At 63.9% G+C, this 57,671-nt stretch carries 43 protein-coding genes (1 of these 43 only partly in view); 15 read left to right on the top strand and 28 right to left on the bottom strand.

The window, feature by feature from the left end; genetic code table 11:
• Positions 1-93 precede the first annotated feature (93 nt).
• Positions 94-2,127, bottom strand: coding sequence for a ParB/RepB/Spo0J family partition protein (locus CSC67_RS09110; RefSeq protein ID WP_118994199.1), 2,034 nt, complete (start codon positions 2,125-2,127; stop codon positions 94-96).
• Positions 2,128-2,208: 81 nt separating this feature from the next.
• Complete coding sequence (locus CSC67_RS09105) at positions 2,209-3,033, bottom strand: DUF932 domain-containing protein (protein ID WP_118994198.1); 825 nt, start codon at positions 3,031-3,033, stop codon at positions 2,209-2,211.
• A 707-nt stretch (positions 3,034-3,740) separates the two neighbouring features.
• Between CSC67_RS09105 and gapS6a the strand changes: the two genes are divergently transcribed.
• The 11 genes from gapS6a to CSC67_RS09050 all read left to right on the top strand — a co-directional run bounded on the left by gapS6a (position 3,741) and on the right by CSC67_RS09050 (position 18,934).
• Positions 3,741-4,082, top strand: coding sequence for a GapS6a family protein (gene gapS6a, locus CSC67_RS09100; RefSeq protein ID WP_118994197.1), 342 nt, complete (start codon positions 3,741-3,743; stop codon positions 4,080-4,082).
• Between the two features lie 22 nt (positions 4,083-4,104).
• Positions 4,105-7,419 (top strand): GapS6b family protein, encoded by a 3,315-nt coding sequence (gene gapS6b, locus CSC67_RS09095; protein WP_118994196.1) that lies wholly within the window; start codon positions 4,105-4,107, stop codon positions 7,417-7,419.
• 298 nt (positions 7,420-7,717) lie between these two features.
• Positions 7,718-7,921: an excisionase gene (locus CSC67_RS09090; protein ID WP_118994195.1), complete on the top strand. Its 204-nt coding sequence runs from the start codon at positions 7,718-7,720 to the stop codon at positions 7,919-7,921.
• 123 nt (positions 7,922-8,044) lie between these two features.
• On the top strand, positions 8,045-8,269 hold the full coding sequence (locus CSC67_RS09085) for a helix-turn-helix domain-containing protein (RefSeq protein WP_118994194.1): 225 nt from the start codon (positions 8,045-8,047) through the stop codon (positions 8,267-8,269).
• 23 nt (positions 8,270-8,292) lie between these two features.
• Positions 8,293-9,558 (top strand): tyrosine-type recombinase/integrase, encoded by a 1,266-nt coding sequence (locus CSC67_RS09080; RefSeq protein WP_118994193.1) that lies wholly within the window; start codon positions 8,293-8,295, stop codon positions 9,556-9,558.
• Positions 9,559-9,563: 5 nt separating this feature from the next.
• A complete protein-coding gene (gene mutS / locus CSC67_RS09075; RefSeq protein WP_167752823.1) occupies positions 9,564-12,209 on the top strand; it encodes a DNA mismatch repair protein MutS in 2,646 nt (881 codons plus the stop codon).
• Positions 12,206-13,396, top strand: a complete 1,191-nt coding sequence (locus CSC67_RS09070; protein WP_118994191.1) for a JmjC domain-containing protein — start codon at positions 12,206-12,208, stop codon at positions 13,394-13,396. Before mutS ends, CSC67_RS09070 begins: the two co-directional genes overlap by 4 nt.
• Positions 13,397-13,560: 164 nt before the next feature.
• Positions 13,561-15,360, top strand: coding sequence for an assimilatory sulfite reductase (NADPH) flavoprotein subunit (locus CSC67_RS09065; RefSeq protein WP_118994190.1), 1,800 nt, complete (start codon positions 13,561-13,563; stop codon positions 15,358-15,360).
• 15 nt (positions 15,361-15,375) lie between these two features.
• A complete protein-coding gene (gene cysI / locus CSC67_RS09060) occupies positions 15,376-17,073 on the top strand; it encodes an assimilatory sulfite reductase (NADPH) hemoprotein subunit (protein ID WP_118994189.1) in 1,698 nt (565 codons plus the stop codon).
• Positions 17,074-17,094: 21 nt separating this feature from the next.
• Complete coding sequence (gene cysG, locus CSC67_RS09055) at positions 17,095-18,558, top strand: siroheme synthase CysG (protein WP_118994188.1); 1,464 nt, start codon at positions 17,095-17,097, stop codon at positions 18,556-18,558.
• Entirely contained in the window at positions 18,503-18,934 is a 432-nt protein-coding gene (locus CSC67_RS09050) for a YybH family protein (RefSeq protein WP_167752821.1), read from the top strand. The genes cysG and CSC67_RS09050 overlap by 56 nt, the downstream gene beginning before the upstream one ends.
• Before the next feature lie 21 nt (positions 18,935-18,955).
• Here the strand turns inward: CSC67_RS09050 and CSC67_RS09045 are convergent, their stop codons facing one another.
• Positions 18,956-19,357, bottom strand: coding sequence for a DUF5368 family protein (locus CSC67_RS09045; RefSeq protein ID WP_118994186.1), 402 nt, complete (start codon positions 19,355-19,357; stop codon positions 18,956-18,958).
• A 12-nt stretch (positions 19,358-19,369) separates the two neighbouring features.
• Entirely contained in the window at positions 19,370-20,725 is a 1,356-nt protein-coding gene (locus CSC67_RS09040) for an NAD(P)/FAD-dependent oxidoreductase (RefSeq protein ID WP_118994355.1), read from the bottom strand.
• Between the two features lie 258 nt (positions 20,726-20,983).
• On the opposite strand from CSC67_RS09040, the gene CSC67_RS09035 reads away from it, so the two are divergent.
• Positions 20,984-21,301: an ArsR/SmtB family transcription factor gene (locus tag CSC67_RS09035; protein WP_118994185.1), complete on the top strand. Its 318-nt coding sequence runs from the start codon at positions 20,984-20,986 to the stop codon at positions 21,299-21,301.
• Between the two features lie 12 nt (positions 21,302-21,313).
• Positions 21,314-21,835 carry a rhodanese family protein gene (locus tag CSC67_RS09030; protein WP_118994184.1) on the top strand — a complete coding sequence of 174 codons (522 nt, stop codon included), beginning with the start codon at positions 21,314-21,316 and terminating at the stop codon, positions 21,833-21,835.
• A 46-nt stretch (positions 21,836-21,881) separates the two neighbouring features.
• Here CSC67_RS09030 and bamC read toward each other — a convergent pair whose 3' ends face one another.
• The 13 genes from bamC to CSC67_RS08965 all read right to left on the bottom strand — a co-directional run bounded on the left by bamC (position 21,882) and on the right by CSC67_RS08965 (position 44,643).
• Positions 21,882-23,003, bottom strand: coding sequence for an outer membrane protein assembly factor BamC (bamC, locus tag CSC67_RS09025; protein WP_167752820.1), 1,122 nt, complete (start codon positions 23,001-23,003; stop codon positions 21,882-21,884).
• 11 nt (positions 23,004-23,014) lie between these two features.
• A complete protein-coding gene (dapA, locus tag CSC67_RS09020) occupies positions 23,015-23,917 on the bottom strand; it encodes a 4-hydroxy-tetrahydrodipicolinate synthase (RefSeq protein ID WP_167752819.1) in 903 nt (300 codons plus the stop codon).
• A gap of 111 nt (positions 23,918-24,028) precedes the next feature.
• Positions 24,029-24,679: a site-2 protease family protein gene (locus CSC67_RS09015; protein ID WP_118994182.1), complete on the bottom strand. Its 651-nt coding sequence runs from the start codon at positions 24,677-24,679 to the stop codon at positions 24,029-24,031.
• A gap of 87 nt (positions 24,680-24,766) precedes the next feature.
• Positions 24,767-25,393 carry an L-threonylcarbamoyladenylate synthase gene (locus CSC67_RS09010; protein ID WP_118994181.1) on the bottom strand — a complete coding sequence of 209 codons (627 nt, stop codon included), beginning with the start codon at positions 25,391-25,393 and terminating at the stop codon, positions 24,767-24,769.
• 38 nt (positions 25,394-25,431) lie between these two features.
• On the bottom strand, positions 25,432-28,176 hold the full coding sequence (gene treY, locus CSC67_RS09005) for a malto-oligosyltrehalose synthase (protein ID WP_167752818.1): 2,745 nt from the start codon (positions 28,174-28,176) through the stop codon (positions 25,432-25,434).
• The gene (gene malQ, locus CSC67_RS09000) at positions 28,173-30,299 is read right to left on the bottom strand and encodes a 4-alpha-glucanotransferase (protein WP_118994179.1); all 2,127 of its coding nucleotides are present in this window, start codon (positions 30,297-30,299) and stop codon (positions 28,173-28,175) included. The genes treY and malQ overlap by 4 nt, the downstream gene beginning before the upstream one ends.
• Complete coding sequence (gene treZ, locus CSC67_RS08995) at positions 30,292-32,139, bottom strand: malto-oligosyltrehalose trehalohydrolase (RefSeq protein ID WP_118994178.1); 1,848 nt, start codon at positions 32,137-32,139, stop codon at positions 30,292-30,294. Before treZ ends, malQ begins: the two co-directional genes overlap by 8 nt.
• Positions 32,136-34,238, bottom strand: coding sequence for a glycogen debranching protein GlgX (gene glgX / locus CSC67_RS08990; protein WP_118994177.1), 2,103 nt, complete (start codon positions 34,236-34,238; stop codon positions 32,136-32,138). The genes treZ and glgX overlap by 4 nt, the downstream gene beginning before the upstream one ends.
• A gap of 4 nt (positions 34,239-34,242) precedes the next feature.
• Complete coding sequence (gene glgB / locus CSC67_RS08985) at positions 34,243-36,246, bottom strand: 1,4-alpha-glucan branching protein GlgB (RefSeq protein WP_425337640.1); 2,004 nt, start codon at positions 36,244-36,246, stop codon at positions 34,243-34,245.
• Positions 36,146-39,568, bottom strand: a complete 3,423-nt coding sequence (gene treS / locus CSC67_RS08980) for a maltose alpha-D-glucosyltransferase (protein ID WP_118994175.1) — start codon at positions 39,566-39,568, stop codon at positions 36,146-36,148. The genes glgB and treS overlap by 101 nt, the downstream gene beginning before the upstream one ends.
• Positions 39,565-42,594: an alpha-1,4-glucan--maltose-1-phosphate maltosyltransferase gene (locus CSC67_RS08975; RefSeq protein ID WP_245220182.1), complete on the bottom strand. Its 3,030-nt coding sequence runs from the start codon at positions 42,592-42,594 to the stop codon at positions 39,565-39,567. Before CSC67_RS08975 ends, treS begins: the two co-directional genes overlap by 4 nt.
• A 50-nt stretch (positions 42,595-42,644) precedes the next feature.
• On the bottom strand, positions 42,645-44,285 hold the full coding sequence (gene glgA, locus CSC67_RS08970; RefSeq protein WP_118994174.1) for a glycogen synthase GlgA: 1,641 nt from the start codon (positions 44,283-44,285) through the stop codon (positions 42,645-42,647).
• Between the two features lie 73 nt (positions 44,286-44,358).
• Positions 44,359-44,643 carry a MatE family transporter gene (locus tag CSC67_RS08965; RefSeq protein WP_118994173.1) on the bottom strand — a complete coding sequence of 95 codons (285 nt, stop codon included), beginning with the start codon at positions 44,641-44,643 and terminating at the stop codon, positions 44,359-44,361.
• 171 nt (positions 44,644-44,814) lie between these two features.
• Between CSC67_RS08965 and CSC67_RS08960 the strand changes: the two genes are divergently transcribed.
• Complete coding sequence (locus CSC67_RS08960; RefSeq protein WP_209304299.1) at positions 44,815-45,075, top strand: DUF378 domain-containing protein; 261 nt, start codon at positions 44,815-44,817, stop codon at positions 45,073-45,075.
• Positions 45,076-45,096: 21 nt separating this feature from the next.
• On the opposite strand, the gene CSC67_RS08955 is transcribed toward CSC67_RS08960, so the two are convergent.
• The 11 genes from CSC67_RS08955 to CSC67_RS08905 all read right to left on the bottom strand — a co-directional run bounded on the left by CSC67_RS08955 (position 45,097) and on the right by CSC67_RS08905 (position 56,558).
• Positions 45,097-46,431: a sigma-54-dependent transcriptional regulator gene (locus CSC67_RS08955; protein ID WP_118994172.1), complete on the bottom strand. Its 1,335-nt coding sequence runs from the start codon at positions 46,429-46,431 to the stop codon at positions 45,097-45,099.
• A 328-nt stretch (positions 46,432-46,759) separates the two neighbouring features.
• Positions 46,760-47,770, bottom strand: coding sequence for a UDP-glucuronic acid decarboxylase family protein (locus tag CSC67_RS08950; RefSeq protein ID WP_118994171.1), 1,011 nt, complete (start codon positions 47,768-47,770; stop codon positions 46,760-46,762).
• A 61-nt stretch (positions 47,771-47,831) separates the two neighbouring features.
• Complete coding sequence (locus CSC67_RS08945; protein WP_118994170.1) at positions 47,832-48,905, bottom strand: glycosyltransferase family 9 protein; 1,074 nt, start codon at positions 48,903-48,905, stop codon at positions 47,832-47,834.
• 25 nt (positions 48,906-48,930) lie between these two features.
• On the bottom strand, positions 48,931-49,917 hold the full coding sequence (locus CSC67_RS08940) for a glycosyltransferase family 2 protein (RefSeq protein ID WP_118994169.1): 987 nt from the start codon (positions 49,915-49,917) through the stop codon (positions 48,931-48,933).
• Complete coding sequence (locus CSC67_RS08935) at positions 49,914-51,647, bottom strand: carbamoyltransferase family protein (protein ID WP_118994168.1); 1,734 nt, start codon at positions 51,645-51,647, stop codon at positions 49,914-49,916. Before CSC67_RS08935 ends, CSC67_RS08940 begins: the two co-directional genes overlap by 4 nt.
• Positions 51,648-51,672: 25 nt before the next feature.
• On the bottom strand, positions 51,673-52,770 hold the full coding sequence (locus tag CSC67_RS08930) for a glycosyltransferase family 9 protein (RefSeq protein ID WP_118994167.1): 1,098 nt from the start codon (positions 52,768-52,770) through the stop codon (positions 51,673-51,675).
• A complete protein-coding gene (locus CSC67_RS08925) occupies positions 52,767-53,369 on the bottom strand; it encodes a D-glycero-alpha-D-manno-heptose-1,7-bisphosphate 7-phosphatase (protein ID WP_118994166.1) in 603 nt (200 codons plus the stop codon). The genes CSC67_RS08930 and CSC67_RS08925 overlap by 4 nt, the downstream gene beginning before the upstream one ends.
• Entirely contained in the window at positions 53,360-54,094 is a 735-nt protein-coding gene (locus CSC67_RS08920; RefSeq protein WP_118994165.1) for an SDR family oxidoreductase, read from the bottom strand. Before CSC67_RS08920 ends, CSC67_RS08925 begins: the two co-directional genes overlap by 10 nt.
• A gap of 48 nt (positions 54,095-54,142) precedes the next feature.
• Positions 54,143-55,426 (bottom strand): glycosyltransferase family 4 protein, encoded by a 1,284-nt coding sequence (locus tag CSC67_RS08915; RefSeq protein ID WP_118994164.1) that lies wholly within the window; start codon positions 55,424-55,426, stop codon positions 54,143-54,145.
• Positions 55,427-55,542: 116 nt separating this feature from the next.
• Complete coding sequence (locus CSC67_RS08910) at positions 55,543-55,941, bottom strand: PRC-barrel domain-containing protein (RefSeq protein WP_167752817.1); 399 nt, start codon at positions 55,939-55,941, stop codon at positions 55,543-55,545.
• 26 nt (positions 55,942-55,967) lie between these two features.
• Positions 55,968-56,558 carry a BON domain-containing protein gene (locus CSC67_RS08905; RefSeq protein ID WP_118994163.1) on the bottom strand — a complete coding sequence of 197 codons (591 nt, stop codon included), beginning with the start codon at positions 56,556-56,558 and terminating at the stop codon, positions 55,968-55,970.
• 344 nt (positions 56,559-56,902) lie between these two features.
• Here CSC67_RS08905 and CSC67_RS08900 point away from each other — a divergent pair, with 344 nt between their 5' ends.
• A protein-coding gene (locus tag CSC67_RS08900; protein ID WP_118994162.1) for an RNA polymerase factor sigma-54 crosses the window boundary here: on the top strand, positions 56,903-57,671 show its 5' portion. Its footprint extends 731 nt past the window's final position; 769 of the gene's 1,500 nt are visible here — the first part of the coding sequence; it begins with the start codon at positions 56,903-56,905; its stop codon lies off the right edge, out of view.

The raw sequence follows: 57,671 nt of genomic DNA, 5'->3' as shown, positions 1-57,671 counted from the left end.
CACAATGACGGGGAGACATTGTGGACGGTGCGAAATAAACCCATGAACCGCCAGCGCCCCGGCTGAAACCGGGGCGCTGGTTGCTCGTCAGGGTTATGCGGCGACGGCATTCACCGCATCATTCAGCGTATCGGCATCCTCGACGGTTTCACCATCTTCGTCTGCCGCCATGTCCTGCGAGGCTGCCACCCGGAAGATGGCGGGCATCCATCCCATACCGGCCACCAGCCGTTCGGCTTCGCTGGCAATATCGGCCTTTTTCAGCTTCGCCAGCCGCGACACCTGATCAGGCGCGAACTCGCCCACGGCATCCAGAATCACGGCCTTGGAAATGTGCTTGAAGTAGCCTTCGGCGGTCGGCTGCCACCATGCCGCCATGTCCAGCCCCACGGCCTGCGCGAGCTCCGCACCCGGTTGCTGTGCGGTAGCGCGGGGGGTGATGATGTCCACCGTTGCCGCCGCGCATACTGCCAGCAGCCGCACCAGTGCATCTTGCGGCGTTGCCAGCAAGACGGTGAACAGGTCGGCGCTGTCCTGCGGCAAGCCTTCGCTCAAGACCTTTTGCAATTCTGCCAGCGCCACGGCGGCGGGAGATTCCGGCCAGTCCGGGGCCATGCTTTCCAGCCGGTCTTGCACGGTCAAGCGTATTTCCAGTGGCAAGCCGTCGCGATGATAGCGATCACGCTGCAAAACCGTCTGCACCATGCCATGCACCACAGCGGCCAGGGCAGCTTGTGGATTCCGGGCCAGTTCGATTTGCAGCGCAGCGGTGCGGTGGGCGCTCAAGCGCTGCGCCAGCCGGTCGGTCATGGAAGCGGCCTTGGGCTGTTCGTCATCCTCGCCTTCGCCGTTAACGTCATCCTCACCGCCGAAGCCTTGGCGCAGCCGCTCCAAAGTGCGCAGCGCCTTCGCTTCGGCTTCACGCATCAGACCGCGATACACCACAATTTCCCCTTGCCGATCAAGGGTAACAATGGCCCCTGCGGCGGCTTTCACGTTCGGGGCGTAATCCAGCAAGCGATCTTCCAGCGCCTGCAATTGTTCGCCCAAGCTGTCGCCCTGCTCCTGCAAGGCATCGGCTTTTTCCTCGTCATCATCGCTCAATGCCGCATCAATCGCTGCACCAGTGGCCTGCATCTTGGTTTCCAACCGCTCCATGCGCTCGGCCTCCCGCTTGGTGGGATTGCGCCGCTCACGTGGGGCTCGCTGGAAGGCTTGCAGGTCGGCATAGGTGGCAAAGGGCGTGGCATCCACCCAAGCCCACCCCTCCGCCTTCACTGTGGCCGCGTGGTCGTCCAGCTTTTGGCGCACCAGCGTTTCCAACAGTGCCGCGTCGGTGACATACACGCCACTATCGTCCTGCGCGAACAAATCACGACGAATGCCGCCGCCTGCGGCTTCGTAGGCGTCCAGTCCGACGAAGCGCACCAGCGCATGGCCTGCGTCAATTTCTCGCTCGGTCAACCGATCACGCAAGGCATGGGGGCTGCGCTGCCATTCGGGCGCGTCATAAAACGCGGCGTCTTGTGCCGCATGATCGTCTGTGATGGCAAGGGCCATCAACTGATCAAGGTTCACGGCATCGGCGCGGTAATCGGCCAGCAGGCGCGGCGAGACGTTCGCCAGTTTCAAGCGGCGCTGCACCACCAGCGGGGTGACGCTGAAATCCGCCGCAATGTCTTCAATGGGTCGGCCTTCCTTGACCAGTGCCGCAAACGCTTCAAACTGGTCTGCCGGGTGCATGGCCTCACGCTGCACGTTTTCGGTCAGGCTCACGGTGCGGGCGCTGGCGTCCGGCACCAGCAGGCATGGAACCTCCCAATCCTTGGCGATGCGGCGCTTTTTCGCCAGCAGCTTGAGCGCCGCCAGCCTGCGGCCACCGGCCACGACCTCGTAATGCTCGCCATTGACGGCGGCGATGACGGTGAGGTTTTGCAGCAGCCCCACGCGGGCGATGCTTTCCGCCAGCGCATCAATCGACTGGCCTGCGGTCTTGGACTTGCGCACGTTGCGCTTTGAAACGCGAAGCTGCGACAGCGGTACGAGAATCAGGTTTTGCGCCGGGGCGGCGGCTTCGGGCGTAGCGGTGTCGATAGCTTGGGCTTCGGTGTGGTTGATCGCGTTCATGGTGAACACTCCTTGAGGTTTTGCATTGCAGCCATGAAAAGCGCGGCAAGGGTGGCTGCCTGCCCCTGCCGCGTAGGGGAATCAGGCTTTCAACTGGCGCATACCCTCGGCCAACAGCCACAGGGAACGGTTCAGGCGAATGTCGGAATCAATGCCCTGCACCGCTCGGGTGCTTTGGCGGCGACCGTTGGCGCTGCGGCCACGCAAACCGCCTTTGGTGAGGTTTTCTTGCAGGCGGTTGAAGGTCATCCACAGATCGGGGCGGCGGTCGTCATACCGGCGCGGCATCAGAATCTGGCTTTCGGTGATAGGTGCAGGTTTGTCGGGGTCGTCGTACTTCAGGGCCAGTGCTGCGCGTGCGAGAACCTCGGCTTCTCCCGCGTCCAGCGTGATCGCCTGCATGGCTTCGCGGGATTCCTGTACCCGCTCGAAACCGTCTAGCACTTCATAAGCACCTTCGATGACCTGCCCGGTAATGTCGCCTTTATGCGGGATGCGAACATCGGCGACGGTGTCGCCGCACACCAGCCCATTGGCGCAAACAAATCTGAACGCGCCCGCCAGCATCTGATAGCTGCTCGTGCCATCGTGCGAGTTCAAAAGAATGATTTCATTGGCAATGCTGTCATTCACCTGATTGGCATGGCGCAGGCGAATCATGTGTTTGGTGTGTTCGCGCCGGTCTTCGTTACGTACCCGGGTCTGCGTCACCATGAAGGGTTCAAAACCTTCTTTCCGTAGCTCCGTCAGCACTGCCGCCGTGGGGATGTAGCTGTAGCGTTCTGAACGGCTTTCGTGTGGAGCATCGGCATAGATGGACGGCACCACCGCCCTGATCTGATCGTCCGATAGTGGGCGGTCGCTGCGAAGCACGGGGGAATGGGGAGCGAAGCGGGATGCAAGCATGGGATTTCTCCTGACAAAGAAAGGGTTTGCTGTTCACCGCACACCGGATTCCAAGATTCGGAAGCCCAACGCTTTTGAGCTGTTGTTGTGCGGTCGGCACGAAGAACCCGGTTGGCCTCGTTGCCACCGTCTTTCCTGAGTTCGTCGCCCGCGACGGTCAGGAGCCCACGAACGGGGGCCGTCAAGGAAAGAAGCGTCAGGAGGGTGCGGCCCGCAGGCGCAGCCGAGGACACGGCCTGGCGCGCCTTGACGGCACGCGGCCACGGGCTACAGTCGCGGACAAGGTGATGAAGTCAGGAAAGATGGTTGAGCAGGCAACGGCCAGGTCTTTGGTGTCGCCCGCAGGCAAGCGAAGCGCGCAGGCCCGAAGCGGGGAAGCCGGGCCGTAGGCGTCAGGGATGTGGAAGGCTGGCGATAGGCAGTCCCGTCAGGGATGAGCGGGAGCGAACCTGGAGCAGCGTGGTGCGCGAAGCGCAGACGCTATGGTTTGATTAGGTGATGAACTTCAACAGCGACAACACCGCCCTGTTCATTTTTGATACATTCTTGAGGGGCGCCACTGCCTTTCGTGGCAAGAGACGACAAGAAGTGGCAATGCTGGTCGGGCACATATTGCCATCCAGTCATTCGTTCGGCTGTAGCCTACACCATGTTCCCCAGATAGCTGCCGTAAAAACCACCTTTCTCACACCAAAGGAATATCTAGAATGGATTTCATTACTACCGGAGTCATCGCAAGCACGATTTACGACGTATTGAAACGCGGCGCTCAATTAAGCGGCGATATTCTAAAGAGTCGTTTAGGTAGCTGGATTAAAGACGAGGTGGTTGCTGATGCTTTGGCCACCGAACTTGCGAAACTCAATATCAACGACGAGTTAAGTGAGCTAGCCATTAATCGCCGCCTAGAAAATTCCTCGCAATTACTCACCCTACTTCAAGAAATCAACGCAAAGGCTGCCATAGCTACGCCATCCACAATCAATACCGTCACTCAAACTCACAACGGCAGTGGCGACAATGTAGCAGGCAACAAAATCACCCAGTGATCAATAATCAGGAACCGCATACGTGAGCACAATTGAGCAGAGCCACACCGGTGTTGGTGATAACGTGGCTGGCGATAAGATCATGGTCCAGATCAAATCGCTGGCTCCGGCTGATCTGATTCCTCCAATGGATTTGGTGCTCGAAAGCCTTCGAAAAAAGGATAATGCTACGGCCAAAACCCAGATGGTCATGCTCAAAGCCATGGCCCAGCGAGACCCTGAAGCTGCCGCCTTGGTAGAGGTCATTTCAATCTATAGCGGACTGGTTGAAGCTCAAGATCACGATGACGCCTGGAAAACCGTTGCGAAGATCATCTCGACCGCAAGCAATCATGTGGTTAAGGACATGTGCTTAGCGGCGCTCCTGAAGTTGTCAAGTGGTACTGATCGCGAACAGGCGGCGAGAGACCTTTTTGAAGGAAAATCGCCTCCCGGACCGTACTCCCAAGAGACGTATCTACGTTTGTACGCAGACAAGGAGTACCTGGAGGCAGCGGGAAAAGGAAACCCCACAGAGGCAGAACTGACTGGGATCGTTGAGGGTGCCGCCCGACTGCAACTAACAGATCTGATGCTGCGAATGGCCAAGCACTTGGATACGTGGTTTCCCTCCTACAACTCCAAGGTGCTTCTTACCATCGCAACAGGCATGAAGTTCAACCCTGATCTTGCTAAATGTCACTTTTGGTTGAACCGGCCCGCAGTGAAGGAAGGGCTGGACGATCTGGCTGACCACACTGCTCAGCTATTCGAGCAATCGGAAGGCACCGATATACGCGTCCAGGAACTGGCCTGCTCCATTTTCAACGCTTATCAGGGCTACGCACCACTCAGCTTATTCAAAACGCTGAAAAAGCACCTTCCGAATCTTGATCCCACTCGATCTGCTTCTATTGCGATGTGCAAGGCTGCTTTAGGTGACGAGACCGCGCTGAACGAATCACAGAGGGAGCTGAAAGCGGCAACTGAAAATCCTCAAAAGCGCACTGCCTGGTGCAACCAGTTCCTTGCAGCGAATAGTCACCCAATCAGCGACATAATGCCCTTCCTTCGACTGGCAACACCACCCGAGCTCGAAGAATGGGTGGGTCGTGAGCATATACTAAATGACGCCTCTGAAATGGAGGAAGCTTACGTTCGACTGTTAGTCCACGCCCTTAAGCACGATGAAGATAACCATAGTGCACGGCAGAGACAGGAATTGGCCCAGCACGCGGATCGTTTCATTTCGCGATGGGGGAACGACATAACGACCTTGATGCCGGAAGTGGTATTTGAATTGGCAGAAAAGCTATCCGCCAGCAAACTACCTAATAAGGCAATCGAGTTCACCTCCCGTCTCATACCCGATGACACGTTATGGCCGTCTCAGTTCGTCGTAGCCTATCTGAGATGCTTACTTGAAGCGGAGCAGTACGAAACATTCGAGAAGGTGATCGACAAAATCAAAGATGCAGAAAAGTCTGTAATGATCTTAAACCTCAGTGCGATGAAAGCCGAGCGAATGGGGGATATCACATCTGCACTGAAATTTAGTGATCTCATGGTCGAGTATGCACCTGATATGGCATATGCATGGTATCAGGGCTGCCACCTTCGAGCGCGCCATCAGAGTTTAGCCGAGCAACAGCTTTTTCATCAGAGGATACCTGATGCTGTGCTGCAATCTCCGATTCCCGAGGTCATGGCCATTCTTGGGTTTCTTACCCGAGCCGGGAACTTCAAACGCGTAGAGCCGCTGTGGGTGGATTGGTTCATCCAATCCCCCAGAGACCGAGCCGTCGACTTGGTAAATTTCCACTTTGGCACAGGCCTCATGACCGACTTAGACTTAGATGTCTCGGCTACATTAGAGCAGTGCGCAGTTGCCATTGAGTATGAGCAGGAAGGAAATATTCAGACTCGGCTGATCGTTGAGGACGACCAAAACTCCGGTGAATACACATTGAGGTCCTCCAGCCACTTGGGGAGGCTGCTGCAAGATCTGCCGAAAGGCGAAAGCGCCAATTTGGGAATGGCTACTTACAGGGTGATAGACCGCCTGCCCCCTTACGTGGGGTGTTTACGTCTTGCATTAAGACTGCGACATATCCACAACGATGGCAGCGATTGCTTCGTCATGATGCAGATGCCATCTGACCCTGCTGAGTTAGTACCCTATTTAGAGAAAAAACTCGGCCAAAATTCAGATGCTGAGCGTCGCAAGCAACTGGAAGAGGTTGATGCCTTACCGTTATATATTCGTGGTCATGCGCTCTATCCAAACGATGCTTTTAAAAGCGCTTTGAATTGCTGGCCTGACGTCCGGATTCCCAAATCACCCCTATGGAATCAAGGTGAGGCTAGCCCTAATGCCATTGTGCTTGACGCTTACGGCATTGGCTACTTAGCAACTACAAACCTAGTCCGCGCAGTACTAGATGCTGGCATTTCATTTATTTTACCCGCAGCCACCAAAGAGAAGCTGACACAGTTCATCAATGAGATCTCCGATGAAAAGTTCATGCTCTTAGGTGTGACGGATAGTGGAAGACTTGTTCGAACCACGGCATCGGATATTCGCGAAAATAGCGCACACATAGTAGAGACGCTGCAATTAGTGCTGGACAATTCATCTGTAGCCTATCCGATGGCTCATGATGCAAATCTTGAGGTTTTTTCAATCAAGGAAGGGATAGACGCTACCGTCTACGATGCCATTCAGCTTTCCATGGCCAATAACATTCCTTGGTTTTGTATGGATGGGGCTTTTTCTGCTTTACACCACGCCAACAAGAGTCCTACGGCAAATGTAGCCGCTATAGTTCTTCGGGCTGTGTCAAAAGAAGAGTTCGACTTTGAGAGTCTGCGACACGGCTTTTTACTTTACTCTGTTGGCGCCCTTCCACTGGCATTCACTGCCCAAAATCTCCATTCGCTAGCACAAACACCAAATCCGTTGGCTAGTTTCATTCTGTTCCAACTGATAAAAAATCACGGTCGCCAAATTTTTTCAGATGAAGGGGAATCCGAGCTGTTGCTCCATTTGATTTTTGTTCATCTGTCCAGTCGCTATACCTTTGGCGGAGATCTCAGAACTCTATGGCCACGCTACACACCTTGGCAGATTTTCACCGATCATGTATTTAATCACGGACTCAGCCTATATCTCTCATTTGGCAAGGGCTACACGGAACTTCGACTAGCAAAGGTTATGAAGTACATGCTCTTCAGAACAGGGACGCACCACGCCCTTTGGGAGCATATTTGTCGAAAATTTTTAAGCTTTGCTGAAGGGCATTTCATGTCTTTAAAAATTATCGCTGAATATTTTCAATCATTTGAATCCGAACCATGAAAAAATCTGCACACACTGTTTGTTTTTAGCAAACGTAACGCGCAGACCCGACTCAACCAGACGGACCGAAGGTGTCATGCCGGATAACCATGACTTGAAGCACGGGCGGGCGCATCCCCGCGAACGCGACTGCTCCTGGCTCCAGGCCTATCGGTGAGACGACATACCCCGAGGCCACCCCACACACCCGCCTACGCTCAACTACGCCCACACAAGTTTCCCCAATAACAAACCCCGGCAACAATTTCCCCATGCTGGTTCGGTTGCATTGTGGCACCGACAACACAGGGAGAACGCCGTGAGCAATCCAAGCCGATGGGTACTCGTCAAGCGGTTTGCCGAAGTCACTGGCTACAGCGAGAACGCGGTGCGCCACAAGGTTAAAGGCGGAATTTGGCTGGAAGGTCGCATCTGGCGCAAAGCGCCGGATGGCCGTATCTTTTTGAACCTTGCAGAGTTCGAACGATGGGTGGAAAGCACAGCGCACGCCAGATCCTTCTGAGTGACGTTTAGAAGGCATAAGCATCCGTCACCTGTTGGGAATGGCAATTCTTGCAATACGACCAATGGTCGTATATAATTCGGGGATTAGCTGCAAACGCGCAGGTTTCCACCATTCTTGTCTATGTCTGAATCGACGAAGCAGCAAAGCCCGCCGGTCGCCACCATTCGTGATGCCCGCATCGTAGCTGGCCTTACTCAAACGGAAGCCGCGCAAATTGTGCGGGTATCGCTGCGCGCATGGCAGCGTTGGGAGGCGGGCGACCGTTCCATGCCTCCCGGTCTTTTCGAGCTTTTCATGCTCAAGACCGGCCAATGGCCCTTGAACGAGCAAACGAAGGCGGAGTAAGCATAAGCAGCAGGAGCATCGTGATGGCAGTCGAAGCAGTAGCGAAGACCGGCTTCCCCGGCATCTGGATACACGGCAAATCGATCCGCGTGGACTTCATGCACCAGGGCGTGCGCCATCGGCATACGCTTGGACTTGACCCCACCAAAGCAAACCTCAAGCACGCCGCGCGTCTGCGCAGTGCGGCTCTGTATGCGTTGCGCACCGGCACCTACAACGAAGCAGAAATGTTTCCGCACACGCGCCCAGCGGAAAGCACTGCCCAAACCAGCAAGCGCCTGGTCGACCTGTGCGACCGCTACAAGCCGCTCAAGGCGGTCGACATCACACCGGAAACACAGTCACGCTACGAGAACGCGCTAAACGTCTGCCTGGAGACGATCGGCCGCGACCGCCAAGTCGACGCGCTCAAGCCCGCCGACATCCAGCAGTTGCGAGTCGATCTGATCGCCACCCGCGCGGTCTCTACCGTCAACCACTACCTCGCAACCTTCTCCGGCTTCCTGTACTGGTGCGAAGACAACGGATACTGCAAGGATCTGGCCAAGCATTGCACCCGCTTCACCAAAAGCCACAAAGACCCCGACCCGTTGAGCTTCGAGGAGTATCAGTTGCTCATTGATAAAGGCTGCATACACCCGATTGACCGGGCGGCAGTCACGTTGGCGGTCTATACCGGACTACGCCCCGGCGAACTGCTGGCATTGGCTTTGGAGGACGTGGCCACCGACCTGAGCAAGATTACGGTACGCCGGTCAGTGACCCAATCCATGACGTTCAAGGTTCCCAAGACAAACAAGGAACGCACCGTCTTGCTGTTCCCGCCCGCCCGTGAGGCACTGCGGGTGCTTATCGAGGACGCCAAACATCGCAAGCCCGCTGATCTGCAAGTCTGGCTAAACCGCCATGAATCGCGTACCGACCGCGTGCGCGTTCTCCTGTCGCCCAAAACTCAAGCACGCAGGAAGGAAGTCAACGAATTCTTTGTGCCCAGCGCCTGGAATACCAAATGGAGCAACCTGGTCCGACGGGCGGAGATTCGCCCACGCCCACCCTATCAGACGCGGCACACCTACGCATGCTGGAATCTGACGGCTCGCGGAAACTTGGCCTTTATCGCCAATCAGATGGGCCACAATGATTACTCCATGCTCGTGCAAGTGTACGCGCGCTGGATAGATTCAGAGTCTCCCAGCGAGCTGGAACGTATCTGGGAGAGCATGCAAAACATGCGTCAAATTGTCCCAAATTTGTCCCAAGAAAACCGCGAAGAAACAGTAACTATTTGATTTGTATGAATAAAACCGAGCCATCTTCGCACACTCCAATGATGCGCCAGTATCTCGCGCTGAAGGCCGAGGCCGGCGCGCATCTGCTGTTCTACCGCATGGGCGACTTCTACGAGATGTTCTACGAAGACGCCGAGCGGGCGGCGCGCCTGCTCAATCTCACGCTGACCAAGCGGGGCGTGTCCAACGGGGCGCCCATTCCCATGGCCGGCGTGCCCTTCCATGCCATGGAAGGGTATCTGGCGCGGCTGGTGGCGCTGGGGGAGTCGGTCGCGATCTGCGAGCAGATCGGCGATCCGGCCGCAAGCAAGGGGCCGGTCGAGCGCAAGATCGTGCGCATCGTCACGCCCGGCACGCTCACCGACGACGCGCTGCTTCCGGCCAAGGCCGACAGGCAGATCGCCGCGCTCTGGACGGCCCGCATCAATCGCGCCGAGCGCAGCGGCATCGCATGGATGAACCTGGCCAATGGCGATTTCTGCGTCACGGAATGCTCGCCGGAAATGCTCGATTCCGAGCTTCACCGGATCTCACCGGCAGAGCTGCTGTGCGCCGAAAGCAAGCGCATGCGCCTGGACGGTCCGGTGGCGGTCAGCACGATGCCCGACTGGCACTTCGAGGCGGACAATGCCCGGCGGGTGCTGCAGGCTCATTTCGCGGTCGACTCGCTATCCAGCTTCGATCTGGACGATGCGCCGGCCGCCGTATGCGCGGCCGGCGCCCTGCTGCACTATGTCAACCAGACACAGGCGCAGACGCTGAGTCACATCCAATCCATTCGCGTCGAGCGGCCGGGCGCCTACGTGGTGCTGGACCCTGTGACGCGCAGAAACCTGGAACTGAGCCAGCCGCTGGGCAGCGACGACGGCCCGTCGCTGTTCTCGACCCTGGACCACTGCCGCACGCCCATGGGCAGCCGGTTGCTGCGCCGGTGGCTGCACCACCCCTTGCGCGACAATCGACCGGCCCAGGCGCGCCTGAACGTGATCAAGGCCTTTCTGGCCGGGCCGGGCGACGACGGACTGGATGCGACGGCCGGCCTGGATACGCTGCGCGACACGCTGGACCGCTACCCCGACATCGAGCGCATCGCCACACGCATCGCCTTGCGATCGGTACGGCCGCGCGAACTGGCCAGCTTGCGCGACGCCCTGGCGCTGCTGCCTTCCGTGCGCGAGCACATCGGCAGCGCCTTCGAAGCCACGCCCGAACTGGACGAATTGCTGCGGCGCCTGAACCTGCCGGGCGAACTGGCCAGGCTGCTGCAGGACGCCATCGACGCCGAGCCGGCGCTGATGGTACGGGACGGCGGCGTCATCGCCCCGGGATATGACGCCGAACTGGACGAATTGCGGCGCCTGGCCAGCGACAGCGGCGAATTTCTCGTCGAGCTCGAGGCGCGTGAACGGGAACGCACCGGCATCGCCAATCTGCGCGTGGAATACAACCGCGTGCATGGCTTCTTCATCGAGGTCACGCGGGGCCAGGCGGACAAGGTGCCGGCCGACTACCGGCGCCGACAGACCCTGAAGAACGCCGAGCGCTACATCACGCCCGAACTCAAGACCTGGGAAGACAAAGTCCTGTCGGCCAAAGATCGCAGCCTGTCACGCGAAAAATGGCTGTTCGAACAGGTGCTGGACAGCTTGGCGCCGTATGCGGCCCAGTTGTCTTCCTGCGCCTCGGCCCTGGCCGAGATCGATGTGCTGGCCGCGCTGGCCGATCACGCCCGCGCGAACGACTGGGTGGCGCCGCAGCTCACGGACGTCCCCGAGGTGGTCATCGAGGCGGGCCGCCATCCGGTGGTCGAGCGCAGCATCGAACGCTTTACGCCCAACGATTGCGAATTGGACGCCGCGCGGCGCATGCTGCTCATTACCGGCCCGAACATGGGGGGCAAGTCCACCTACATGCGCCAGATCGCGCTGATTGCGCTGCTGGCGCGCGTGGGCAGCTTCGTTCCCGCGCACAGCGCCCGCGTGGGGCAGATCGACCGCATCTTCACCCGCATCGGCGCGGCCGACGACCTGGCGGGCGGGCGCTCCACTTTCATGATGGAGATGACCGAGGCAGCCGCCATCCTCGCCGCCAGCACGACGCACAGCCTGGTGCTGATGGACGAAATAGGCCGCGGCACCTCGACCTACGACGGCTTGGCCCTGGCCTGGTCCATCGCCCATCGGCTGCTGACCCACAATCAGGCGCTGACGCTGTTCGCCACGCATTATTTCGAAATGACGCGCCTGCCCGCCGAGGCCCCCGGCGCCGCCAACGTGCACCTGGCGGCGGCGGATTCAGCCTCGGGCATCGTCTTTCTGCACGAGGTCCGGCCCGGACCGGCCAGCCGCAGCTACGGCATACAGGTGGCGCAGCGAGCGGGCATTCCGCCGCCCGTCATCCGCCACGCAAGCCGCGAGCTCTCCCGTCTGGAGGCGCTGGGCGCGCCCACGCCGCAACTCGATCTCTTCGCCGAAGCCGCGGCGGGCGCCTCGCCCTCGGCCGAGGCTGGGGACGACATGACCGCCGGCGAGACAGTCCACAGCGAGCGCTTCGAAGCGCTGATCAACGCATTGACCGAACTCGATCCCGACCACATGAGCCCGCGCGAAGCACTCGATGCGCTGTACCAGCTGCGCACCCAACACTTATGAAGCCCGAGACCCCGCTCGAGCTGCTTGGCGGCCTCAGCCCCGCGGCTTTCATGAAGAAACACTGGCAGCGCAAACCCCTGCTGGTGCGCCAGGCCGTTCCGGGTTTTCGGCCTCCCCTTTCGATTGCCGATGTCCGCGAGCTGGTGCGCCGCGATGAAGTGGAGTCGCGCCTGATCTGGCAGGACGGCGGCGAGTGGAAGATGAAGCCGGGACCCTTTGCGCGCCTGCCCGCCATGCGCCGCGGCGGCTGGACGGTGCTCGCCCAGAATACCGATGCGCACGACGACGGCATGGCCGAGCTGCTGCACCGCTTTCGCTTCATTCCCGATGCGCGCCTGGACGACGCCATGGTCAGCGTCGCGTCGGACGGCGGCGGAGTGGGACCTCATTTCGACAGCTACGATGTCTTTTTGCTGCAGGCGCACGGCCGAAGGCGCTGGCGCATCAGCGCGCAGCGCGACCTCGCCCTGGAAGAAGGCCTGCCGCTCAAGATACTCAAGCATTTCCGGCCCGAACAAGAGTATGTACTCGAACCGGGCGACATGCTGTATCTGCCGCCCCACGTCGCCCACGACGGCATTGCCGAAGGCGAGTGCATGACCGTCTCCATCGGCTTCCGGGCCCCGACTCTTGCCACGCTGGCGCGAGGCGTGCTCGAGACGGCGGGCGACCAGCTGATGGCCCGCATCGGCGAAGATGCCGGTCTTTACGGCGACCGGCCGGCTCCGGGGCCGAAGCTGGACAAGCGCTATGGCGACCGCGGGCTGAAGGCTGCTTCCCATCCCGCCCGCCTGCCCGACGAACTCGTGCGAGCCGCGCTCGAAGCAGCGCAACAAGTAAGGTTCGACGAGGCGCTGGCCTCCCGCTTTCTGGGCCAATGGCTGACGGAGCCTTCGCCCGCCGCCTGGTTCGAACCCGCTTCCGGGGAGTTGGACCTGGTCCAGGATTGGCCGCTCGAGGGAGCGCTCGTGCCGGATCGGTGCACGCGCCTGATGTATCGGGGCAGCGATCTTTACATCAACGGAGAACTGGCCGAACTGCCTGCCGGCCCCGCCTTGCGTGCGCTGGCCGATGACAGGCGGCTGGATTGCCGGGGCCGTCACGGCCGGCGGCTCAAGCCCGACGAACTGGATATGCTGGGCGACTGGCTGGCCCAGGGATGGCTGCACTTTCTGCCCGGCGCCTGATCAGCCCTGTTGGCACTAAAGGGCAGCCGCTGCCCCGCTTCGTCCAAATCACCGGGCCTCGCGGCAGATATCGACTAAAAGCGCATAAAGTAATAAGAATGTTGTCGTTCGCATGACGGGCGGGGCTTCATAGAATGAATGCTTATTCGTTCATGAAGCTTGCTATGTTGGCCCTGTCACACCTACCCGAATCCAAGCACGTGCTGCTCAGGCAGCTTGCCGAAGACCTGGACACGCAATCCTTGAGCTGGCTGTCCGGGTATTTTGCGGGGCTTGCCAGCCACGGCCCCGCCGCCGCGCCCGCCCAGAAGCTCGCGGCGCTGGCGGCCACGCCGGCCGCCGCGCCCCGGCCCTTGACCATTCTCTACGGCAGCCAGACCGGCAACGCCAAGCGCGTCGCCGAGGCGCTCTTCGAGCAGGTCCGCGCGACGGGGCTGAACGCGAGGCTCTTGCGCGCCGACCGCTATACGACCCGCGAACTGAAGGACGAACAGCTGCTGTACATCGTCATCAGCACCCAGGGCGACGGCGAACCGCCCGACGACGCCATCGGCTTCGTCGAGTTCCTGGGCAGCCGGCGGGCGCCCAAGCTGCCTTCGCTCAGCTATGCTGTCCTGGGGCTGGGCGATTCCAGTTATCCCTCCTTCTGCGGCATCGCCCGCCAGCTGGACGAGCGGCTTTCCGAACTGGGCGCGACACGCGTACACGAGACCGGCCTGGCCGACCTGGACATCGACACCATCGCCAGGCCCTGGACCCAAAAAGCACTGGCGCAGGCGCAGGCGGTCCTCAAGCAGGCCGATACGCCGCCCAGCGCCAGCATCACGCCGCTGCATCCCAAGGCCGGCCGCTACTCGCGAGAAGCGCCCTTCGCGGCCGAGCTGCTGCTGAACCAGCCCATCACCGCGCCGGAAAGCGACAAGGACGTACGCCACCTCGAGCTTTCGCTCGAGGGCAGCCAACTGACTTATCAGCCCGGCGACGCGCTGGGCGTCTGGCCGGTGCAGTCCGAATCCCTGGTGACCGAAGTGCTGCAGACGCTCGGACTCGACGGCGAAGCGCATGTGTTGCTGGCCGACGTGGAGCGGCCCCTGAAGGAATGGCTGGGCGAACACCGCGAGCTCACGCAACTGACACGGCCCTTCCTGCAGGCCCACGCCGAACTGTCGCAAAGCGAAGAACTGGCCGCCCTGCTACAGCCGGATCGATCCGACGCCTTCCGCGACCTGGTTTCCACCCATCAATTGATCGACGTGCTGCGCAAGCACCCGGCCGCCTGGACAGCGGAAGCATTGGTGAAGGCGCTGCGGCCCCTTGCTCCTCGACTCTACTCCATCGCCTCCAGCCAAAGCTGTGTCGATGAAGAAGTGCATCTCACCGTCGCCAACGTCGGCTACGAGTTCGAAGGCAATGCGCGCAGCGGCGCGGCCTCGGGCTACCTCAGCCGGCTGGCCGAGGGAGAGCGGCTGCGCATCTTCATCGAAGAGAACTCGCGCTTCCGCCTGCCGGTCGACCCATCGCGCGACGTGATCATGATCGGCCCCGGCACAGGCGTGGCGCCCTTCCGCGCCTTTGTCCAGGAACGTGCCGCCCAAGGCGCCAACGGCCGCAACTGGCTGTTCTTCGGCAACCCCCGCTTCGATTCGGACTTCCTCTACCAGACCGAATGGCAGGCGGCACTGCGCGACGGCCAGCTGCACCGCCTGGACCTCGCCTTCTCGCGCGACCAGGAGCAGAAGATCTACGTGCAGGACCGTTTGCTCGGGCACGCGGCCGACGTGTACGCATGGATACAGGGCGGCGCCCATGTCTATGTCTGCGGCGATGCCAACCGCATGGCCAAGGACGTGCACCGGACGCTGCAGCAGATTGCACGCCAGGAAGGCGGGCTCGACCCCGCCCAGGCCAGGCACTGGCTCGACGAACTGGCCGCCCAGGGCCGCTACGCCCGCGACGTGTATTGAGAGAACAGGACCAGCATGACCTCGCCGATTTCCCATCTGGAACAGATCAAGATAGACAGCCGCTACCTGCGCGGCACGATAGAAGAAGGCCTGAACGACCCCGTCACGGGCGCCATCAGCGACGACGACAACAAGCTGCTGAAGTTTCACGGCAGCTACCAGCAGGACGACCGCGACGTGCGCGACGAAAGGCGCAAGCGCAAGCTGGAACCGGCCCATTCGTTCATGATACGGGCGCGGCTGCCCGGCGGCGTGGTGACGCCGCAGCAATGGTTGGCGCTGGACCGCATCGCCACCACCTGGGCGACGCGCGGCCTGCGCATCACCACGCGCCAGACTTTTCAGTGGCATGGCGTCGTCAAGCGCAACCTGAAGGCCACCATGCGGGCGATTCACGACGCGATGGCGACGACGCTGGCTGCCTGCGGCGACGTGAACCGGCAGGTGGTCGGCGCCGTAAACCCCAATCTGTCCAGCCGGCACCGCCTGGTTCACGAATGGGCCCAGAAGCTGTCCGACCATTTCCTGCCCCGCACCGGCGCCTATCACGAAATCTGGCTCGATGGCGAGAAGATCACCGGCGACGTCGAGCAAGAACCGATCTACGGCCCCACCTATCTGCCGCGCAAGTTCAAGATGGGCGTCACCATTCCGCCCTTGAACGACATCGACGTCTTCGCCCAGGACCTGGGCCTGATCGCCGTCATCGAGAGCGGTGAACTGCAGGGCTTCAACGTGGCGATCGGCGGCGGCATGGGAGCAACCCACGGCGACCCGACCACCTACCCGAGATTGGGCAGTGTCATCGGCTTCGTCACGCCCGAGCAACTGATTCCCGCCGCCGAGGGCATCGTCACCATGCAGCGCGACCACGGCAATCGCTCCGAACGCCAGCATGCCCGCCTGAAGTACACCCTCGACCACCTGGGCCTGGAGTGGTTCAAGGCCGAACTCGAGAAGCGCATCGGCTTCGAGCTCGGGCCGGTGCGCGACTATCATTTCGACAACAACGGCGACCACTACGGCTGGCTGCAGGGCGACGACGGCAAATGGCATCTGGGCCTGTATATCGAGGCGGGCCGTCTGTGGGACGAGAACGGCCTGAGCCTGCTGACGGGCATGCGTGAAATCGCCCGCGTCCACACCGGCGAATTCCACCTGACCTGCAATCAGAACCTGGTCATCGCCAATGTCGACAAGAAAGACAAGGCTCGCATCGACAAACTCGTGCGCCGGTACGGCCTGGACGGCTATGCCAGCCAAAGCGGCATCCGCCGCCACAGCATCGCCTGCGTGGCCCTGCCCACCTGTGGCCTGGCCATGGCCGAGAGCGAACGCTATGCGCCCATTCTGCTGCCCAAGCTCGAAGCGCTGCTGGCGCGCCACGGCCTGACGGACGCCCCCATCCTGCTGCGCCTATCGGGCTGCCCCAACGGCTGTTCGCGCCCCTATCTGGGCGAGATCGCGCTGGTGGGCCGCGCCCCGGGACGCTACGACCTGCGCCTGGCGGCCGACTTCACCGGCCAGCGGATCAACACCCTGCATCGCGAGAACATCACCGAACCCGAGATCCTGGCGGTGCTCGACGAGCTGTTTGCGGCCTATGCGGGCAGCGGCCTGGACGGCGAGCATTTCGGCGACTTTCTGGTGCGCACGGGCGTGATGCCCGCGCCCGAACAGCGCCTGATTCCCATCGTGCTCGAGACCGCCTGAAGACCAGGCCCTGGATTCATCATGAAGCTGTTTCCGATCTTCACCGACCTGAAAGGCCGCCGCGTGCTGGTGGTGGGCGGCGGCGCGGTCGCCGAGCGCAAAGTCCGCAGCCTGCTGGCCGCGGGCGCCGATGTCGTGGCGGGCGCGCCGGCGTTCACGCCCGCTTTGCTGGAACTGGCGCGCGAGGCGCCCATCACCCTGCTGCAAGAGGCCTTCCGGCCCGAATGGCTGGAAGGCGTCTGGCTTGCGGTCGCTGCGACCGACGACCGCGACCTGAATGGCCGCATCGCGCAGCTGGCGGAACAAAAGCGCCTATTCATCAACGTCGTGGACGATCCCGAACTGTCGTCCTTTCAGGTTCCGTCCATCGTCGACCGCTCGCCGCTGACGATCGCCATCTCGTCGTCGGGCGCTGCGCCCGTGCTGGCGCGGCGGCTGCGTGAACGCATCGAAGCCATGTTCGACCATTCTCTGGGCGCGCTGGCCGCCCTGGCGGCCCTGCATCGCGGCGCCATACGCCGGCTGCGGCCCGGCCTGCAGCGCCGCCGGGAGTTCTATGATTGGCTGCTGGACGGTCCGGTGTCCTCCGCGCTCGGCGCCCAGCGCTTCGATGACGCCGAGCGGGCCTTGCTCGACGAGCTGTCGAAACCCGAAAAAACCGCCGCGGGTGAAGTCCTGCTGGTCGGCGCCGGCCCGGGCGACCCCGGACTGCTGACGCTGAAAGCCCTGCGCGCGCTCAACGAGGCCGACGTCATCCTGTATGACCGGCTCGTCAGCGACGAAGTGCTGGACCTGGCGCGGCGCGACGCCGAGCGCGTCTTCGTGGGCAAGACGCCGGGCGAAGACCATCACGCCACGCAGACGCGCATCCATGAGCTGATGCGCGAGCATGCCTTGGCCGGCAGGCGCGTCCTGCGGCTCAAGGGAGGCGACGCCTTCGTCTTCGGCCGCGGCGGCGAAGAGCTCGAATATCTCGCCGCTCACGGCATTCCCTATCGGGTGGTCCCCGGCCTGACGGCGGGGCTGGCCTGCACCGCCTATGCGGGCATACCGTTGACGCATCGGACTCATGCCCAATCGGTGCGCTTCCTCACCGCCCACAGCAGCAAGCAGGACGACGCCCTGGACTGGCCCTCGCTGGCGCGCGAAAAACAGACCCTGGTCTTCTATATGGGCGTCAGTCAGATAAAATGGCTTGAACGGCAGTTGTTGACGCACGGACGCTCCGGCGACACGCCATTCTCCCTGATAGAGAACGGCACCCGGGCCGGCCAGCGAACCCTCACGGGACGCTTGTCGGAACTTGCCGCCCTGGCGACCTACCACGGCTTCCAGGCGCCCTCTTTGCTGGTTGTAGGAGAAGTCGCGGCGCTTGGTCCCCGCCTGAGCTGGTATGGTACGCATATCGACCATCTCGAGGCCACTCAGCATGAACAGCGACAACGGCCACCACGCCAAGAAACCCGAGCATTCCTCCACGCCTGACCAGGGCAGCGACACGTTGCATGCCTTGCTGGGATTATGGCAAGCCGCCTTCGACAATCACGACGCCGATGCCTTGGCGGGCCTGTTCGCCACCGACGTCCTGTTCCAGGGGCTGGCACCCACGCTGCTGTCGGGGCGCGAAGCCGTACGGGACTACTACCGGCGCGTACCCGAAGGTACCAGCGCGCTCATCGAAGACATCGAAGCCGTCTCATTGACTCCCGACATCATCTCGGGCCACGCCAAGGTGACCTTCGTGGAAGCCGACCGGCGGCTGCGCCCCGCTTGCCTGTCGATTACGGCTCAGAAGCTGACGGGACAGTGGCTGATCCAGAGCTATCACGCCTCGGCGCTGCCGGGCTCCTGCGGGGCCTGACGTCGCGCCACGCCTGCCGGCCTATCGAACGCCGGGCCGTCTGCGGCGCTTGACGATCGACCACCATCCGCCAAGGGTGTAGAACGCGGCGGCACCGCCGAGCACCCCAAGGACAAAGACCAGACCGAGCAAAAGCCAGTCGACCGGTCCACCAACGGCCACGAAGCCGGCGGCCGAAACCCGCATCAACACGAGCGCGCCCAGCCCGCCCAGCAGCCCGAGCACATGCGAACGCCCCAGCCTGCGCAGCAGCCCGAGCACATGCGAACGCCCCAGCCTGCGCAGCAAGATGCGTCGCTCTCGCAGCAGCAACGCCGCCAGGGCCAGCGCTCCGAGCACCAGCACGGCGGACAGCGGCCAGAACAACGGCCCCAGCATTTCCCTCAGCACCGCCAGCAGAACGGTCGGATCCAGCTCTTTCATGGTTTCGGCTCCTCAGGCGCGGCCGCGCAACATGCTGAGATAAGTGGGCTTCAGCGCGGCCGTCTTCATGACCCAGCTGATCCATAGCTCTTCCAGGGGGGCGATGACGCCCGGGAAGGACGGCACGAGATTGTTCTGGTAATCGAACTCGACCAGCATGGCCCGGCCCAGCCTCGTGATCAAGGGACACGATGTGTAGCCGGTGTAGAGCGCCTGGGACGTCGCGCCGCGTATCTCGGCCACGATATGGTCCACCGCCACGGGCGCCTGCCATTTCACGCTGGCGGCCGTCTTGCCCTTGGGTACGCCCGCCACGTCGCCCACGCCGAACACGTTCGGATAGCGCATATGGCGCAGCGTGCCCCTGTCGACCTCCAGCCACCCTTCGGCGGCCCATTGCCCGCTGCGCCACGGCAAGGGGCTGTTGCGCACGGCTTCGGGCGCGCGCATGGGGGGAATCACATGAATGAAGTCGTATCGTTGTTCCTCGGTGCCGTCGGGCGTGCTGAACGTGGCAGTACGCCGGCCCGGATCGATGGCCTTCAACACCCGCTGGTAATTGACCTGGACATCCCGCTGCTGGAACAGCATCCGCACTTTCTCGGAAACGATGGGCACACTGAACAGCTCTTTGTTGTGTGCGTTGTAGACGATGCGCGCCTGGCCCCGGCGGCCCCGTCGCGTCAGGTAGTCCTCGGTGATGAAGGCGTATTTCAGCGGCGCGCCCGCGCACTTCATCTCGGTGGCGGGACGCAGGAATATTCCCGTGCCGCCGCGGTCGGCAAACGCAGACATGGCTTCCCAGGTGGCCAAGGCCGCATCCGGGCCGTTGTACAGGCTGCCTATGCCGTGCTTGCCTATCAGCCCCACGTCCATGCCTTCGATCAGGCCATATTCGAGCTGCAATCCCGTGGCAACGATCAGGAAGTCGTAGCCGTACGATGCGCCGCTTTCGGTCACGACCTTGTTTCCGTCCGGATCGAATTCGGCGACGCGTTCCGCGACCAGCTGCACGCCCGGGGGAAGATAGTCGGCCGTGCGGCTCACCACGTACTCCCTGGGCTTTATTCCAGCCCCCACCAATGTGAAGCCCGGCTGATAAAGATGCGCTTTGCGCGCATCGATCAGGGTGATGCGAGCGCCCTCGAGGCCCGCCGCCAGCCTGGACGCGACGGAAAGCCCGGCCGCACCGGCGCCGGCGATGACGATGCGCGCGTTCGTCTCGACCCTGGCCGCGCTCCGCGCCGGACGCGGCATTGCGGCAGCCATCGCCCCGGCCACGCCCGCCGACATCAGCAGGCGGCGTTGCTTCATCCATGGTGTCAAGGCCTCTTCCTTCGGCTGCATGCCGTTCGTTCGGCTTGTCATGTCGCGGCCCCTTGTGTCGTTGATCGCCCACGAACAAGGCATCGTCCATGCGGTAGGATACGCAGGCCGCACCGGTCTCTTGCTTGATGCAGGGTGGCCGGATCGCCGACGAGGTAGGACACGGTGTTGGCCGGTTCGTCGAAAAACGCCTGGACCTGTACAGTTGCTTGCATGGGCGGGATCCTCCAGTGAATGCTCCAGCAGCCTATTTTTTAATTAGTATATTCTAATTTAGCAAAAACTGATATAAAATCCGTTATGGCCATGAACGCTCAAGATCGCCTGTTTTTCGAAGAAGGGTCGGCCAAGGCCGCCGCCATGCTGCGGGCCATCGGCAACCCTCATCGCCTGCTGATCCTGTGTCTGCTGATCGAATATGGGGAGATGCCCGTCGGCAGCCTGCACGAGTACATCGACCTGAGCCAGTCGGCGCTGTCCCAGCACCTGGCGAGAATGCGCGAAGAAGGCCTGGTGACCTACAGGCGCGAAGCGCAGACCCTGTATTACCGGATCGAAAACGCCGATGTCGCCAAGCTGATCGCCACACTCAAGGAAATCTACTGTCCCTCTCGTTAGCTGGAAGCCCCTATGTCACTGAAGCCCCTCTCGCCTCAAGCCGCCCGCCAACAACTGGACCGGGGAGCCGTGCTCGTGGATATCCGTTCGGAGGACGAGCATGCGCGCGAACACATAGCGCAAGCCCTGCACGTGCCCGCCGAACGCCTCCACGACGGAAGCGCTGCCTTCCAGGATGCCAAGCGCGTCATTTTCTACTGCCGGTCGGGAGCGCGCACGCGAGCGCAGGCACAGGCGCTGAGCGCCTGCCGGAACGGCGATGCATATATGCTGGAAGGCGGGCTGGACGCCTGGAAGAAAGCCGGTCTGCCTGTCGTTATCGACGCTTCTCGCCCCATCGAGCTTCAGCGGCAGGTGCAGATCGTTGCGGGCTCATTGGTCGTGCTGGGCACCGTCCTGGGAGCAACGGCGTCCGCATGGTTTCTGGCGCTTTCGGGTTTCGTCGGCGCTGGGCTGGTATTTGCCGGGGTGTCGGGCTTTTGCGGCCTGGCCCGCGTGCTGATGGCCATGCCGTGGAACCGGCGGACCTTATGAGGAAGGCAGCGCCGCCGAAGCGGCCGGCGGCGCTGCGATAGAGACACTACATATTGTTGCCCAGCACGCTGATGATGCGCTTGGCGGTATCGGACTGATCGACCTGGCCGGCCTGGTCGAGCACGCTGACCACCGAGGCTCCGCCCTGCTCGGCCACATGGATGCGATAGACTTCGGCCTCGGACGTGCCCTTGCTGCCGAACAGGCGGCCGAAGAAGTTGGGCTGCTCGATCTTGCGCCCCGTGTCGGTGTCGAGATAGCGCACGAAGTAATCGCCGCTGGAGCGGTCGCGGTCGTCGACCGAGAAGCCGGCGCTGTCGATCGCCACGCCCACCCGGCGCCATGCGCGATCGAAGGACTCGTTCAGGCGCAGCGAGGCCTGGTCTTCGGCGGGACGCTCGACCTGGGGCCGGTTGGCATCGTTTTCGGCCTGGGTGACCAGGGTCTGGGCGCGATCGATGTCGGTGCCCAGGAAAACCATGAGCCGCGCCAGCATGGCGGCGTTCAAGCCCGGGTCTTCCTTGCCTTCGACCCACTTGAAGCCGGTATTGTCCGAGGTGCCGGTTTCGACCATCTGATCGTGGCTGATGTAGATTTCGGTACGGCCGTCGATGCGCTCGAGACGCGTGCGGAAGCGCTCGCGCTCGCCGCTGTCGAAGACCGAATCGATGATGCTGCCCAGGGCGCTCTTGATCCACCCTTCGGGCACCTTGGCGCGGTTCTCGGCCCAGTCGGTTTCGATCAGGCCGGCGCGGGGATTCTGCGTATGAATGGTGAAGCCCTGTTCGCCCCAGAAGTCGACGACCTTGGGATAGACGTCTTCGGCCGCCTGGTCGACCACCAGCCAGCGTATGTTGCCGTCGCGCATGACGCGGACGTGGTCGCTGGTGGGCAGCACATTGCTGGACGCGCCCGCCGCCTGTTGCTGCTGCGTGTTCTGGGCATACTGGCTGAACGTGGTCGTGCCCTCGGGCGCGCGGTAGTGCGCGTCGCTTCCGGCCTGCGTGAGGTCGGGAGGAATGCTGAGCGGGTTTCCGGCGCTGGGCACCGTACTGCGGTAATCGACGGACTCTTCGCGACCCGTCAGTTGGTTCCATGTCGAGCAGCCGGATAGCACCGCAAGGCCCAGGCCGGCGGCCAGGGCGGCATAGCGTTTGTTTCTACGCATATTCGTCATTTTCAAATCAAGCCCACGTCTTTCAGGGTGCCGCGCACGGCATCGTGATAGCGTTCGTCCAGGGGGGTTAAGGGTAAACGATAGCCCAAGGCAGACAGCCCCATCTCGGCGACGGCCCACTTGACGGGAATCGGGTTGGCTTCAATAAACAGTACTTTGTTCAGACCCGCGAGGCGGCCGTTGAGTTCGCGCACGCGCGGGACGTCGGCCGCCAGCGCCGCCATGCACAGTTCGTGCATGAGCCGGGGCGCGACGTTGGCCGTGACGGAGATGTTGCCCTTGCCGCCCAGCAGGATGAGCGCCGCCGCGGTGGGGTCGTCGCCGCTGAAGACCTGGAAGGCTTCGGGCTTGTGGTGCAGCAGCCACCCTGCCCGCCCGATGTCGCCGGTGGCGTCCTTGATGCCGATGATGCCCGGCACCTGCGCAAGGCGCAGCACGGTCTCGTTGGACAGGTCGGCCACGGTGCGGCCCGGTACGTTATAGAGGACGACCGGCAGGTCGACCGCTTCGGCGCAGGCCTTGAAGTGCCGGTACATGCCTTCCTGGGTGGGCCTGTTGTAATACGGCACGACCGAGAGCCCGGCTTGTGCGCCCACGTTCTTGGCGTACTGGGAAAGCTCGATGGCCTCGTCGGTGGAGTTGCCGCCGACGCCCGCGATGACCGGCACCCGCCCGGCGGCATGCTCGACCGCCACCTTGATGAGTTCGGCATGCTCTTCCATGCTGACCGTGGGGGACTCGCCCGAGGTGCCGACCACCACCAGCCCGTCCGTTCCCTCTTTGACGTGCCAATCGATGAGTTTTCGATACGCGTCGAAGTCCAGACTGCCGTCCGGATGCATGGGAGTGACCAGGGCAACCAGGCTGCCCTGAAAAGTGGGTGTCGCGCTTTCTGTACTAGCCATGATGAAAAAAGCTCCGTCTGGAGGCGTGCAGGCGCAAGGCGCCTGTATCAACTATAACGTGCAAGTTTACCGGATAAACCGCCCGGGCATATTGCGCACGCGGCAAGTTTTCTACAAGAACCACGTGATGATGGCCTGGCCGAACGCCAGCAGCGGCCGCAACAGCATCCACAGCACCCCCGTCAGCATGAGCACGATGAGGATCAGCAGGCCGTAGGGCTCGAGCTTGCCGTACTTCCAGGCCAAACGCGAAGGCAACAGGCTGAATACGATCCGGCCGCCGTCCAGCGGCGGCAGGGGAAACAGATTCAGCGCCATCAGCACCAGGTTGATCTGTATGCCGGCAAAGGCCATCAGCACCCAGAAATCGTCGGGCGAAGCGCCGTTGAGGATCAGCAGGCGCAGGGATATTGCCCAGATCACGCCCATGACGAGGTTGGACGCGGGCCCCGCCAGGGCCACCCAGAGCATGTCCCGCTTGGGATTGCGCAGCCGCCCCCAGTCGACGGGAACGGGCTTGGCCCATCCGAACAATATGCCCGCCCCGCCGAGCAGCTTGGTGCTGAACAGCAGGAACAAGGGTACGGCTATCGTCCCGATGGGATCGACATGCCTGATCGGATTCAAGCTGATGCGCCCCGCCTCGTAGGCGGTGGGGTCGCCGAACATGCGGGCGACGTAGCCGTGGGCCGCCTCGTGCAGTGTGATGCCGAACAGCACGGGCAGGGCATACACCGCAATGGTTTGAATCAGTGAATCCATAGATGCAGAAGGGAAATCGCCGGACAGAAAGGCCCGGCGAGAAAGAGGAAGGGACAGGACATTGGATCGCGCGGCGGAGTGAAAGTTTCAGTCCAGCCCCAGAGCAGCCGGGTCTCCGCCCCCGCGGCGCACGACGACGGGCTCGGCGCCGCTGAGGTCGATCACGGTGGTGGGCATGAGCGGGCTGGCGCCGCCGTCGATGACGGCGGCAAGCTGATGCCCGTAGCGCTCGAGTATCTGCTCGGCATCGTTGAGCGGCTCGTCCTCGCCTTCGGGGATGAGGGTGGTGGATATCAACGGAGAGCCGGCCGCATCGAGCAGATCGAGCGTGACCTTGTGGTCGGGCACCCGTATGCCGATGGTCTTGCGCGACGGATGGGACACGCGGCGCGGCACTTCGCGCGTGGCTTCGAGAATGAAGGTCCAGGGACCCGGCGTGGCCAGTTTGAGGAAGCGGTACTGCCTGTTGTCGACACGGGCGAAATGGCCGATTTCGGCCAGATCGCGGCACAGCAGAGTGAGATGATGCCGTTCGTCCAGCCCGCGCAGGCGGCGCAGCGCATCGGCCGCGCTCTTGTCGTCGAGGCGGGCCACGACCGCGTAGCTGGAATCGGTGGGCACGGCGACGAGTCCGCCGTCGGCCAGAAACTGGCCGGCCTGCTTCAAAAGGCGTGCTTGGGGATTTTGCGGATGTACGACGAAATATTGAGCCATGAAACGTATCCTAACATTCTGGGTGATTGTAGACGGGCTCAGGTCGTCACCAGCACGGCGCAGGGCAGTTCGGCGAAAAGCCGCTGAGCCGGCAGCTCTGCATTTGCCGAGGGGCGATGAGTCTTGCCCGTAAAGATGTCCTTCATGTCACGGCCGCCAAGGGCAGATACCATGATACCGGTGTCATCCCAGTAAGTCATATCGATGCGCGGGCCGCCGTCCCCTTCCTGCTCTGCCAGGGCCTGTGCGCACAGGCGCGGAACGGCCACGATCACGTCCTGTCCGCCCAGGCGCCGCGCGTAGGCGATCACATGCTCGCGGCGCCTTCCCGCCGTCTCCAGGGGCAGGCAGGCGCCCCGTGCGAAAACCGCTTCGGCCTGGGCGCGCAGCGCCAGCACCGCGCGGATGACGGCCTGCTTGATGCGGCCGTCACGCCAGTGGGCGAGCAGCGCGGCCATGTCGGCATTCGCCGCCGCGGCATCCAATGCCCGGCGGCGCCCCGGGTAGTCGACCGCGCGCCGGTTGTCGGGATCGACCAGGCTGAAGTCCCACCACTCCGTTCCCTGGTAAAGATCGGGCACGCCCGGAGACGTCAGGCGCAACACGGTCTGCGCCAGGCTGTTGACGGCCCCGGCCGGCGCAATGTCCTGGACGAAATCGTGGAACGAACACAGCAGGCCGGCCTCTGGAGCGTGCCCGTCCGATGCGTCCGGCCTCTCGTCGGCGTCCACGGCTTCGGCAAGACGCCGCGCCTGAGCCGGAGCCCAGCCCAGCAATTCGTGGACATACTGCGCGCAACGCAGCTCGTAGTCCAGATCGGGATCGAACCAGCTCGAGTTCTGCTTGGCTTCACGCAGGGCCTTGCGCTGCCATTGCACGATGCGGCGGCCGAAGGCGGCAAGCGCCTCCGGATCGCGCGGATGCAGATCCAGCGGCCAGGCGCCCACCATGGCCTGCCACAGCATGTAGCGCTCGGCGCTTTGCGAGGGCGTCTCGCATTCCTGCGTCTTCCATGCCGCCCACTCCCTGCAGGCGCGCTCCCACTCTTCCACCCTTTCACTCAGTACGGCCAGCCTGGCGCGCGCATCCTCCCCGCGCTTGTGGTCGTGGCTGGCCGTGGCCAGCAGCGAAGCCGGATAGTGTTCGGCCCGCCATGCATTGCGCGCATGGAACGCCTCGACGCTTTCGGCCAGGACCGAAGGATCGGACCCCACTTCGTTGCGCGACAACAGCGGCCCATAACGATAGAACACGGTGTCTTCCAGCGACTTGGCCGCCAGGGGCGGGGTCAGCTGCTCGAAGCGCCGCACGGCCTCTTGCCGGCAAGCCGCTTCGTCGCACAGGGGCGCGCCCGGCCTTCGCGCCGGCTGTGTGCCGGGCGGAATGGCGATCAGCCAGGCCGTGACGAGATCGAGCAGGCGGTGTTCGCCGGAGTCCGGATCGAGGCGCGCACGGGCCTGGGCCGCCGCCCTGTCGATGACGGCCCGGTCCTGGTCGGCGGCCTCCGCGCCCTCCACATAGCTGCGATAAACGGGAAAGCAGGCCAGAAAGACCTCCAGCACCCGATCGACCGCTTCCTGCGACCATTCTCCCGGCCGCGCCCGCATATGAATCAATTCGTGCACACGGCGGACCAGCGCGTTGCGCTCGGCGAAGAAATGGCGGCGCAACATCGTGGTTCGCGCCTCGCGCAGGAAATCGGCCGCCGTGTCGGAGCGGCCGCATACCTGCTGCCAAAGGCCGATCAAGCGCGCCCCGCCGTGCGCATCGTGCAACACCGCCGCCGCCTGGTCCATGAAGTCGTATCCGGTCGTGCCGTCGACCTGCCAGCGCTCATCCAGCACTTCGCCGCCGGCCAGGATCTTCTCCACCACCACCCAAGGCTCCGCCCCGGCTCCCGCGCCGCCGGGCCGCCTTGCCCGCATCGCCTCGCGCAGGCGCCGGCAATACGCCAGGGGCCGCGCCAGCCCGTCGACGTGGTCGATGCGCAAGCCGTCGATCAGTCCCTGTTCGTACAGTTTCAGGGGCAGCTCGTGCACCGCGTCGAACACCTCGGGCTCTTCGATACGCAGCCCCGCCAGTCCGCTGATTTCGAAGAAGCGGCGCCAGTTGATGCTGTCCGCGGCGCAGCGCCAGCCGCAGAGCCGATAATGCTGCCGCTTGAGCAGCTCGTGCAGCCGCCATCGCCCCCGGTGCTCGGCCGGATCGTGTTCCGCCAGAATCTCGGTGCAGTCGCGCCCGCGGCAGGCGAGCGTACCGTCGGCCACAGGAAACCGCCCTCCGCTCGCCTCGATCAGGTAGCGGTCCCGCTCGCCGTCATGAACCAACCTCAGTTCTCCCCCCGCAAGGCTGCCGGCATAGTCCTGCGCCAGGAAAGGCGCGAGCACCTTGCCGTACAGCGTTTTATCGGCCGGGCGCCAGTCGATGTCGAACCAGTGCGCATAGCGGCTTTGCCTGCCCCGCGCCAGCACGTCCCACCACCATGCGTTGCCGGGATGGGTAGCCATGTGATTGGGCACGATGTCCAGCAGGATGCCCATGCCGCGCGCGCGCAGTGCTTCCGACAGCGCACGCAGCGCCGGCTCTCCGCCCAGCTCGGGGTTGACGCGCGTGGGGTCGATGACGTCGTAGCCGTGAAGCGAGCCCGGCACGGCGCAGGATATGGGAGATAGATAAAGGTGGCTCACGCCCAGCGAGGCGTAGTAGGGTATTTGCTCACGCGCATGATCCAGCGTGAACCCGGCATGCAATTGCAACCGGACCGTTGCTCGGGGAACGCTCACGACCGACTCCTTCCGTGGCGCACGGCATGGATTGCCTTCGCGGCGGCCCGGCTCGAGAACAGATTGCCGACCTCCAGGGGCAGGCGTCGCAGCCAATTGGGATGAGACCCCGCCTGCGTGCCCGACGAGCCGGGCATATTGGGCTGCTCGGGCAAGGCCAGTATGTCTTCCAGGGGAAAGACGCACAAGGGCGACGGGCTGGCCGCCACCCACTCGAGCACTTCGGCCACCGGCGCCTCGCCCGCCGCGTCGGGTCGGGAAGGCAGGGCCTGGGCCAATAAAAGTTTGTCCTGTTCTCGCTGGCTGCGGGCCGCCTCCAGCGCCTCGGGTTCAAGATAGCCCAAGCGATGCTGCCAATCAAGATCCCTGCCCTGCCACCATCCGGCGACCGTGGGCAGGTCGTGGGTCGTGGTGGTGGCCATGGAGTCGGGCGGCCAGTGCTCCACCGGCACGAAAGCCTGCGTCGGCTCCTCCTCGCGTTCGAACCACAGAACGCGGGTGCCGAGCAGGCCGTGGCCGCTCAATAGATCGTTGAAGCCGGCTGGCACCGTGCCCAGATTCTCGCCCACCACGATAGCCTGATGGCGATGGGATTCCAGCGCCACCAGGCGCAGCAAGTCATGCAGCGGATAGCGAAGAAAAGCACCGTCGGCGGCGCTTTCGCCTTGCGGCACCAGCCACATTCTGGCCAGGCCCAGCACGTGGTCGATGCGCACTCCGCCCGCATGGGACAGGGCGTGGCGCAATATGGAAAGGAAAGGCCGATAGCCCTTTTCGCGCAGGGCGCGCGGAGAGAAGGCGGTCAGGCCCCAGTCCTGCCCTCTTGCATGATACAGATCGGGCGCGGCGCCCACTGTGGCGCCCTGCAGGATGTCCTGCGGCGCGGCCCAGGCCTGGCTGCCCCGCGCGTCGGTCCCTATGGCCAGGTCGGCGATCAATCCTATGGACATGCCCGCCTCGCGCGCCGCTTCCTGTGCGCGGCACAGGCCTTCATGCGCAAGCCATTGCAGGAAGGCGTGAAAACGCAGCTCGGACGCAGATTGGCGGGCAAAGGCCTGGACGGCGGCGCCGTTCGGATCATGCATCGGGGCGGGCCAATCCTGCCAGCCGCTGGCCGCGCCGAGCGTCTGCGCATAATGAGCATGCAGGGTCTCATAGAGACAATGGCTTTGCAGCGCCTCGCCGCCCGCGCGCCAGAACGCCTCGAAAGCTTTTCTGGACTCCGGCGGCCCTTGCGCTTCGAAACGCTGGAACAGCTGTCTTGCAAGCGCCAGGCGCGCGGTCTGCACCACGGGCCAATCGATCAGATCCCCGGCGCCCGCCGTTCGCGCTGTGTCCGGCGCAATGGGGCGCGAGGCATCGGGAAGCGAAGCAAGCGCCGCGCGCAAGGCCTCTTCGCCCAGCGCCCGCACATCGATATAGGCAGTGTTGAGGAACAGGCGGCTCGACGGCGCATAAGGGCTGTAGCGCGAGGGATCGGCGCTGAACAGCGCGTGGACGGGGCTGATGGCCAGCGCGCTCGCGCCGAGCCGGCCGGCCTGATGCGCCAGTTCGGCCAGGGCGCCGTAGCCGCCCGCCCCATCAGCCGCTGCCATCGCCGGGCCGCCATACGCCGCGGCATCGCGACGCAGGCTGTAGACTTGCGCCGCGACGCCCCATGGCCGCCCCGCCGCGCCGCCTTCCGGCGGGCCGACGCAGCGGCGCGGGGCGACAGCCAGAAGCAGCCTGTTCCTGCCGATCTGCAGAGGGTGATAGCCGGGAATGTCCACGGGCGCCAGCCGCACGCTGCCGTCCTTCTGAAGTTCGGCCTCGCCTTCGCGCCCTCCCTCGCCCGACTCGTACTCCAGCCGATAATGCATCGGCCCGCCGTGGCGCAGCACGACGGGCTCTCCCGCCTCGACCACCACCATCCGTCCATCGAGACGGGACTCTTCCTCGCGCAGACGCCTCAGACTGCACTCGAGCCTGGCTCCATTGCCGCATTCCAGTCCCATTGCGTCCAGCAAGGCCTCCAGGGTCTCGTCCGGCACCGTGCGCGTGCGCTCATGCACGTCCTGCCAGGTCCGGGCCAGGCCGACGGCATCAGCCAGGACATGCAGAGGGGCGTCTCCCGCTTCAGCCATCGCCCCTCTCCGGCCCGGCCTCCAGCGCGGCAATCGTGCAGCGAGCCGGCAGCTGCCCGTAGCGCTGCTCGGCCCGCGCCTCGAAGTCCTCGTCCCCCGGCCCTCGGAAGAACACGCTGTCCGGCGGCAAGTCGGACAGCTCCGGACACTCGACGGGCTGCTCTCCGAGGTTGCTGAATATCGTCAGGCGCGCCCCGTCGCCCATCTCCCAGGCGGCGTGCACCGCTTCCGCGCCCACCGCCCGCGCGCCCAGGCTGCGTGCGCCCCGCAGGCGCGGCGCGACATGCTCCCGGCGCAGGGCAAGCAGCTGCTCGTACCAGCGCCGCCATTCTTCCGTCTCGGCATCGTCGGGGGCCAGGCTCGAGCGCGCCCAGGTCTCCGGATCGTTGGGGTCGGGTATGGTCTGTAGCGCATCGGCGTCCGCAAAGGCCGGAAAGCCGGCGAACTCTTTGCGCCGCCCGACGCGCACCGCCCGCGCCAGCTCCGGTTGGACATGGCTCGTGAAATACAGGAACGGTGTCTCGGCGCCCTGCTCTTCGCCCATGAACAGCAGCGGAATCTGCGGCGTCAGCAGTTGCAGGGCGACCGCCGCCTGCAAGGCATCCCGCTTCACGCCCAGGCGGGTCAGGCGTTCGCCCAGGGCGCGATTCCCGATCTGGTCGTGATTCTGCAGGAAAAAAACGAAATGCTCGGGCGACAAGCCCGCGCTCGGCTCCCCGCGCCGCCGCCCGTTCCTGTGAGGATCGGGCTGTCCCTGAAAGATAAAGCCCTCCGCCAGCGCGCGCGCCAGCATGCCGCCCGGCTCATCCGCATAGGAGGCGTAGTAGCCCGAGCGCTCGCCGGTCAGGATATGGTGCACCACGTGGTGCGCATCGTCGTTCCATTGGGCGTCGAAGCCCTGTTCTAGCAGGCCGGCCGCGTTGTCGTCGTTCTCGAGAACCAGATGCACCCGCCGCCGGGGATCGAGCGCGCCGCGCACAAAAGAGGCCATCTCGGGCAGCCAGTCTTTGTCGCTGATGGCGTGCACCGCGTCGAAGCGCAATCCGTCGAAATGGTATTCGCGCAGCCAGTACAGGGCGTTCTCGGCAAAGAAGCGCCGCACCTGCTCGCGCCGGAAGTCGATCGCCGGGCCCCAGGGGGTGTCGAGATCGTCGCGGAAGAATTCCGGCGCATACCGGGGCAGGTAATTGCCGTCGGGGCCGAAATGGTTGTACACGACATCAAGGAAAACCATCATGTTCAGGCCGTGCGCCGCGTCGATCAGCCCGCGCAAATCGTCCGGCTCTCCATAGGCGCGATCGGGCGCATAAGGCAGCACGCCATCGTAGCCCCAGTTGCGCGGCCCGGGAAAATCAGCCACGGGCATGAGCTCGACCGCGGTGACGCCCAGCCGCGCCAGCTCGGGTAGGCGGGCGCGCACGCCGTCGAAGCCCCCCACCAAGCCGCAATGAATTTCATAGAGAACCGTTTCGGTCCACGGACGGCCCAGCCATTGAGGAAACTGCCAGGCATAGCGGGCGGGGTCGCACACTATGCTGGCATCGTGCACGTCCCCATCCTGCATGCGCGAAGCCGGATCGGGAACGCTGGAGCCGTCGGGCAAGCCATAGCGGTAACGTGTTCCGGCCGGAGCGCGGCATGTCAGCTCGTGAAAGCCGCCATGCGTCCTGGCCATGGGTTTCGGCGCCTGGCCTTCGATCTGCAGCGCGACGGTCTCGACGCCCGGCGCCCACAGGCGGAAACGTGTGTCGCCGTTCTCCAGAGGCAGCGCGCCAAATCCGTAGTCCCCTGCGCGCGGCCCCTCCCGCTCCGGCGCCGAACCGGACGTGCCCGCCCTCATGGCCGGCCGCCCTCGTTATTGGCCAGCAGGACCAGGCCGTGCGCGCAGACCGGAATCTCGTCGGCGCGAATCTCGTTGCCGCCCTGGCCTTCCCGGCCCGTGTCGAGCCGGCGAAACCATCTGCAAGGCAGCGCGGGCAGGACGAAGACGACCTCTTCGCTGCCGCCGTTCACCAGCAGCAGGCTCACATCGACTTCTCCATCCGGACGCAGGGCCGCGCGCTGAAAGCCCAGCACGCGCCCTTCGGCATAGGCCCAGGCCTCTTCGCTCATTTCGCAGCCGTCCATGTCGTACCACGCGGCGCGCTTGATGCCCGGCGCAAGCTCTGCCCCATCGTCCCCGAAGCGTCCGCGGCGCAAGGAGGGATGGGTGCGGCGCAAGGCCCGCGCCCGCGACACCAGGTCCATCAGGGCGCGCCCCTGTTGGGTGTCCGCCTGGCTCCAGTCCAGCCAGGACAAGTCGTTGTCCTGGCAGTAGGCGTTGTTGTTGCCCTGCTGGCTGTTGCCGAACTCGTCTCCCGCAAGAAGCATGGGTGTGCCGTCCGACATGAGCAGGCTGGCGAGCATGGATTTCAGCACCCTGCTTCTGATCTGCATCACGCTTTCATCGGTTGACGGCCCTTCGACGCCCCAATTGAAGCTGTAGTTCTCTCCGTGCCCGTCGCCGTTTTCGTCGCCATTAGCTTCGTTGTGCTTCTCGCAATAGCTGACGACGTCGGCCGCGGTGAAGCCGTCGTGCGATGCCAGGAAATTGACCGAAGCCCAGGGCCGGCGATGGCGGCGGTCGAACAGGGCCGGGGTGGCGCTTAACGATGCGGCCAGTTCGCCGCGCTGCTCGGCATCGCCGCGCCAGAAGCGCCGCAGCGTGTCGCGGTAGCGGTCGTTCCATTCGGCGAAGCCGGGCGGATGGTTGCCCAGCTGGTAGCCGTCCGGGCCGGTGTCCCAGGGTTCGGATATCAGCTTCAGCCGCGACAGGACGGGGTCCTGCAGAATGGCGTCGAAGAATCCCGACCCGGGATCGAAGCCCGTGCCTTCGCGGCCCAGCGTAACGCCCAGGTCGAAGCGAAAGCCGTCCACCCGATAGCTCTCGGCCCAGTGGCGCAAAGAGTCCATCACCATTTGCAGCACGCGCGGATGCGACAGGTTGACCGTGTTGCCGCAGCCCGTGTCGTTGATGTAGTAGCGTTCTTCGCCCGGGATCAGCCGATAGTAGCTGGCGTTGTCCAGGCCGCGCCACGACAGGGTCGGCCCCAGCTCGTTGCCTTCGGCCGTGTGGTTGTAGACCACGTCCAGTATCACTTCGATGCCAGCCGAATGCAGCCGCCTGATCGCCATGCGCAGCGAGTTCGTTCCCGCGGGGCCAAGGTAGCGGGGGTCGGGCGCAAAGTAGGCAAGCGTGTTGTAGCCCCAGTAATTGCGCAAGCCCCGCTCTACCAGGAAATGATCGTCCAGCGCCGCGTGCACGGGCAGCAGTTCCAGCGTCGTGACGCCCAGCTTGTGCAGATGCTCGATGAAGGCGGGATGCGCCAAGGCTTCGGCCGTGCCCCGCCAGCCGCCCCGGACGTCGCCGCGCTTCATCGAAACGCCTTTCATGTGCGCTTCGTAGATGAAGGTGTCGTCCCACGGCACCGAAGGCGACTCTCCGCCGCCCCAGTTGAAGCCGTCGTCGGACACGACGGCTTTGGGTACCCATGCCGCGCTGTCGCGCCGGTCCATGCTCAGATCCATGCGGGGATGCTGGACGCGATAGCCGAACAAGGCATCCGACCAGCGCAGGGCGCCGGTCAGTTGCCTGGCATAAGGATCGAGCAGCAGCTTTTGCGGATTGAACCTGTGGCCGTGGGCGGGATCGTACGGCCCATGGGCGCGATAGCCGTAGACCAGCCCGGGCTGGGCGTCGGGCAGATAGCCATGCCAGATTTCATCGGTGCATTCCGGCAGGGGCAGCCGCCTCAGTTCCTTGCGGCCCCGCGCATCGAACAGGCATAGGTCGATCCTCGTGGCGTTGGCCGAAAAGACGGCGAAGTTCACGCCCAGGCCGTCGCTGGTGGCGCCCAAGGGATAGGGCCGGCCGGGAAGCAGTTTGTCGGCGTCGCTCATGGCCTCATTCCTCCGGAACGAGAATCAGGGCCGCCAGGGGCGGCAGCACCAGGGTCAAGGACTGCGGCTGCCCATGAGCTGGATCGGGCAGCGTGCGGACTTCGCCCGCATTGCCCATATCGCTGCCTCCATAGGCGGCGGCATCCGAATTCAGCACCTCGCGCCAGCGCCCGGCGCGCGAAGCGCCGATGCGATAGCCCCGCCTGGGCACGGGCGTCATATTGCATACCACCAGCACGACCTGGCCGCTGCAACGCCGCTCGAATGCAAACACGCTGTTGTCGCGATCGTCGCCTATCACCCAGCCGAAGCCCTCGGGGTCGCCGTCGGACTCATGCAGCGCCGGCAGCCGGCCGTACAGCGCGTTCAGGTCCTTCACCAGCAACTGGACTCCGGCATGCAAGGGATCTGCGGCGGCGCCCCAATCCAGGAAGGCGTCATGGTTCCACTCGGTCTCCTGACCCAGCTCGCCGCCCATGAACAAGAGCTTGCGCCCGGGATGTGTCCACATGAAGGCAAAGTAGGCGCGCAGATTGGCGAAACGCTGCCATCGATCGCCGGGCATCTTGCCCAGCAGCGATGCCTTGCCGTGCACCACCTCGTCGTGCGAAAGAGGAAGAATGAAATGTTCCGTCCAGGCATACACCGTTCCGAACGTCATGTCGTCGTGATGGTATTTGCGATGGACGGACTCGTGGCTCATGTAGCGCAGGCTGTCGTGCATCCATCCCATATTCCATTTGTAGTCGAAGCCCAGGCCTCCGTCTCGCGTCGCGGCGGTCACGCCCGGCCACGCCGTGGATTCCTCGGCCACCATGATGGCGCCGGGACACAGGCGTCTGACGGTGTCGTTCAGCTCGCGCAGAAAGTCCACCGCCTCCAGGTTCTCGCGCCCGCCATGGCGATTGGGCGTCCACTGTCCCGGCTCGCGGCTGTAGTCGAGATACAGCATGGATGCCACGGCATCGACGCGCAGGCCGTCGACATGATAGCGGCGCACCCATTCGAGCGCGCTGGCGACCAGGAAATTGCGCACCTCAGTGCGGCCGAAGTTGTAGATCAGCGTGTCCCAGTCGGGATGGCGGCCTTGCCGCGGATCGGCGTGTTCGTACAGGGCGGTCCCATCGAACCATGCCAGCCCGTGCGGATCGGAGGGAAAATGCGCCGGCACCCAATCGAGGATCACGCCCAGGCCGGCGCGATGGCAGGCATTCACGAACCAGGCGAAGTCTTCGGGTTCGCCCCAGCGCGCCGAGGGTGCGAACAGACCCAGCGGCTGATAGCCCCACGATCCGCCAAAGGGATGCTCCATGACCGGCAGCAGTTCGATATGGGTGAATCCCATGGAGCGCGCATAGTCGATGAGAGACGAGCCGCATTCGCGCCATACCGGCTCATCGCCCGTTGCGGGCCTCCATGATCCCATATGAACCTCGTAGATGGACATGGGCGCGTCCGGCGCTTGAAGCCGGCCGCGCCGCGCCAGCCATTCCTCGTCGCTCCATTCGAATGCGGCGGTCGAGGCCACGACCGAGGCCGTGGCCGGAGGAAGTTCCGTCCTGCGCGCCACCGGATCGGCCTTCTGGGGCAGCATCTGGCCGTCACGTCCGATGATTTCGAACTTATAGAGCGCCCCCTCCCCCACGTCCGGCACGAACGTTTCCCATACGCCGCATTCGGGCCGAAGGCGCATGCGGTGAAGCTGACCATTCCAGGCGTTGAAATCGCCCACCACGGATACACTGCGGGCATTGGGCGCCCAGACCGCGAAGCGGGTCCCGGCCACCCCCTTGATCGAGCATGGATGGGCTCCCAGGCAGTCGGCCAGATGCTCGTGACGGCCCTCGGCCAGTAAATGAATGTCCAGTTCGCCCAGCAGGGGGCCGAAATCCTCGGCGATTCGCTCGTCAGCCATGTGCCTCTCCCGAGTCGGCGGCGCCGGGATCCGGCAGGCGGTCCGCGATTCGCGCCAGGCCGTCCAGCGGAACAGGCAGCCAGTCGGGCCGATGCGCCGCCTCGTAGCACACCTCGTAGGCCGCTTTCTCGAGCAGGGCGAGATCGAGCAATACCTCGTCCATGGCCTCGTCCAGCAACTCGGGGCGCGCATCGAGCGCAGCCTTCCGGTATCCCGTCAGAAATGCCTGGCGGGCGCTTTCGCGGAATTGCTCGAGCAGCCGTGCATGCCGCTCGCGTGTGGTCTGCGCGGCGGGCAGGGCCAGAGAACTGGCGTCCACGCTGTCGACGCTTTTCTCGGCGGCAGCCGCGGCGGCCGAGCCCGGATCCGCGCCGGGCTCGGATTCCGTGAATCCGTGCGTGGCATAGTCGATGGAACGAAGCAGGCCCGCCACATCGCGCCACGGGCTGGCCTTGCTGCGCCTGGTCTCCAGCGGCCGGTCGGGCTCGCCCTCGAAATCGATGAAATACACATCGTTCTGAGCGATCAGCACCTGGCCCAGATGCAGGTCGCCGTGTATGCGCAGGCGCCAGTGTCCGGCCATCCTGGCGGCCGCGTCATCGATCCACTTCAACAGTTTCGCTCGCTGGTTGCGCAAAGCCTCGGCTTGAGCCATGCCGGCGGCCGAAAGCCGGTCGCGGTTGCGCCATGCGGCCGAGAGCGCAGCCTGTACCATGGCGCGGACGTCCTTGGCCCAGCGGCGCGCGTCGGCCGCAGTAGCGCGCTCGGGCGCGAACGCCGCGTCATCGGTTTCGCCCGACAGGACGCCGTGCAGTTGGGCCAGCCTCGTGCCGATGATTTCGGCCACAGCGGTATAGCCGGCGAGGTCTTCCTGGTAATCGCTATGGCTTTCTGCGGTAAGCGCCGCGCTTTCCAGAGAGCGGCGCAGATAATCGTTGGTCCAGCTCCAGGCGTCGCCCTGATTGGGAATCCGCGCATGCAAAAGCGCCAGCGTGCACGGCCTGCCGTCGGCATCGACGCGCGCGAGTTCGCCCAGCAGGTCGGCGCTGTTGGCATAGCCCGCGCGGGTGAGGTAACGCGTCATTTCGGCTTCGGGATGCTCGCCCGGCACGACGTGCCGCACCAGTTTCAGCACCGCCGCATCGCCCAGCAGCAGCGAACTGTTGGACTGTTCGCCGCGGAACCAGTCGATGTCGTCCGGCTCGATGTCGGAAAGGCCGGCCAGCCCCGCCTCGCCGCGGAATTCGAGCGTGTCCGCCCGATCGCCCGGCAGCGGCAGCCGTGCGCCCGCCCTGAAGCAGTCGAGCACCGCGAGGGCGAAACGCGGCAGGCTCACGGCATCCACCAGCAGCCCCGTCTCGGCGGTGCGGCGCACGCGCGCCAGGCCATGCTGCTGCTGCAACGGTGAAACCGCCTCGTCCCACAGCATGGCCATGGGCAGGAAGTAGGCTTGGCCGCCGCCTTCTTCATCGACGGTCACCTCGCACAGGACCAGGTCGGCATCGCCCGCCAGCGGCACGGCGTAATCCAGCGCCACCCGGCCGACCGGCTTGTCCTGCGGGAACCAGCGCTGCCTGGCCAGATAAGGAGGCAGAACTTCTTGGCACAAGGCCTTGCGCGACTCCTCCAGCAAGCGCGGTCCCGAGGCCATGCGGCGCAGGACCAGGGTGATGTAGTCGGGCGACTGGTCGGGCAAAGCCGTATGCCATGACGGCGACGACGCGGAGGTGCTCAGTTCGAACCAGTAAAAGCCGTAAGGCGGCAAGGTCAGCATGTAGGGCGCGTCTGTAATGGCCGGGAACGGGGTCCCGCCCAGGAGCTCCACCGGCACCCTGCCCGCCAGCTGCGCCAGCTCCAGCTCGACCGGCTGCGAGGCGTCGGACAGATTGGCGACGCACAGCAGGGCTTCGTCTTCGTATTCGCGCAGATAGGCGAGGACCTTGCGATTGCCCGGAAAGATGAAGCGCAGGCTGCCGCGTCCGAAGGCCCGGGTCTGCTGGCGCTTGGCCAGCATGCGGCGCGTCCAGTTCAACAGCGAATGGGCGTCGCGCTGCTGCGCCTCGACATTGACGGCTTCATAGCCGTACAGCGGTCCCATCAGCATGGGCAGGATGAGGCGCTCGGGGTCCGTGCGGGAAAAGCCGCCGTTGCGGTCGGGCGTCCACTGCATGGGCGTGCGCACGCCATCCCGGTCGCCCAGATGGATGTTGTCGCCCATGCCCAGCTCGTCGCCGTAATAGAGCACCGGCGTGCCCGGCATCGACAGCAGCAGACTGTTCATCAGTTCGATGCGGCGCCTGTCCCGCTGTAGCAGCGGCGCGAGGCGGCGCCGTATGCCGAGGTTGATGCGTGCGCGCCGGTCGGCGGCATAGAAATCCCAAAGATAGTCGCGCTCGCTGCTGGTCACCATCTCCAGGGTGAGCTCGTCGTGATTGCGCAGAAAGATCGCCCATTGGCAGCTCTCCGGAATGGGAGGCGTCTGGCGCATGATGTCGGTGATGGGAAACCGGTCGGCCCGCGCAATGGCCATGTACATGCGCGGCATGAGGGGAAAATGGAAGGACATATGGCATTCGTCCCCCTTGCCGAAGTACTCTTGCGCGTCCTCGGGCCATTGATTGGCTTCGGCCAGCAGCAGCCGGTCGGGATAGTGCTCGTCCATCACCGCCCGGATGCGCCGCAACACCGCATGGGTTTCGGGAAGGTTCTCGTTATTGGTGCCCTCGCGCTCGACGAGATAAGGCACGGCATCCAGCCGCAGGCCGTCCACACCCATGTCCAGCCAGAAGCGCATGACCGCGATGATCTCCTTCAGGACGCGGGGATTGTCATAGTTCAGGTCGGGCTGGTGCGAATAGAACCGATGCCAGAAATAAGCGCCCGCCACGGGGTCCCAGGTCCAGTTCGATTTCTCGGTGTCGCAGAAGATGATGCGCGTTCCGGCGTAGGCCTGGTCGTTGTCCGACCACACGTAATAGTCGCGCGCCGCCGAGCCGGGCCGCGCTCTCCGGGCCCGCTGGAACCAGGGATGCTGGTCCGAAGTGTGGTTCACCACCAGCTCGGTGATGACGTGCAGCCCCCTTGCGTGGGCCGCCTTGATGAAGCGCTTGGCGTCGGCCAGGCTACCGTAATCGGGATGAACGTCGCGGTAGTCGGCAATGTCGTAGCCGTCGTCGAGCCGGGGCGAAGGATAGAACGGCAGCAGCCAGATGGTGTCCACGCCCAGTTCGGCGATGTAGTCCAGCTTGGCGATCAGGCCCTGGAAGTCGCCCACCCCGTCGCCATCGGCGTCGTAGAAGGACTTCACGTGCAGTTGGTAGATGACGGCGTCCTTGTACCAGCCCGGCTCGTTGCGCGATATGAGGGCGGAACCGCGCTTTGCGGATTGGGTCACGGAATCGCTTCGCTTCGTCATCCCAGCCTCCTTATCCGCCAGATGAGATACGGCCGCTCCGGCGTCAGCTCGATCTCGTGGTGCTTGCCGCGCAATTCGAATTGGCTCTCCGCGCATACATCCTCGAGCAGCACTCCTGCATCGTCGTCCAGGCCCCAGGACCACAGCGGCAACTCCACCCCGGCCCGGTGCACCTCATGGGGGTCCAGGCTGATCGCCACCAGAACGATGTTGTCGCCCTCCCGCGTCGATTTCGAAAAGAACAGCACCTGATCGTCATGAACGGTATGAAAGCGCACGCCCAGGTGCGACCACAAGGCGGGGTTGCCCTTGCGGATGCGGTTCAACTGGGCGATTTCGGCGATGATGTGGCCGGGACGGTCCCAGTCCCAGGAGCGCAATTCGTACTTCTCGGAATCCATGTACTCTTCGCGCCCAGGCAGGGCGCGCGCCTCGCACAGTTCGAAGCCGCTGTACACGCCCCAGGAGCCCGACAATGTCGCCGCCAGCGCCGCACGGATCAGGAAGCCCGCCCGCCCCGAGGTTTGAAGGAAGTAGGGATTGATGTCGGGCGTGTTGACGAAGAAGTTCGGCCTGAAGGACTCCGCCGCCGGAGGCGAGGCGAGCTCTTCGATATAGGCGGTGAGTTCGCGCTTGTCGTTGCGCCAGGTGAAGTAGGTGTACGACTGCGAAAAGCCCAGCTTGGCCAGGCGGTACATCATGCGCGGGCGCGTAAAGGCTTCGGAAAGAAAGATCACGTCCGGATGGCGCGCATGGACTTCGCCCAGCATCCACTCCCAGAACGGCAGGGGTTTGGTATGCGGATTGTCGACCCGGAAGATGCGCACGCCCTGCTCTATCCAATACAGCACGATGTCGCGCAAAGCGCGCCAAAGCGATGCCCGCGCCTTGGGCTGCGAGCCTTGATAGAAGTCCGGATTGACGATGTCTTCGTAGCGTTTGGGCGGGTTCTCGGCGTAGCGCAGCGAGCCGTCCGGACGCCAATTGAACCAATTTCGGTGTTCGCCCAGCCAGGGATGGTCGGGCGAGCACTGTATGGCGAAGTCCAGGGCTATTTCGAGGCCATGCGCGCGCGCATCGCGCATCAATTCCTTGAAATCGCTCAAGGTACCCAGTTGCGGATGGATGGCGTCGTGCCCGCCTTCTTCGGAACCAATGGCGTACGGGCTTCCCGGATCTTCCGGCGAGGCCACGAGAGCGTTGTTGCGTCCCTTGCGGTTGGTCCGGCCTATGGGATGGATGGGCGGAAAATACAGCACATCGAAGCCCATGTCGCGTATTGCCCCGAGCCGTCGCCGCACGTCCGCGAATGTGCCGTGTTGGCCGGGCACTTGGGCTTGGGAACGCGGAAACAGCTCGTACCAGCTTGAAAAGCTTGCTTCGCGCCGCTCGACCATCAAGGAATAGACGTCGTCGGAAAGCGTCTCGAACGGCCTGGCGTCCATGCGCGCCATGGCCTGCGCCGTCGAATCGGACAGCAGGACGTCGGCGTCCGCCTGTTCCGACTCGTCAAGCAGTTTTTGCACCAACGCCGCGGCTTCCGGCATTTCGCGGCGGGCGCGGTGCGCCGCCTCGCCCAGCAAGGCCCTTCCTTCCTGCAGGTCGAGCCCGATATCGGCCTTGGCCTCCCGCTTCTTGCGCACACCGACGCGATAGGACTCCCACACATCGAGCCAGGCCTTGACGACGAACACGTGCCTGCCCAGACGCACGGGCGTAATGGCGGCCCGCCATCGGTCGTTGCCGAGATGCTCCATGGGAGCCTCCTGCCAATGCGTGTCGTCGGCGGGCCGCCAGGCCACGCTCGCCCTCAGGCTGTCGTGGCCGTCCATGAAGATGTCGGCTTCCACGTCCAGCGTCCGGCCCAATGTCGCCTTGATTGCGAACCGGCCGGAATCGACGGACGGCCGAACATGCTCGATGGCGATGCGCGGCCCGCTCATCAGTCCGAGGCCCAGCTTGCGCTTTTCGGCCATGCTCGACGAGGGCGGCCGCACGGGCGACGCGCGGCGCGCCGAGAAGCGAAGGCAATCCGCCGGCCCCAGGCTCGATTCAGCGGCATCGGAAGGGAACTGGATGTCGGAATAGCTGTCCGGCAGCCGCGCCCGCAGCATCGGCCAGTCCACGGGGGCGTCCTCATCCGAAGACGGATTCAGCACTACACCGGCCCCGCTTCGAAACAGCGAAGTGCACGGGCTCAAAGGCCCGGTCAGGATGGACAGTGGTTCGCCCTCGTCGCGCCTTGCCGCCAGCCATTCATTCATGATGCGCAGCTCGGCCTCTTCGCCCGCGCGCAACACCTCGTGCGACACCAGGACGCCGCTGCCGCAGACCGCCGCGGTCCAGACGCAGCGGCGCCACGCCGCGGCGGGTTCGCCGGCGTCGGCCTGCACGCAAGCGGGACCGTCTCGAGTGATGGGCGCAATGACCGGCGCCACCGTGCTCAGGCGCGCGTGTTCCTCCGCCAGCCAGCCCGAACGGTAGTCCCACCACGGCAGGGACAGGAATGTGGCGTCGAATCCGGCTTCGCGCAGCATCCGTACATCCTCGGCGCTCATGCCCGGCGTCCAGGCCATGAAACCGCCGCAGCCCGCCCGGTCGCGTACGTGGTTGACGAGGCGGCGCCAATCGGCGCTCGCCTCGCCCGTCACTCCCAGGCAGCGAAAACCGCGCACTCCCGCTTGCACCCATTGCGTCAAGCGCGCCGCCCAGCCGCCGGGCAAAGGCGTTTCGCCGAGCGCCACATCCATGTAGAAGTTCAGGCCTTCTGCGGCGCTTATCGCCGCCAGCCTGGCCAGCGCGTGCTCCACGGTCTCGGGGCCCGCGTCGCCGAACAGGCCGGCATCTTCCTGTATGCCTTCCGGCTGGCCGGTCTTCCCTATGCGCGGCACAAGCACGCCGTTGAAGCCCAGCGTCCGGGCATGCCGGCACAGCCTGTTCCAGGCCAAGTCGTCCCAAACCTGCTCCGGCGCATCCGCCATGAGAATGCGAGGGGGGCCGCCTTTGGTGATAGGAGAGTCGTTCATCGGCATCCGTCCTGCGCCGCGTTACGCGGCGCGCCCGTCCAGTAAGCGGGTCAAGCGGCCGACGCGCCGGTCACGCAAGGCGCCAAGTCGGCCCGCGCCGACTTGCCGGCAAGAGCCAGGCCCTGCATGCGCGAACCCGCCGCAATGCCCATATGCCGCGCCGTCGCGAGGGCCGGCGCCGCATGGACGGGAGCCCGGGCAGGGACCTGACGCCGTTCCACCCGCTCGACCTCTTGGCATAGCGCCTGATAGCATTGCACGTAGGCGGGAGCCGCGCGTTCCCAACTGAAATCCCTTTGCATGGCGTTGCGCTGCATGCGGCGCCAGACCGGCTCGTTGGCCCGCAGCCGCAGCGCGCGATCGATTGCCGCGCACATATCGTGTTCCTGGTCACCCTGGAACAACAAGCCGGTGGCCGTGGTCATCGCCTCATCGCCCGCCAGCCAGCCGGGATCGTGGATGGTGTCGACCATGCCTCCGACGCGGGACCCGATCGGGATCGTTCCATAACGCATCGCGTACAGCGGCGTCAGTCCGAAGGGCTCGAAGCGGCTGCCATGCAGCAATATGTCCGCTCCGGCGTGCAAGAGGTGGGCGACGTCTTCGGAATAGCCTATATGCACGGCGCAACGTCCGGGATGGCGTTCGCCCAGCTCGCGCAGCTGCGCCTCGATGTGTTTCTCGCCGCAGCCGATAATGCATACCTGCAAGTCGGGATGGGCTTCCAGCACCCTGGGCAAGGCGCGCGCCGCCACGTCGGCCATCTTCTGCCCCGTCAGACGGCTGCCCATGGCCAGCAAGGTGGCGCCCGGCGAATCCTGCAGGCCGAACTTGGCCTGCAGCCGGCGCTTGCATCGCGCCTTGTTGCGCATGTCGTCCCTATCGAAGTGGCATCCGCGCAGGTGCACGTCGGTTGCCGGATTCCATAGCGACGCGTCGATGCCGTTCGGTATGGCGAGCAAGTCGGTCCGTCTGGACCGAAGCAAGCCCTCCAGCCCGCAGCCGAATTCGGGCGTCAATATTTCGCGCGCGTAGTTGCTGCTGACGACGGTGATCTTGTCGGCGCATGCAATGCCCGCATGCAGGAAGTTGATGCGGTCGCCGCGCAGCAATCCGCCCGGCGCGCGCAGCGACGGCTCGATGCCCGTCTGATCGGCCATGCCGGCATCGTATGAGCCCTGGAACGCGATATTGTGCAGGGTCAGAACACTGCGGACATGCGTGGCGCCAAGTTGGCGCAGCGCCAGGGGAGCCAGGGCGGCATGCCAATCGTGCGCGTGCAGGACGTCGATGTCGGCAAGCCCCGGGATGCCCGCCGCCACACGCGCGGCGGCGTGCGACAAGGCGGCAAATCGCAGGGCGCTGTCCGGATACTCGACGCCGGCGGCATCGACATAGATGCCGTCGCGATCATACAGCGCATCGTTTTCCAGCAGCAGTACGCCGAGCCCCGATTCAGGGCAGTAGCCCTTGACCAGCCGCGCATCGCCACCGGGCAGGCCGCCCATGCGGCCTACGAACCGCGTGTGGACCAGACGTTTGCGGACCCCGCGATAGGCGGGCAGCATAAGGGTGACATCCGCTCCCATGGCATGGACGGCGCCGGCCATGCCGCTTACGGCATCGCCGAGTCCGCCCGTCTTGGCCAGAGGAAATGCTTCGGAAGTTACTGCCAGTATTTTTAGCGCCACAGTGTTCTCCAGTATCAGGCGATCGATGCCAATACCTTTAGAGCAAACTGCGTGCCCGCTTCGACAGCCTTCCTCAGCCTCCGTTGCGCTCCGGGTCGGGAGGCGTGCGCGCAAGCCCCGCCTCGTCCTCCGGCACCACCTTGTCCGGCTCCACGTCGTCGCCGGCCGGGTCGCGGCGGTTCTCGACCGAAGCCCGTTCACCCGTATTGCGGCGATCGCTGTCGGTGTCAGGAAAATTTTCAGGCAGTTCGCTGGCGGTATCCGACGAATCGCTGGGCCCTATTCTGGGGCTGGTCCTCGGATCCTCCTGCAGGCGCTGCAGCTCGGCGGCGCTTTTGTCCTGGTTGTTCATGGCCATGATCGACACTCCTTCTAGCGATGGATTGAAAATGCTCGATGAACACCATGCACTGCAAATTCCGGACCTGTGAGGCAGCCTTTACCTGAACCGTGAACGCAAGGGCGGCCACGGGTACAAGGCTTGCTCAGACCGATGCGCCCGTCAGCCACGAAAAGGAGAAATCAACTCATGAACGATGTGGAACCGCCCGTCAACGACCTGGCATCGACCGTTCCGTTGATGACGCTGTCCTTGCTGGATTGGATCGCCCTGATCATCTTGATCGTGGGCGGACTGAACTGGGGGCTGGTGGGCCTGCTGAACCTCGATCTGATCGGCGCCGCGTTGGGCGAAGGGTCCGCCGCTTTACGCCTGGTGCACATGCTGATCGGCCTGGCCGCCCTGTACGGCATCGCATTCGCCTGGCGCCTGGGGGGCCGCCGCCGCTGAGCGGCGCCCCGCTGATTATGATTATTGATCGACCGTTTCGGAAAGCTCGCCGTATTCCTCGAGTCGGTTGTAAAGCGTCTTGATGCTGATGCCCAGGGTTTCGGCGGCAAGCTTCTTGACGCCGCCGCACTGCTTCAGGGTGGCGAGAATCAACTGCCTGTTGGCATCCGCAAGTGGGACCCCCACCGGCACGAGGATCTCGGCGCCCTGGGCGGGCGCCTGTTCGTCGAGGTCGAAGGCGTTGAAATCGCCCTTGATGAGATCGTCGGCGAGAATGTAGCTGCGATACACGAAATTGCGCAGTTCGCGCACATTTCCCGGCCATGAATAGCTTCGCATGGCCGCGAGGGCTTCGGGCGCGAATCGCTTGGCGGTCTTGCCTTCGTGATTCAGTTCGTCGAGAAAGTGCTGTGCAAGCGCTATCACGTCCTCGCCGCGCTCGCGCAAGGGCGGCAGCTGCAGCGGGAATACGCTGAGGCGGTGGTACAGGTCTTCGCGCAGGATGCCTTCCTGGACCGCTTGCTCGGGGTTGCGGTTGGTGGCCGCCACCACACGCACATTGGCCTCGATTTCTTCGTGGGTTCCCACGCGCATGAAGCGTCCAGTCTCGAGCACCCGAAGCAGCCTGACCTGTAGCTCCATGGACATCTCGGTAATTTCGTCCAGGAACAGGGTTCCGCCGGAAGCCCGCTCGAAATAACCCTTGTGCTGGCGGTCGGCGCCCGTAAAGCTGCCTTTTTCGTGGCCGAAGAGCTCGCTTTCGATGAGGTTGGGCGATATGGCGCCGCAATTGACCGGCATGAAGGGTTTGGCGTGGCGAGGGCTGGCCAGATGGATGGCTTCGGCCGCAAGCTCTTTACCCGTTCCGCTTTCGCCCACCAGAAGCACAGTGGCCTGGGTGGGCGCCACCTTTTCGATGTGGGCGCATAACAATTCGATGGCCGGCGAGCTGCCTATGATTTTTGCAAAGCAGTCGCCCGAACCCGGTTCGGGCGCCGAATGCAGCATCGTTTTGGCTTCGCTCAGCACGCCCTTCAATCGGCGCAGGCTGATGGGCTTTTGCAGGTAATCGATGGCGCCGCAGCGCAAGGCCTCGATGGCGCTGTCGACGGTGGAATGGCCGGTAATGAACACCACTTTGGTGTCCGGAAGCTGGAGATCTAGCCAGAGCTCCATGCCGTTGCCATCGGGGAGGTGCATGTCGAGCAGGATGATATCGGGCCGCCGGCGCTCGACAAGGATGCGCGTCTGCCGGATGTCCGGTGCCTGTTCGACGTCATACCCTTCTTCCGCGGCTATCTCTGCGATAAGTTGCCGGGTTTCAGATTCGTCTTCGACAACAAGTAGGTAAGGCATAGTCGTGCTGAAAATAATCGGCGCTGCGCGCGCCGTTAATAACCGCGACACCGAAAGGTGAGCCGGGATTTTTTCTATTTGGAAGCTATGTTACGCGTTCTAAAATAATACAGGAGTAATTCCGTATGACAATTGAAACTTAATGATAAACAGCTTTTCCTGCTTTTGCGTATCAATATCGCAATGTTCTGATTTCAAAAGAAATATTCGTCCACAAACCCGCTTCGTCCAGGTTGAGGATGAAGCTCATGGAGTATAGACCATCGCGCAGGCGATAAACGTCGCCACCGAATGGCGGTTTGCGGACAAAGGCGGGAATATGGGCGCGTCAGGCGCGCGCGGAGCCTGCTGAAATACCGGACACGGTTCCAGCGGAGGTCTGGCCGAGCACCCCGGAGAAATACTCCACGGTCTTGCGCAGGCCCTCTTCCATGCCGGTGCGTGGCGTCCAGCCCAGGTGGCGGCGGGCCAGCAGGATGTCGGGACAGCGCTGTTCGGGGTCGTCCGCCGGGCGCGGCTCGAACACGAAGGACACGCGGGCGCCGGCCAGGCGCCGGACCTGCATCGCGATGTCCAGCACCGTGGTTTCGGTGGGGTTGCCCAGGTTCACCGGGCCTTGAAAGGTATCGACGCTGTTCATCAGGCTCACCAGCCCCTCGATCAGGTCGTCGACATAGCAAAGCGAACGCGTCTGAGTGCCGTCGCCATAGATGGTCAGGTCCTGGCCCTTCAGGGCCTGGGTGACGAAGTTGGACACGACCCGTCCGTCGTCCTGCGCCATGCCCGGACCGTAAGTATTGAATATGCGGGCGATCTTCACGACGACCCGCTTGCGGCGGCCGTAGTCGGAAAAAAGGGTTTCCGCGCAGCGCTTGCCCTCGTCATAGCAGGAGCGCACCCCCACCATATTGACATTGCCGCGATAGGATTCGGACTGGGGATGCACGTGGGGGTCGCCGTACACCTCGCTGGTCGACGCCTGCAGCACGCGCGCACCCGTACGGCGGCCCAGCTCCAGCAGATTGAAGGCGCCGTATACGCAGGTCCTGAGGGTATGGACCGGGTCGGCCTGGTACAGGCGCGGCGACGCCGCGCAAGCCAGGTTGTAGATCTGGGTCGGCCTGAGATCGTAGTGCAAGGGATTGACCACATCGTGGCGCAGCAGAGAAAAAAGCGGATTGCCCAGCAGGGACTCGATGTTCGCCCGCCGGCCGGTCTGGAAGTTGTCGACGCACACCACCTGGTGTCCTTCGCCGACCAGCCTGCGGCACAGATGCGAGCCCAGGAATCCCGCCCCGCCCGTTACCACTACGCATTCCTTCATCGCCTTATCGTCCATGTCAATTCCGTAAAACCCGCAAGAAGTCCGGTTTGCGACGCGCGCCGATTAATAAATTTCGTTACGTAAAAGAAGCGAGCCCCGTGCGTTCCAGCTGCCGCCTGGCCTGCTCCAGCACCTGATCCGGCTCCACTCCCAGGGCGCAGACGTGCCCCACGGGACATTGATCGAAGGCGCAGGGCCGGCACTCCGCCGGCGCATGCAGCACCGGGTGAAGGTGCTTGTTCAGCGGCGCCCAGCGTCCGACGTCGCTGCCGGAGGCTATGACCACGCTGGGCGCCTCCACCGCCGTCGCCACGTGCGAAATGCCGGTGTCGTTGCAGACCAGCAAGCGGCATTGGCTCAGGACGGCAGCCAATTCCCCAAGGCTCGTCGCGCCGCACAGGTCGACCGCCTCGGCGCCGATGCTTGCGGCCAGGGCCTGGACGAGCGCTGCTTCTCCGGGGCTGCCGGTGACCGCTATCTGCCAACCTTCGGCGGCCAGCTCCCTGCCCACCTGTGCAAAACGCTCGATCGGCCAACGCCGGGAAGCCAGCCGCGCGCCGGGATGCAAGATGACCGTGCGCGCACCCTCCAGGCCCTTCTGCGCCAGCAGCAGGCCGGCTGCGCGCTGGTCTTCGGCAGTCAATGGAAGTTCCAGCCTGTCGTCTTCAGCAGGAAGACCGAGATGTTCGAGCAAGGCGAGGTAGCGGTGGATTTCGTGCCGCTCATCCGGCCAAAGGAGCCAGCGGCCGGGCTGCTCGCCTTGGCTTGGGGGGACGAAGCCCGCTTCGTAACGGGCTCCCAGCTGTTTCACCACATCGTTCGAATGCGTTCCGTCGCCGTGCATCTGCAAGGCCAGATTGAAACGGCGCGCCCGCATGCGGCGATAAAAGTCGGGCAGTTTCTCTTCGTCCGCCTGCTGTTCGGGAAAGAAGTCCAAGCCCGGAAAAACGATCAATTCATCGATGTAATGCTTGAAGCGTTCAACCAGCGGACGAGCATTCTCCAGACCGATCAGGCAAATATGCGCGTGCGGAGCCGCCTTGCGCAAGCCGCGCAGGGCCGGCATGGAGCACAGCAGATCGCCCAGATTCAGCGCCCTGAATACAGCGATGTGCTCTATGTCTTTCCAGGCCCAGGCCGTGTCGTGCATGAAATCCTCTCCACTATGCAGCTGCTCAAGGAAGCGCCGGTCCAAAACGGCTCGCGCCCCGCAGGCGCCAGTAAATGGACAAGGGCGGAATGACCGCCGTGGTCAGCAGCAGTTCGCCCAGGTTGCGAAGCGTCGGCGCCGAGCCGCTGAGGCGCCGGAAGAAAAGAAAGGTGCTCAGCAGCAGCCACGCCAGCGCAGCCGCCAGCGCCAGCCCATGCCGGCCCGCCAGGAACGAGACCGCCGCCACGATGAGGCAGGCAGATATCGCAAGATACAGCCATGGCCAATGGGCGCGGATGCGCTGCCGATACAGCTTGGGATATTTTCTATACAGCAGCACGTCGAACATGATCTTGCGTTGCGAACCTATTCCCGCCGCAAAAGGCGCGTCCCGCAAGGGGTGCAGGACCACCGCCGCATCGGCGCGGATCACCTCGAATCCGCGTTCGAGCAGGGCGAAATGCAGATCCGAATCCTCCCGCCAGGCGATGGTATAGCGCTCGTCGAACCCGCCCACCGCACGCAGGGCCTCGACACGCACAAAGCAATTGGCGGTGACGAATTCGGCCTGCTGCAGCCTGGCCGCGTCGCGCTGGCTGTCGGTGGCCCGCTCGGGCAGCGGCATCACGATGCGCCCGGCCGCGGCGCCCGCGCCGTCCTTCATGGCCTCCAGCCCGTTGACCAGCCAGTCCCGGGTCGGCACCGTGTCGTCGTCGGTAAAGGCGATGAGCGGCGCCAAGGCCATCTGCCAGCCCGCGTTGCGGGCCCCCGCAGGCCCCTGGGTGGCGCGGACGGCACAATAACGCAAGGCCGGGCCCGCGGGCATCCCGGCGCTCTTGCGCCTGACGAGGGCATCGACCGCCTCGCTGGGGCCGTCGTCGCACACGATCACCTCGTAGGCCGACGCCGGCAATGACTGCGCCATGACCGCATCGAGACAGCGCTCGAGCAGGTCGGGCCGGCCATAAGTGGGTATCACCACCGATACCAGCGGTCGGGGGAACGTCGTCATGACTGCTTCTCCACCAGGTAGTCGCCGATCACCAGCGCATCCAACGGCGAAGTCCAGAAGCATTCGAGGGCATCGCGCACGCTGCACACCACCGGTTCGCCGCGCGTGTTGAATGAAGTGTTCACCAGCACCGGAACCCCGGTCAGCGCCTCGAACTCGGACAAGAGGCGATGCAGCAAGGGATGCTGGCGCGGCTCGACGGTCTGGACCCGGGCCGTACCGTCGGTATGGCGCACGGCGGGAATCTCGGCGGCCTTGTCGGGCAGCACGTCGTAGACGAAAAGCATGAAGGGCGCGGTGATGCGGTCGCGTCCACGGGAATCGAACCATTCATGGGCTTTTTCCTGCAGCACCACGGGCGCGACAGGACGGAAATCCTCACGGTCCTTGAGTTCATTGAGCCGGCCCTGCATGAGAGGGTCGCGCGGCGACGCCAGTATGGAGCGGGCGCCCAGGGCCCGCGGGCCGAATTCCATGCGCCCCTGGAACCAGCCGAGTATCTTCTCCTGGGCCAGCAGGCTGGCCGCCTCGCCGGCCACATCGTCGAGACGGCGATAGCGGATGCCCGACCTTTGCATGAAAGACTCGATTTCCTCGCTGCCATAACCCGGTCCCAGGTAGGCATGATCCATCACCCATTTGCGCGTGCCCCCTTCGCGCGCATGGAAGTCCACCCACAGCGCCGCGCCCAGCGACGTGCCCGCGTCGCCGGCCGCCGGCTGCACCCAGACATTGCGGAAGGGTCCCTCTGCGGCCAGCTTGGCGTTCATCACGCAGTTCAGCGCCACGCCCCCGGCCATGCACAGATTGTCCGCATGCGTCGCCTCGTGCAGCCAGCGCGCCATGTCGAGCACTGTTTCCTCGAGCACATGCTGCAAGGAATGCGCAATGTCCATATGCCTTTCGTCGAAGCTTTCGCCCCGACGCCGGCCGGGGCCGAAGCGCTGTTCGAGCATGGAGGGCTCCAGGCGATAACCGCCCTGCCCGTCGGTCTGGACGATGCGCCGGAACTCTTCGACGTGCACCGGCCGGCCGTAGGACGCCAGCGCCATGACCTTGTATTCGTCGGACGAATGCAGAAAGCCCAGGTAGCGCGTCACGTCTTCATACAGCAAACCCAGGGAATGCGGCAGATTGATCTGCTTGAGCCTGTCGTAATGGCCCGCGCGGAAATGTCCATAGCTCGTCGACGCCCGCTCGCCGCGCCCGTCCATCGTCAGCACGGCCGCCTCTTCAAAGGGCGAAGCCAGGAAAGCGCTGGCCTCGTGGGCCAAGTGGTGCTCCACGAAGTGCCAACGCTCCATGATGCGCTCGAGCGTCTGGCCCCGGAAGCGGTCCTGCAGATGATGGGGCACGCCGTCCTTCAATTGGCGAGGCGCATTGACGATGTAAGAGAGAAACAGCGGATCCCAGGGAGAACCGCCATCCGGCCGCCGGGCCGAGGGCTCCAGAGGCAGGACGAACTCGCCTTGCGGCGCCAGCTCCGATGTCAGCAAGTGCGGGTCGAAGGCATAGGCGATGTGATCGACGTCGCCCAAGGCGCAGCCCGCCTCCGCCAGGCAGTAATCAATGGCGTGATACGGCAGCTGCCAGGTCGAGAAAGGCACAGGACGCTTGCCGTGTTTTATGCGGGTGAAGCGTTCTTCTTCGGCCGCGGCCAGCACGACCCCGTCACGCACCAGCGCCGCCGAGCAGTCGTGGAACGCCGCGTTGATTCCCAGTGTGTACATAAGCCTCCTTGGCCGCGTCAGACCTTCATGCCGCCCGCCTGTCGGCACGCGTCCGGCGCAGGGCCAGAAGTTCGCGCGCCGCGTCCACCACTTCCTGCGGTGTGACGCCCTCGAGGCAGGCATTGGTGTTTTCAGGACATACGCTGCGATAACAGTATTTGCATGAAACGTCCCGGTGAAGCAGCCGGTGTGCCACTTTCCAGGGCGTATGCTGGGGATTCGTCAATGCATACAGGTCGACGACGGGTGTCTGTACAGCGGCGGCGATATGCACCGGGCCGGTGTTGTTCGAAACCAGCAGGTCGGCCTCTTCGATCAGGCTGCCCAGCGCGCCCAGATCCAGGGCACCGGCCAGGTTGTATACGCCGTCGGTCAGCCCGCTATCGCTCACGATCTGTTGTACGGCGGCATGTTCGTGCGCGCTTCCGGTCAGAATGAGGGAGCGGCCCGCCGCGTGCAGACCATTCAGTACATCCGCGAACTTGCGCGGTCCATACCGCCGCGACGCCGCGGTGGCGCCGGTATGGACCACGATCCAGGGCGCGCCCGCCGGAACCTGCGCGGCCTGCAGTGCCGCCGCCATGCGCGCGCGGTCCCGCGACCGGGTCTTGAAGGCCAGGCGGGTATCGGTGCAGTGTGCGCCGACTGCGGCAACCAGGTCCAGCTGCCTTTGCACCTCGTGCCGTATCCCCTGTTGCGGTTCGGTTTCCTTCACCCAATCACTGACGAGTTCATAAGGGTTCTCGCGCACATGAGCCAGCACGCGCGGAATACCCGCCATGTGGCAGGCCAGCGCGGCAGGCAGGGCGCTCTGGCTGTAGACCGTGAATATCACCGCCGCATCGAAGCCGCCGCGCCGCAAGTCGGCGATGAGGGCCTCGCAACGGTCGTCGGGTGTGTCGGCGTGCTTGACCCACGGCGCCCGGTGCGCCATCACCTCGTCCACGTCTTCCAGATGCGGGGCCAGGACCGCTCCCGAAGGCGATGCGAGCAAGGTCAGCCGCCGGCCGGGGCATTGGCGCTTCAAGGCCCGCAAAGCCGGCGTGGTCATGAGGACATCGCCCATATTGTCCAAGCGTACGCAAAGGATGCGGCGCAAGCCCGCCCAGCTGTCGGTCGTCACGATGCGGCCTCCTGGGCGATGACCCCTCGAGAGTCGGCTAGATGCGATACGAGCCAGCGGCTGGCGCCGTCCAGGTCGCTCTCGACGTGGTCGGGCTCGCGCCACTCGTCGCGCACCCATTCGGTTTCATTGCCATTGTCCAGCAGGAGCGTGTGACAGCCCGCGCGGCGGCCCGCCTCCACATCGTCCAGGATGTCGCCGATGAACCAGGAGGCAGGCAGGTCGATGCCATGGCGCTCTGCGGCAACATGAAGCAGGCCCGGCTCCGGCTTGCGGCAGCCGCAGCGCATGCTGTAGCCGGCGCGTATGCCTTGCGGATGATGCGGGCAATAATAAAAGCCCGTCAGATGCGCGCCCACGCGCTCGAACATGCATTCGAGCTGCTGCTGGACGTCCAGCAGCCTGTGCCGCTCGAATTTGCCCAGCGCCACGCCCGGCTGGTTGCTGATGACGATGAGCGGAAGGCCCAGGCCGGCGAGCCGCGCAAGGCCTGTCGCGGCGCCGGCGGCAAAGCGCATGCGGTTCCTGTCCACGTTGTAGGGCACGTCGGCGAGCAGCGTGCCGTCCTTGTCCAGGAATATCGCCGGCGTCAAGGCCATGAGGTCTCCTTCATCGGCAGCACCATCACCTCGGGAATCACCGTCTGGGGCGGCTGGGTCAGGACGAACTTGATGGCCGCCGCCACATTGCCCGGGTCCTGCAACAACTCGACATCGATGTCGGGAAAGCGGTCGAGCAGGAAAGGAGTGCGCATGCCGCCGGCAATGACCGCCGACACCTTGATGCCCTGCGAACGCAGTTCCGCATGCAGCGAATGGGTCAGCCCCAGGAGTCCCCATTTGCTGGCGTGATAGGCGCTGGCGTTCGGCCAGGCCCGCCGCGCCGCGGTCGATGCGATATTGACGATATGTCCGCCCGGCGCCAGATGCGCCAGGCCGTGCTTGGCCATCAGGAACGGGCCTGTCAAATTGGTGCGCAGCACCCGTTCCCAATCCGAGCTCTTCAGCTCTTCGATGCTGGTGGTGACGTCGACCCCGGCATTGTTGACGATGGCGTCCAGCCGCCCACACTGCTCCACGGCGTCTTCCAGCACTCTCTTTACCGATTCTTCGTCGCCCACGTCCACGCTGAAGGCGCACGCCCGGCCGCCGGCGTCACGCTGCTTCTGCGCCTGGGCTTGCGCCGAGTCGGCATCGATGTCCAGGGCGACCACCTGCGCCTCGTTGGCAGCGAGCATGTCGCAGATGGCGGCGCCCAGGCCTCTTCCGGCGCCGGTGACCAAGACCACACGGTCGCGCAGTGTTTCATGTGCATGAGTATCCATTGTTCTCCTTTCACGGCCCTGAGGCCTGTTGACACTAGGCTGTCGACGCTAGGCCATGAGCCGTACGCCCGCCTGCCGGCGTCCCGCATAGACAGGCGCCCTTCCCATGGCCAGCTGTGCAAAGACGTCGTCCAGCTGACCCGCCACTCTTTGCCAAGTGAAGAGGCTTCTGGCCCTGCGCTCGCCGGCGCGGCCCATGCGCTGGGCAAGCTCCGGAGACCGGGCCAGCATGGCCAGGCGGCTGGCGAGCGCATCGGGATCGCGCGGGGCCACCAGGAAACCGGTCTGGCCGTCCCGCACCGTATAGCGGATGCCTCCGGTGTCCGAGCCCACCACCGGGCGAGCGCAGGCCATCGCCTCTACGGGCGTGATGCCGAAGGGTTCGTACCAGGGGGTCGTGGCAAAGACATCCGCCGCGGCATAGAAGCGCCGCAATTGGGCTCGCCCCCGCCGTCCGACGAATTCCACCGCCTCGCTCACACCCTCTTCTTCGGCCACGGACAGCAGGCGCGTCATCTCGGGCGATTGCATGTTGGACGGGTCCGTGCCGTCGCCGCCCACCACGCACAACCGGGCATCGATCTTGTGCAGGGCCCGCAAGCGGCCCAGACCGCGTATTACGTTGTCCACCCCCTTGCGCGGCACCATGCGGCCAAGCTGCAGCACATAGAAGGCGTCGGGGTCCCAGCCCAGGGCGCGCCTTGCCTCTGCGCCGTCCATGGGCGACATCTCGTCGGGATCGTAGCCGCAAGGCACCATGCAGATGCGCGCAGGATCGGCGCCATACAACTCGATGAGATCGCGCCGGTCCTCGGGGCATTCGGCCACGATGCAGTCGGCCTCCCGCACGATCCGGTCCTCGATCTCGAACCGGCTGTCCGGAAAAAGATCGGCCTGCGCCTGATGCTTGCGCCGTACGCGGCCCAAGGCATGAAAAGTGACGGCCACGGGGATGCCGGCTGCGCGCGCAACGGGCAGCGCGGCCATCGCCGACATGAAGAAGTTGGCGTGGACCAGGTCGTAGGACTCTTCCTGGCAGGAAAAATACTGCCGCAGGAAGTCGCTGAACTCGGCCATGTGCGGCAGCAGCTGTTCTTTGGGCAGGACGCGGGCCGGACCGGCCGGGACATGGACGATTCTTACATTGCTCTCCCACTCCAGTTCACGGGGCATATAAGGGTTGTCCAACCGGGTGAATACGTCGACATGATGTCCCATGGCGCCCAGATGGCGTGCGACCTGGGCCACATATACGTTCTGGCCCCCGCTGTCAACACTGCCGATCTGGGCAAGAGGCGAGGCATGTTCACTGATGATTGCGATCCTACGCATGATGTTTCTCCGCACAAGTATCCCGCCCGGCTTCCGTGGCGAAAGCCGGTTCAACCGAATGTGATGATGGCTCGGGCCCTTGGGCGCGCCCCGCGGACGCCCAAAGCCCTAGAGACTTACCAGTACGGAGCCTGGTCGTAGTATTCGTGTGTCCGCGTGGCCCAGGCCACGTCGGCCATGCGAGGCCAGTTGTCCTTGTCGAACCCTTCGGCGTCCTTCATCTTCTGCTCGTCGACGTCCAGCAAGAAGCACTTGCGCTGCGTGTCCAGCGTGAGGGCGCTCCATGGTATGGCGAACAACTTGTCTCCCATTCCCAGGATTCCGCCGCGCGACAACACCGCGTAGGCGATGCGCCCGCGCGGAACGTCCAGCATGATGTCTTCGATCGAACCCAGCTTCTCATTCGCCAGGTTGTACACATCGTTTCCGTCCAGGGTGGCGGCGGCCATGATCTCGGGGCCTGGGCCCGGCCCGGTGTCCTGAGGATCGCGAATGATCGGTGTGTTCTGTTCCATATCTCTCTCCTGAAAAATTACTCTGCTCAAATATCGTTGCCGGATCCGGATGCTTCCGGCCGGGCCACGCGAATCCGGTTGTCGACGTCCTCGACTCCCAGGCAATCGTCCACGCAGTCCTCGACCGCATGCTTGTCGCGTCGGCTCGCAACACTGCCTTCCAGCGTCACCCTGCCCTGGCTCACCTGAACAGATACATCGCTGACGTCCAGCCCGCTGTAACTCAGACGTTCGCAAACGTCTTCCCTTACTCGTTCATCGCTGCGCGTGTAGCCCCTGGGAGTAATCCGCCGCTCCCGAAAACCTTCCCCCGGATCGGGATAGGCTCCGCGCACGCCGCCCCGCCGGCCATGAGCCGAGCTTTCCTGGCCGGAGCGGCGATGGGGAAACTGCTGGCCCTGGTAGCGCGGATCTTCGTTGGTGAATCCGCCGTAGCTGCTCTGCCCCGGGTCCGCGCTTCGGCTGCGCAGGCGCTCCCATGGCTCCAGGCCGTGCGCCCCCGAATGTTCGTCGTCGTACTCCCGCGGCCCATCCTCACGTCCGAAATAGTCGTACGAGCGTCCGCCGCGTCCGGATGGAGGCGATCGTCCGTATCGCCTTTCGTCTTCATTACGCATTGAGGTCTCCTATCATGCCGTTCAATACTGCGATCATCAGAACGATGACCTCGGGCCTGCATACAGCAATCGCTGTGCCGTTGATAAGTGAGACGCTTTCGCGCTCTCTTTATCAGACCCTCAATAACCGGCGTACTTCTTACATGGCCAGGTAATTTCTCTACGCCGAGCCGTAACGGCGGCTTACCAATTTCCATCCGAGGGCATTGGACAGGCCCTGTATTTTCAAGCCTGCTCAGTCCTTTCCGGCCCTTTACGTCTACTTGCCAAAACTGGCACGCATATTGCGTGATGGTGGATAGCAACCCCATGTTCCAACATGCCACCGCCAAGGAGACATCAAATTGGTACAGATCGCCTATGAACTGCGCGCCAGGCAACAAACGAGCCTGACCCCCCGACTGCAGCAATCGCTCAAACTCCTGCAGATGTCCACTCTAGATTTCAGCCAGGAGGTTGCGCAGGCCATCGCGACCAATCCTTTTCTGGAAGAACCCGAGAACATCCCATCCGACGCCGATGAAACCGGTGCGGAACACGCCTCGGCCGAAACCGAATCCCGTTCCAGAGGCGATGGACTGTCCGAGCCCGAGGTAGAGGCGCCGGTGGAAGCCGTGGAGACCTCGTCGGCCGATGCGGCCGAAGCGGTGGAGGTCCTGCCGGAACAGACTGAATCCTCCCCAACGTATTCGGGCGACTACCCCACCACCCGCCACAGCGACGGCGCCGATACCGACGTGGGACAATGGGCCCGCGCGTCGGTAGGATTGCACGACGCGTTGCGCGAGAATCTGCGCGGCCAACCCATGAGCGATCGCGACAGGCTGCTGACCGAATTCATCATCGAAGCGCTCGATGATGACGGTTATCTGCGCACACCCTTCTCGGAACTGGCCTCCGACGACTTTCTTTCCCCGCCTCCATCCGATTGCGAGTGGAGTACCGCGCTCAAGCTTATTCAGCAGCTGGCGTCGCCCGGCATCGCCGCGCGTGATCTCTCTGAATGCCTGACGCTTCAGCTCGAGGCCCTGCCCGACGAAACGCCTTGTCGCGAACTCGCCATCCGCATTGCAAACGGCGCCCTCGAGAAAGTGGGCCGCTGCGACTATGGCG

It is taken from the genome of Pusillimonas caeni (assembly GCF_003545815.1).
GTDB classification, from domain to species: domain Bacteria; phylum Pseudomonadota; class Gammaproteobacteria; order Burkholderiales; family Burkholderiaceae_B; genus Pusillimonas; species Pusillimonas caeni.
This window is presented reverse-complemented; position numbering and strand designations above follow the sequence as displayed.

What these genes read in the sequence shown, in the direction of transcription:
- CSC67_RS09110 (WP_118994199.1), bottom strand. Translation starts at nt 2,127, where the DNA reads ATGAACGCGATCAACCACACCGAAGCCCAAGCTATCGACACCGCTACG.
- CSC67_RS09105 (WP_118994198.1), bottom strand. Translation starts at nt 3,033, where the DNA reads ATGCTTGCATCCCGCTTCGCTCCCCATTCCCCCGTGCTTCGCAGCGAC.
- gapS6a (WP_118994197.1), top strand. Translation starts at nt 3,741, where the DNA reads ATGGATTTCATTACTACCGGAGTCATCGCAAGCACGATTTACGACGTA.
- CSC67_RS09085 (WP_118994194.1), top strand. Translation starts at nt 8,045, where the DNA reads ATGTCTGAATCGACGAAGCAGCAAAGCCCGCCGGTCGCCACCATTCGT.
- CSC67_RS09080 (WP_118994193.1), top strand. Translation starts at nt 8,293, where the DNA reads ATGGCAGTCGAAGCAGTAGCGAAGACCGGCTTCCCCGGCATCTGGATA.
- mutS (WP_167752823.1), top strand. Translation starts at nt 9,564, where the DNA reads ATGAATAAAACCGAGCCATCTTCGCACACTCCAATGATGCGCCAGTAT.
- CSC67_RS09070 (WP_118994191.1), top strand. Translation starts at nt 12,206, where the DNA reads ATGAAGCCCGAGACCCCGCTCGAGCTGCTTGGCGGCCTCAGCCCCGCG.
- CSC67_RS09065 (WP_118994190.1), top strand. Translation starts at nt 13,561, where the DNA reads ATGTTGGCCCTGTCACACCTACCCGAATCCAAGCACGTGCTGCTCAGG.
- cysI (WP_118994189.1), top strand. Translation starts at nt 15,376, where the DNA reads ATGACCTCGCCGATTTCCCATCTGGAACAGATCAAGATAGACAGCCGC.
- cysG (WP_118994188.1), top strand. Translation starts at nt 17,095, where the DNA reads ATGAAGCTGTTTCCGATCTTCACCGACCTGAAAGGCCGCCGCGTGCTG.
- CSC67_RS09050 (WP_167752821.1), top strand. Translation starts at nt 18,503, where the DNA reads ATGAACAGCGACAACGGCCACCACGCCAAGAAACCCGAGCATTCCTCC.
- CSC67_RS09045 (WP_118994186.1), bottom strand. Translation starts at nt 19,357, where the DNA reads ATGAAAGAGCTGGATCCGACCGTTCTGCTGGCGGTGCTGAGGGAAATG.
- CSC67_RS09040 (WP_118994355.1), bottom strand. Translation starts at nt 20,725, where the DNA reads ATGACAAGCCGAACGAACGGCATGCAGCCGAAGGAAGAGGCCTTGACA.
- CSC67_RS09035 (WP_118994185.1), top strand. Translation starts at nt 20,984, where the DNA reads ATGGCCATGAACGCTCAAGATCGCCTGTTTTTCGAAGAAGGGTCGGCC.
- CSC67_RS09030 (WP_118994184.1), top strand. Translation starts at nt 21,314, where the DNA reads ATGTCACTGAAGCCCCTCTCGCCTCAAGCCGCCCGCCAACAACTGGAC.
- bamC (WP_167752820.1), bottom strand. Translation starts at nt 23,003, where the DNA reads ATGCGTAGAAACAAACGCTATGCCGCCCTGGCCGCCGGCCTGGGCCTT.
- dapA (WP_167752819.1), bottom strand. Translation starts at nt 23,917, where the DNA reads ATGGCTAGTACAGAAAGCGCGACACCCACTTTTCAGGGCAGCCTGGTT.
- CSC67_RS09015 (WP_118994182.1), bottom strand. Translation starts at nt 24,679, where the DNA reads ATGGATTCACTGATTCAAACCATTGCGGTGTATGCCCTGCCCGTGCTG.
- CSC67_RS09010 (WP_118994181.1), bottom strand. Translation starts at nt 25,393, where the DNA reads ATGGCTCAATATTTCGTCGTACATCCGCAAAATCCCCAAGCACGCCTT.
- malQ (WP_118994179.1), bottom strand. Translation starts at nt 30,299, where the DNA reads ATGGCTGAAGCGGGAGACGCCCCTCTGCATGTCCTGGCTGATGCCGTC.
- treZ (WP_118994178.1), bottom strand. Translation starts at nt 32,139, where the DNA reads ATGAGGGCGGGCACGTCCGGTTCGGCGCCGGAGCGGGAGGGGCCGCGC.
- glgX (WP_118994177.1), bottom strand. Translation starts at nt 34,238, where the DNA reads ATGAGCGACGCCGACAAACTGCTTCCCGGCCGGCCCTATCCCTTGGGC.
- treS (WP_118994175.1), bottom strand. Translation starts at nt 39,568, where the DNA reads ATGACGAAGCGAAGCGATTCCGTGACCCAATCCGCAAAGCGCGGTTCC.
- CSC67_RS08975 (WP_245220182.1), bottom strand. Translation starts at nt 42,594, where the DNA reads ATGAACGACTCTCCTATCACCAAAGGCGGCCCCCCTCGCATTCTCATG.
- CSC67_RS08965 (WP_118994173.1), bottom strand. Translation starts at nt 44,643, where the DNA reads ATGGCCATGAACAACCAGGACAAAAGCGCCGCCGAGCTGCAGCGCCTG.
- CSC67_RS08960 (WP_209304299.1), top strand. Translation starts at nt 44,815, where the DNA reads ATGAACGATGTGGAACCGCCCGTCAACGACCTGGCATCGACCGTTCCG.
- CSC67_RS08955 (WP_118994172.1), bottom strand. Translation starts at nt 46,431, where the DNA reads ATGCCTTACCTACTTGTTGTCGAAGACGAATCTGAAACCCGGCAACTT.
- CSC67_RS08950 (WP_118994171.1), bottom strand. Translation starts at nt 47,770, where the DNA reads ATGGACGATAAGGCGATGAAGGAATGCGTAGTGGTAACGGGCGGGGCG.
- CSC67_RS08945 (WP_118994170.1), bottom strand. Translation starts at nt 48,905, where the DNA reads ATGCACGACACGGCCTGGGCCTGGAAAGACATAGAGCACATCGCTGTA.
- CSC67_RS08940 (WP_118994169.1), bottom strand. Translation starts at nt 49,917, where the DNA reads ATGACGACGTTCCCCCGACCGCTGGTATCGGTGGTGATACCCACTTAT.
- CSC67_RS08935 (WP_118994168.1), bottom strand. Translation starts at nt 51,647, where the DNA reads ATGTACACACTGGGAATCAACGCGGCGTTCCACGACTGCTCGGCGGCG.
- CSC67_RS08925 (WP_118994166.1), bottom strand. Translation starts at nt 53,369, where the DNA reads ATGGCCTTGACGCCGGCGATATTCCTGGACAAGGACGGCACGCTGCTC.
- CSC67_RS08920 (WP_118994165.1), bottom strand. Translation starts at nt 54,094, where the DNA reads ATGGATACTCATGCACATGAAACACTGCGCGACCGTGTGGTCTTGGTC.
- CSC67_RS08915 (WP_118994164.1), bottom strand. Translation starts at nt 55,426, where the DNA reads ATGCGTAGGATCGCAATCATCAGTGAACATGCCTCGCCTCTTGCCCAG.
- CSC67_RS08910 (WP_167752817.1), bottom strand. Translation starts at nt 55,941, where the DNA reads ATGGAACAGAACACACCGATCATTCGCGATCCTCAGGACACCGGGCCG.
- CSC67_RS08905 (WP_118994163.1), bottom strand. Translation starts at nt 56,558, where the DNA reads ATGCGTAATGAAGACGAAAGGCGATACGGACGATCGCCTCCATCCGGA.